This is a genomic window from Variovorax guangxiensis (assembly GCF_003952165.1).
GTDB classification, from domain to species: Bacteria; Pseudomonadota; Gammaproteobacteria; order Burkholderiales; family Burkholderiaceae_C; genus Variovorax; species Variovorax guangxiensis.
Genome location: NZ_RXFT01000006.1, coordinates 110968 through 168638, shown reverse-complemented (window position 1 = coordinate 168638; position 57671 = coordinate 110968). Strand labels below are relative to the sequence as shown.

Sequence of the window (57671 nt, the reverse complement as noted above, 5' to 3'; positions counted from 1 at the left end):
GGAAGGGCACGCGGTCCTGCGTGTGGGTGCTCTGCGGCGCGTCGGTGACCTGCGCGCCGTTGTCGGGCGCGGCAGCACGGGTAGAAGTTGCAGCGAGGCCGGCGAAGGCTGCGCCTGCCGCGCCGAGCATGCGGCGGCGGTGCGGTGAAACGGGCTCGGGCTTGTTCGACTTGTCCATGGTGCTGTCTCTCAACTCATTCCAGCCCGAGCGCCGCGTTCACCTTGCCGAACTCCTCGGCCAGCGCGCGCACGGTTTCGGCCATCGCCTTTCTCTGCGCCTCGTCGAGCGGCGCGGGCTTGAAGCCCTCGCCCTCGCGGTAGGCCCCCAGCGCGGCGTCGAAGGCCGCGAAGCGCTCGTCCACGCTCTTCTGCAGCGCGGGCGCGGCCTTCACGAGCAGCGGCTGCAGCAGGTCGGCGATCTTCTTCGTGCCCTCGTAGCTGCCCTGCAGGTTCGCGGCCTCGGCGTGCCCGTAGTGGTCCTCGCCGCCGGCCGGCAGGTTGTCGGCCACGCGGCGCAGCAGCTTCGAGGCCGAGCCCGCGAGCCGCTCGGGCGGCACGTTGAGCCCGCGCAGGCGCTCCTTGAGCACGCCGATGTCGGCGATGAGCCTGTCGGCGACGGGCGCCAGGCTCTTGGTTTCGTTCTGGCCGTACAGCCCGTACTCGATGCGGTGGAAGCCGGTGAAGCCCGGGTCGGCCTCTCGCTTCTCGAAGTAGTCGGCGCGCGCGTTGATGCGGGTGTCGAGGTCGGCGAACAACTCGGCCATCGGTTCGATGCGCTTGTAGGCCTGGTGCGCCGGCGTGTAGAGCGCCCTCGCCTGCTGCAGGTCGCCGGCCTTGATGGCGTCGGTCAACGCGCGCACCGCGTCGTCGAGCGAACCGGCTTCGAGCCGCAGGAAGGTCTGGTACTCGGCCAGCGCGCCCACGTAGTTGACCAGCGAGGGCCGGGCCGCTTCGGCGTCCGATGCGGCCGACGGCGTCACGCGCAGCTTGCCGCGCGGATTGCTCAGCAGGCCGCAGGTGATGGCGAATTCGCCCGGCTGCAGCTTGACCGTCATGGTCTGCGAGAAGCCCGGCGCGATGTTCTCGCGCTCCTCCACCACCATCACGCCGTCGAGAATCTCCCACTCGAGCGCGCGGTTCGACTTGTTGACGATGGTGAAGGTGGTGCGCCCCGCCGGCACGGTGATCTCGTTGGGCTCGCAGGCGTTGCCCTGGATGGTGACGGTGACGGCGTTGTCGGCCGCCCTGGCAGGCGCCTTGCGCGCCTCGTTCGAGGCATACCAGAAGGCCGCGAGGCCGGCGACCACCAGCAGCGCCGAGGCGGCCACCGCCGCGCGCATCAGGTTGGACGAAGAGGGCTTGTTGTCGGAAGAAGAAGAAGAAGAGGACATTGCAGGTGTCAGCGAGCCACGGCCGCGCGAGGCGCCGGCGCGGCGGCCGGGCGCAGGAAGAAGAACAGCGAGACGGCCAGGAAGGCCAGGTAGACGACGACCTCGCCCACCACCGGTGCGGCCTGGTAGCCCAGCAGGCCCGAGAGCACGGCGCCCAGGGGGCTGTCCATCGGCAGCGCGGTGCTCATGTCGAACACCACCGTCTGCAGGTGGTTCCAGACGCCGCCTTCGTGCAGCTTGCGCAGCACGCCGGCCAGCAGGCCCGCGGCCACCAGCAGGATGAAGAGGCCGGTGAAGCGGAAGAAGCGGCGCAGGTCGAGCCGCACGCCGCCCGAATACAGGCCCCAGCCGATCGCCACCGAGACCGCGATGCCGCCCAGCGCGCCCACCGGCGCCTCCCAGCCGCTGCTCTGCTGGAACACGGCCAGCAGGAAGAACACCGACTCCAGCCCCTCGCGCGCCACGGCCAGGAACACCATGCCGATCAGCGCCCAGCCCTGCCCGTCCGCACCCTTGCCGAGTGCCTTGTCGATGGAGGCCTGCAGCTCGCCCTTGATCGAGCGCGCGGCCTTGCGCATCCAGAACACCATCGAGGTCAGCATGACCACTGCGATCAGCCCGACCACGCCCTCGAACAGCTCCTGCTGCTTCTGCGGGAACTCCGCTGCCAGCAGTTGCAGGCCGGCGCCCGCGAACAGCGAGAGCGCGGCGGCCAGCAACACGCCGACCCACACCGCGGGCATCAGCGCGCCGCGTCCGCTCTGCTTGAGGTAGCTGGCAACGATGCCGACGATCAGCGCGGCTTCGATGCCTTCGCGCAGCATGATGAGGAATGGAATGAGCATCGGCTTCGGAAATGGAGGCGGTTGAGGCTCTCCGGAGCCGGCATGGGTGAGCGCGCGAGTCTGCGTTTGCCTTTGCTTCTGGCTCCACGGAGGAGCGTCCGAGCATAGCGCATCAAATAAGAAACATTCTCATTTGTGGACTTTTCTTGCCGAATGGTAATGATTGCCCTGCCCGCTTCGCCCTACCCGCTCCCGCCGGAGCGGCAGCGTCAGGAAACCAGTTCGGCGACGTGGGCGCTGACCGCGCCGCCGTCGATGCGCAGCTCGGCCGCCGAGATCGGCAGCCTGAACCGCCTCGGCCCCGCGCTACCAGGATTGACGTAGAGCACGCCGTCGCGCTCCTGCACCTTCGGCTTGTGCGAATGGCCGGAAACCACCACGCGCACGCCCGCCGCGCGCGGGTCGATGTCGATCTGCGCGAGATCGTGGATGGCGTAGAGGCGCACATCGCCGAAGGTCACCAGTTCGGTCTCGGCGATGCGATCGGCCCAGGCTTCGCGGTCGTTGTTGCCCCGCACGACCGTCAGCGGCGCGATGCGCGCCAGCGCTTCGAGGATGCCGGCGTTGCCGATGTCGCCGCCGTGGACGATGAAGTCGCTACCCTCCAGGAAGGCGAGCGCCTCGGGCCGCATCAGCCCGTGGGTGTCGGAAATCAGGCCGATGCGAATCATGGAGAAGAAGGAGCCGGCGCGGACGCAAGATGCGCCTGCGCCCGCCCCAGCGGCCGCTCAGGCGGCCAGCAGCTGCCGCAGCACGAAGGGCAGGATGCCGCCGTGCTTGTAGTAGTCGACCTCGATCGGCGTGTCGATGCGCAGGCGCACCGTCACTTCCTGGTGCGAGCCGTCGGCGCGGTGCACCACCAGCTTCACGTCCATCTGTGGCTTCAGCTCGCTGCCGATCACCACATCGATCTGCTCGTTGCCGGTGAGGCCCAGCGTCTGCCATGAATCGGCGCCGCGGAACTGCAGCGGCAGCACGCCCATGCCGACCAGGTTGGCGCGGTGGATGCGCTCGAAGCTGCGCGCCACCACGGCCTTGATGCCCAGCAACTGCGTGCCCTTGGCGGCCCAGTCGCGCGAGGAGCCGGTGCCGTACTCCTCGCCGCCGAACACCACCGTGGGCGTGTTCTGGGCGATGTACTTCATGGCCGCGTCGTAGATGAACATCTTCTCGCCCGACGGCTGGAACAGCGTGACGCCGCCCTCTTCCTGCGTGCCGTTGGCATCCGGCGGAATCATCAGGTTCTTGATGCGCACGTTGGCGAAGGTGCCGCGCATCATGACGTCGTGGTTGCCGCGGCGCGAGCCGTAGCTGTTGAAGTCGGCCTTGGACACGCCGTGCGCCTTCAGCCAGATGCCCGCGGGAGAGCTTTCCTTGATGGAGCCGGCCGGCGAGATGTGGTCGGTGGTGATCGAGTCGCCGAACAGCGCCATGATGCGCGCGCCCTTGAAGCCCGCATCCGTGGAATGCGGCTCCATCTTGAAGCCCTCGAAGAACGGCGGCTCGGCGATGTAGGTCGACTCCGGCCAGTCGTACACCTGCCCGGTGGTGCCCTTGATGCTGCTCCAGAACTTGCCCGGATCGGTCTTGACCTTGTCGTAGTTCGCGCGGAACGACTTGGCGTTCATCGCATAGCGCAGGTTCTGGTCGATTTCCTTCGGCGTGGGCCAGATGTCGCCCAGGTACACGTCCTTGCCGCCCTTGCCCTTGCCCACGGGCTGGGTCATCAGGTCGGTCATCACGTTGCCTGCAATGGCGAAGGCCACCACCAGCGGCGGCGAGGCCAGGAAGTTGGCCTTCAGGTTCGGATGGATGCGCGCCTCGAAGTTGCGGTTGCCCGAGAGCACGGCCGCGCCGACCAGGTCGTTCTTCGTGATGGCTTCGTTGATCTCGGGCGTGAGGTCGCCCGCGTTGCCGATGCAGGTGGTGCAGCCGTAGCCCGCGAGGTAGAAGCCCAGCTTCTCCAGGTACGGCAGCAGGCCGGCCTTCTCCAGGTATTCGGTGACGATGCGCGAGCCAGGGGCCAGCGAGGTCTTCACGTGCGGCTTGACCGAGAGGCCCGCCTCCACCGCCTTCTTCGCGAGCAGGCCGGCGGCCAGCATCACGCTCGGGTTGGAGGTGTTCGTGCAAGAGGTGATTGCGGCGATCAGGACGTCGCCGTTGCCGATGGTGACTTCGCCCTTGGGCGCGGCGGGCGCGCTGGCGCTCACGTGCGCGGCGGCCTTGGTCGAGCGGTTGGCCACCATCTCGACCACGTCCAGCGGCGCGCCCGCCGGCGGCGGGGCGGCTTCCTCGTCGCCGCTCTTGCCGGCGGCGGCCAGCGGATAGCGCAGCTTGAGCTTGTCGGCCGGCTGGTTGAAGCCGTTGGCGTCGTTGGGCTTGCTGTAGAGCTCCGAGAACTTGGTGGAAAGATCGCCGAGGTTGATGCGGTCCTGCGGCCGCTTCGGGCCGGCCAGGCTGGGCGACACGGTGCCGAGGTCGAGCCTCACCACCTTCGTGTAGTCGATGTCGCCGGGGTTGGGCATGCCGAACAGGCCCTGTGCCTTGTAGTAGGCCTCGAAGCGCTCGACCTCTTCCTTGGTGCGGCCGGTGCCTTCGAAGTACGCCACCGTCATCTCGTCGACCGGGAAGAAGCCCATGGTCGCGCCGTACTCGGGCGCCATGTTGCCGATGGTCGCGCGGTCGGGCACCGCGATGGAAGCGGCGCCCGGACCGAAGAATTCGACGAACTTGCCCACCACCTTCTCGGCGCGCAGGATCGAGGTGACGTAGAGCACCAGGTCGGTCGCGGTGACGCCTTCGCGAAGCTGGCCGGTGAGCTCGAAGCCCACCACGTCGGGCGTCAGCATGTACACCGGCTGGCCCAGCATGGCCGCCTCGGCCTCGATGCCGCCCACGCCCCAGCCGACCACGCCGATGCCGTTGATCATCGTGGTGTGGCTGTCGGTGCCGACCAGCGAGTCGGGGTAGTAAGTTGGTTTGTCTTCCTTGTCGTTCGGGCTCTTGTAGACGCCGCGCGCGAAGTACTCGAGGTTGACCTGGTGCACGATGCCGAAGCCCGGCGGCACCACGCGGAAGGTGTCGAAGGCCTGCATGCCCCACTTCATGAACTGGTAGCGCTCGTTGTTGCGCTGGAACTCCAGCTTCATGTTCAGGTCGAGCGCCTTGGGCGTGCCGTAGTAGTCGACCATCACCGAGTGGTCGACCACCAGGTCGACGGGCACCAGCGGCTCGATGGTCTTGGGCGACTTGCCCAGCTTGCCGGCCACGCTGCGCATGGCGGCCAGGTCGGCCAGGAGCGGAACGCCGGTGAAGTCCTGCAGCACGACGCGGGTGACGACGAAGGGAATCTCGTCGACGCGCTCTGCATTCGGCGCCCAGTGGGCCAGCTCTTCGACGTGCTTGGCCGTGACCTTCTGCCCGTCGCAGTTGCGCAGCACCGACTCGAGCACGATGCGGATGGAAACCGGCAGGCGGTCGACAGATGGGTATTGCTTGGCCAGCTCCTTCAGGGACCAGTATTTGCCGGACTTGCCCGACGGGGTCTTGAAGGACTTGAGGGTGGACGCAAAGGCATGCGCCGGGGCTTTGGCCATGGAGAGACTCCTGTTTGTTCGTGGAAGCCTCTCAAGGATAGCTGGGATGAATGTCAACCGTTGTAGTCGGTCTTCTCTCGAAGCGCCTCTTCCGGCCCCCTGCTTCCTCATCGCGAAAAGCGCGGGAAACAGAGGCGCCGCGGGCATGCGCCGGCTCACCAGCGGCCGGCCGGCGTCAGGCTCGCGGCGGAGCCTGCGTTGCCACGGCTGCGGCGCAGCCCGGTCCACTGCAGCTCGGCCAGCACGATCACGCACACGGCCTGCGCCAGCACCCAGGCCACGCCCACGGCGGTGACCGGGAAGATGCCGCTCACCAGCAGCGAGATGCAGGCCACGGCCCAGCCGAAATTGCCGACGACGACAAGGCCGATCAGCGTGCGCGGCGGCGTGCTGCGGCTGGCCATGAAGGCCGCCATGGCCGCGTAGGCCAGAAGGAACACGCCGGTGCCCATGAGCAGCGGCGCCGGCAGCCCGGTCAGCCCGGCGAGCGCGCCGGTGAAGGCGACCTGCAGCGCGCCGGTGGCGGCGCAGGAGGCGGCGTCGGCCCACATCACGTTGGGCAGGAAGCGGGGGGATGCGAAGATGGACATGGCGGACATGGAATCGCTCCTTGGGTGGTTACGCCGCAAGCCAGTCCTGCCGCGTTGGGGTCGATGATTCCGGCTCCGCTGCATCGGGTCGATGACCTGGGAGGTCATGGCGCCGCGCCATCGCCACGCCAGAATGCGGGTCCATGAACACCACCCGCTCCCACACGTCCAAGGCCGGCCAGCCCGGCGCGCGCGACCCGTTCGGCGCGCACCTGCGGCACTGGCGCACCCATCGCCGGCTCAGCCAGCTCGACCTGGCGCAGGAGGCCGAGGTCTCTACCCGGCACCTGAGCTACGTCGAAACCGGCCGCGCCGCGCCCAGCCGCGAGATGGTGCTGCGGCTGGCCGAGCGGCTCGAGGTTCCGCTGCGCGAGCGCAATGCGCTGCTGGTGGCCGCCGGCTTCGCGCCGATGTACAGGCAGCGCTCGCTCGACGACCCCGCGATGGCCGCCGCGCGCCGCGCCGTCGACCTGGTGCTGAAGGGCCACGAGCCCTTTCCGGCGCTGGCCGTGGACCGCCACTGGAACCTGGTCGCGCACAACGCGCTGGTACCGCTGCTGATGGAAGGCGCCTCGCCCGAACTGCTGAAGCCGCCGATCAACGTGTTGCGCCTGAGCCTGCACCCCGAGGGCGTGGCGCCGCGCATCGCCAACCTCGCGCAGTGGCGCGTGCATCTGCTGGAGCGCCTGCAGCAGCAGATCGCCGCCACGGGCGACGCGGTGCTGCAGTCATTGCACGACGAACTCGAAGCCTATCCGGCGCCCGCGGTAAGCCACGACGCGCCCGTCATCGACACCGCGCTGTCGGCGGTGGCCGTGCCCTTCCAGGTGGTGATGCCCGGCGGCGTGCTGAGCTTCATCAGCACCATCACGATCTTCGGCACGCCGGTGGACGTCACGCTGCAGGAACTCGCGGTGGAGTCGTTCTTTCCGGCGGACGAGCAGACGGCGGCTGCTCTGACCGCACTGGCGGCGCAACAGCAGCAGGCGGGCTGAGGTCCGCCCTGCCCTGCGCATCGCGCGGCGGGCCTTCGAAGTCGTCGACCTGGATGACCTTGTCGGCCGCCTTCAGATAGGCCAGCGCCAGCTCGGGGTCGGGCGCCGAGCGCGCAGCCTCTTCAAGCGAGTTCGTGCGGCGCAGCACCTTGTTGAGCGCGGCCGTGCCGTCGCCAAGCTTCGCGCCCAGCTCCATCGCATGCATCAGGTCGAGCAGGCCGCCCGCGGCTGGCTCGCTCAGGTCGGGCGCCAGCCGCCCGACGAGGCGCGGGTCCTTGCGCAGCAGGTCGGCCAGTTCGAGCAACTGCAGGTCGCGCAGCGGCGCCAGGTGCGCGGTGCGGCGCAGTACCAGCGAACCGATCACGCGCCGCCCCGGCGCCGGAAGGTTCGCGTAGAGATCGCGCAGGATGCCGCCGGCCTCGTCGATCTGCAGCCGGATCGCCGCTTTCGCGAAAGGCAGCATTTCCGGCGCCCGCTCGACGCCGTGGCGCCACACGCAGGCGCTCGCCAGATAGAGATGCGCGAGCACGTCGCCCAGGCGCGCCGAGAGCAGCTCCATGCGCTTGAGCTTGCCGCCGAGCATGCCCATCGCGAGATCGGCCGTGAGCGCGTACTTGGCGCTCATGCGCGCGATGAGCCGTGCTTCATGCACCAGTTCGTCCGGCGGCGAGCCGAGCACCGGCGCGCCGAACAGGCTGCGCCACAGGTTCACCGCCACGTGCCGGCCGTGCGCCATCAGCGCCTTGCCGAGCGCGGTCTCGTCCTTCGCCTGCACGGCGGCCATTTCGTCGAGCACGTGCGGATGGCACCGCACCGCGCCCTGCCCGAACACGATCAGCGCGCGCGTGAGGATGTTGGCGCCCTCCACCGTGATCGCGATCGGCGCCTGCCGGTAGGCCACGCCCAGCAGGTTGGAGGGGCCCGAGATGATGCCCTTGCCGCCGAGGATGTCCATGCCATGGTTCACCGCGCGCCGGCCCGCTTCCGTCAGCTGCACCTTGAGGATGGCGCTCGCCACGCTGGGCCGCTCGCCTTTGTCGAGCGCGGCGGCCGTGAAACGGCGCGCCGCGTCGCTCGCATACAGCTCGGCCGACATCTGCGCGACCAGCCCCGCGACAGCATGGAACCTGCCCACCGGCATGCCGAACTGCTCGCGGATCCGGCCGTAGCCGTTGGCCACGTACAGCGCGGTCTGCTGCATCGCCGAGCCCAGCGCGGGCAGCGATATCGCGCGGCCCGCCGCAAGGCATTCCATCAGCATGCGCCAGCCCTGGCCGACCTGCTGCTCGCCGCCGATGATCCAGTCCATCGGCACGAACACCTGGCGGCCGTGGATCGGGCCATTCATGAAGGCGCTGTCCATCGGCCGGTGGCGCCGCCCGATCTCCATGCCGGCCTGCGGCACGGGAATGAGCGCGCAGGTAATGCCCAGCTCGCGCTCGCCTTCCGGCCTGCTCTCGTCGATGGCGTGGAAGGCCAGCCCGACCACGGTGGCGACCGGTGCGAGCGTGATGTAGCGCTTGTCGAAATCGACCAGGAAGCCGCGCCGCATGCGCCCGCCGATCTCGCGCTCCACCAGCACGCCGCGATCGGGAATCGAGGCCGCATCCGAGCCCGCGTAGGGCGAGGTCAGCCCGAAGCACGGCAGCTCGCGGCCGTCCGCCAGGCGCGGCAGGTAGTGGGCCTTCTGCGTGTCGGTGCCGTAGCGCAGCAGCAGCTCGGCCGGGCCCAGCGAATTGGGCACCATCACCGTGACGGCGGTGGCCACGTTGACGGTGGCGATGCGCGCAACCACCGTGGCGTGCGCATGGTGGCCGAAGCCGAGGCCGCCGAACTCCTCGGGAATGATCATTCCGAAGAAGCGCTTCTCGCGCAGGTAGCGCCACACCTCCGGCGGCAGGTCGCGCGCCTGGTCGATGGCATGGTCGTCGAGCATGCGGCACAGCTCGCGCACTTCGTTGTCGAGAAAGGCCTGCTCGCGCTCGGTGAGCCGGTTCGGGCCCATGGCCGCGAGTGCGTCGAAGTCGGGCCGGCCCGCGAAGAGTCGCCCCTCGAAGCCGACAGTGCCGGCCTCCAGCGCGGCGCGCTCGGTGTCGCCCAGCGGCGGCAGCGCCTTCGAGAAAGGCTGCATGGCCCATCGGCCGATCAATGAAGCCAGTGGCATGGTGCGTCTCCTTCCTGCCGCCGCGGATTCGCGTGCGGATCGTCACCATTCTTCGGGCTTGCGGCCGGCTCGCGGGGCCGGTCAAGGACGTCCCCGGTTGTCGGAGACGGGCGCCTGTCGCCTAGCGCTTCTTCGGTGGCTGGGTCGCGCCGGCACCGGCGGGAGCCGCCGCCGGTGCAGCCGCCGGGTCGCGCCAGCCGTATTCCACGTAGCGCCGGATGATCAGGCAACCCGGCGGCGAATCGATCAGCGAGACCGACGAGGTCGGCTCCTTCTCGTCGGTGTAGACCGCGTAGTTGGGCAGCAGCCGGGTCATCTTGTAGTTGCCCAGTTCCTGCTGGCCGACGCTCGCGCAGGTGAAGGGCGCCACCGAGATGCGCTCGGCCGACACGGTGCAGGCGCCGCTGTCGTCGGGAATCGCGGTGATCGACGCGGCCACGCCCGCGTTCGGAAACTCCATGCCGATGAGCGAGAAGATCGGCCCGCCGTCGGGGCGCTTGCGGTCCCAGTCGAGCAGCACGTCATGGCTGCGGCTGCCCTGCACGGTGAGCGTGGCAAGCCGTGTGATCGCCGGCAGGCAGCGCTTGACGCCCACGCTGGTCGCGGCGCGCGTGAGCGTGTCCTGCGGCGGGGCTGGCGGCGCCAGAACGCCCTGGGCGAGCGCGCTGCCGGCGAAGGCCCATGCGAGGGCCGCCAGCGGCAGACGGGGGAATCGTTGGGTCGGCTTCATCCCGGTCCTCATGCGTAAAGGTTTTCGATGGCGGCGGTGTAGACGCGCACGTTCTCCTCGCCCTCGGGGTCGAGGGTGGCGATGAAGCGGCGCGCGCGCTCGCGGTAGGCCGGCAGGTCGGCGTCGTGTTCGGCGAAGGCGCGCCGCAGCGCGAGGCCACCCTCCTCGCAGTCGAAGTCGTGATAGCGGTAGCCGCAGTCGCCGATGAGGTGCGAGTTGTGGATCAGCGGATAGCCGCCGTACAGCGCCTCGTAGTAGAGATAGTTCTGCGCGTTCTCCCAGTGGTGCGCGAACACCGCGTCGATCTTGCCGGGCATCACCTGGAACATCGGAAAGCGCCCCTCGAAGGTGGCCAGGCCGTGCTGCACGATGTCCAGGCTCTGCGCGAAGCCGATGAAGAGCGCCTTGTCCTTCAGGTGGAAGCTGTTGTAGACCCACATCTTCTCGATGAGCCTGGGCTGCGCGCGGTGCGCGGCCTCGCAGCCGAGCATCGGGATGAAGCTGGTCTTCACCATGCAGATGTTGGGCTCGAAGATGGCCACGCGCCAGCGGCCGCGGCCGGGCTCGTAGGCGAAGGGAGCGCCCTGCGGCGCGCGGGCCATGGCGCGCTCCAGCACCATCGGGCTCCACAGGTGCGGCATGAGCCGTACCGGCGCGCGGAAGGTGCTCTCGAAATACGGCTTGCACGACACCTCGTACTCGGGGATCGTCCAGACCTCGTCGTAGGGCGCGCCCGAGATCAGCAGGCCGTGCGGCTTGTCGAAGATCATGCGCTCGATGTCGATCACGTAGTCGTTGCCCACGCGCATCGAGACGATCTTGCCGCCGCGCTCGCGGAACGCCACCGACCACGGCACGGCGAGCTGGGCGCTCATCTCGAACATGACGTCGAGCTGCTGCCCCGCCGTGGCCATGTCGATGACGGGCACGGGCGAGTCGGCGAGGAAGTTGGTGGCGTCCGCCGGGCCGCCGTCGCCGCCGCCGGCCACCAGCACCGCGCTTTCCACGCGCGGCGAGCGCAGCAGCAGCATCACGAGAAACAAACAGTTCTGGTAGACGCCGTTCTCCCACAGGCTCTGCTCGCCCTTGCGGATGAAGATGGAGACGCCGACCTTGAGCTTCGCCGGCATCATGCGGCGGCCCTCGCTGCATCGGCGCGGAACGCGGCATTGCCGCCCACGAGGTGCAGCAGGCGCTGCGCGTAGCCCTCGATGTTCGCGGGGCTGAGCGGGTCGACCGACTGGAACACGCGCTGCGCGCGGGCGCGGTAGTCGTCGAGCTGCAGGTCGTGCGAGCGCACGGCCTCGCGCAGCTGCGCGGCACCGGCGGCGATGTCGAAGTCGGGGTAGTAGTAGCCCGCGTCGCGCAGCCAGGGCGAGTTGTGCACCAGCGGGTAGTTGCCGTAGAGCGCGTCGAGATAGCCGTAGTTCTGGTCGTTCTGCCACTGGTGCGAGACCACCGCGTCGGCGAACTGCACCATGAAGCCCGCGAAGTCGTTGCGGCCGTGGAAGGTCGCCTTGTGCTGGCGCACGATGTCCAGCGAGTTCGCCAGGTACAGCATGGTCGGGTGGTCCTTCAGGTGCAGGGTGTTGAGCACCTGCATCGAAGTCACGGCCGACGGGTCGGCGCGGTAGGCGCCGTCGCAGATGAGCATGGGCACGCTGCAGGTCTTCACCACCGAGATGTTGGGCTCGAAGATAGCCACGCGGAAGCCCGGCTGTTCGGCGGTGCGCGGCCTGTAGCCGAAGGGATAGCCCGCGGCCTCGACCTCTGCGACGCGCTGGGCCAGGAACTGCGGCGACCAGAGGTAAGGCACCTCGTGCACCGGACAGCGGTGGATGGTACGCATCATGGGCGCGAACACTTCGTCCTTGGGCAGCAGCCACACCTCGTCGCAGCGATCGGGCTTGCTGAAGTAGCCCTTGTCGGTGAAGACGATGGGCTCGGCCAGCGCCGCGAAAGGCTGGCCCACGCAATGGAACACCACGCGGCCGCCGCATGCGCGGAAATAGGAGAGCCACTGCACGTCGAGCGCGCCGGCCATCTCGATGACCACGTCCAGCGCGTCGGTGAGTTCGCGGGCCCGGCCGAAGTTCAGGCCCATGGCGGCCATGTCGACCTGGGGCGGCATGGCCTGCTGGTCGCCCGCGTCGACGAGGGTCACGGATTCGACGAAGTCGATGCGTTGCAGCAGCCGGGCCAGGAACAGGACGTTCTGCCCCATTCCGTTCTCCCAGATGTTCTGCCCCGCATGGGTAAGGACTGAAATACCTATGCGCATGAGGCGGAGTGTGTACCAGAAAGAACGGCTCCCACGCCGTGAAGCGAGGGAGCCGCCCGTTCGAGGGCCGGTTCGGCGGCCTTTCAGTGGCTTATTTCCCTTATTTCCACTTCCAGCCGATGCCGGCATTGATGCCCCACTCCTTGCCCGTGGTCGTCAGGCCCGCGCCCCACGACATCTTGCCGTCGTCCGACAGTGCCTTGAAGGTCAGCGCCACCGCGCTGTAGCCCTTGTAGCTGCCCAGGCCCACGCCCACCGTCTTCTCGCCCGGATAGAGCGTCGGCAGGTAGGTGCCCGACATCGCGAACGCCATGGCCGTTCCCGAGTAGGCGATGCGCGCCACGTCGCCGACCTGGCCCTGCACCTGGTTGAGCTGCTGCACGTTGACCGCGTCGCCCGGCAGGATGCCCGCCGCCACGTTGCTGATGCGCGTGCCGCCCGGCGCCTGGCCGTTGCCCAGCGTGATCTGGTTGTAGTTGACCGAGCCGTCCGGGTTGGTCGCGTACTGAACGCTGCTGGCCTTCGACGCCGCCGAGGCCGCCTTCAACTGCGCTACGTTGGTCGCATCGCTGTCGGCCGTGCCCGCCGCCACGCCGGTGATCTGGCGGTACTGGCCGTTGGCCGCGTCGCCCACAGACACCGCTGCCTGCGTGCTGGTGGTCGCCTTGATCGCGGCCTCCTGCTGCGCCGTCGCGCCGCCCGGCACGTAGCCGGCCACGCCCGCCGCGGTGGAAGCTACCGAGCCGGAGCCCAGCGCCACGCCGCCGCTTTGCTGGACGATCGCGCCGAAGCCGATGGCCGTGCCCTTGGAGACGTTCTGCGCCTGGCTCAGCGGCGTGCCGCCCGCATCCGCGTTGTCGCCCAGCGCCACGCCGCCGCCGCCCGCACGGGCGTTGGCACCGATGGCCTGCGAGCCCGTGGCCAGGGCGCCCGTGCCGATGGCGATCGCGTTGGCACCCGTGGCCTGTGCGCCGAAGCCCACCGCCACCGCGCCGTCGGCCGTCGCCTTCGCACCGTTGCCGGCCGCGAAGGAGTTGGCGCCGCTGGCCACCGACTGAGGGCCGATCGCCACCGCCTCCTGCCCGCTGGCCACCGAGTCGCCCGCCGTCGAGTTGGCGTGGAAGTACTTGGTGCCGGTGTTGTAGATGTTGTTGACCGAGGTGCTCAGGCTGTTGAGGTTGACGTTCGTCGTGCTCAGGCCCGTCGACAGGCTGCCGATGCCGCTGAACGCCGTGCTCAGGCCCGACGAGGTCGAGGTCGAGAGGCTGTTGATGCTGCTCGTGGCCGTGCTCAGGCCGCTCGACGTGGAGGTCGACAGGCTGCTGATGCTGCTGGTAGCGGTGCTCAGGCCCGTGGAGGTCGAGGTCGACAGGCTGTCGATGCTGCTCGTCGCGGTGCTCAGGCCGGTCGACGTCGACGTGGACAGGCTCGCCAGGCCGCTGCCGGCCGAGGACAGGCTGGTGGACAGGCTGTCGACGGTGCTGTTGGTCGTGCTCAGGCCTGTCGACAGGCTGCTGATGCTGCTGGTGGCGGTGCTCAGGCCGGTCGACGTCGACGTGGACAGGCTGTTGACCGTGCTGTTGGTCGTGCTCAGGCCGGTCGACAGGCTGTTGATGCTGCTCGTGGCGGTGCTCAGGCCGGTCGAGGTCGAGGTGGACAGGCTGTCGATGCTGCTGGTCGCAGTGCTCAGGCCGGTCGAAGTCGAGGTCGACAGGCTGTTGATGCTGCTGGTGGCAGTGCTCAGACCCGTCGAGGTCGAGGTGGACAGGCTGTTGATGCTGCTGGTCGCAGTGCTCAGGCCGGTCGAAGTCGAGGTCGACAGACTGTCGATGCTGCTCGTCGCGGTGCTCAGACCGGTCGAGGTGGAGGTCGACAGGCTGCTGATGCTGCTGGTCGCAGTGCTCAGGCCCGTCGAAGTCGAGGTCGACAGGCTGTTGATGCTGCTGGTGGCAGTGCTCAGGCCAGTCGACGTGGAAGTCGAGAGGCTGTCGATGCTGCTCGTTGCAGTGCTGAGGCCGGTCGAGGTCGAAGTCGACAGGCTGTTGATGCTGCTCGTTGCAGTGCTCAGACCTGTCGACGTCGAGGTCGAGAGGCTGCTGACGGTGCTGTTCGTCGTGCTCAGGCCGGTCGACAGGCTGTTGATGCCGCTCGTGGCGGTGCTCAGGCCCGTCGAGGTCGAGGTGGACAGGCTGTCGATGCTGCTCGTCGCGGTGCTGAGGCCGGTCGACGTGGAGGTCGAGAGGCTGTCGATGCTGCTGGTGGCAGTGCTCAGACCGGTCGACGTGGATGTCGACAGGCTGCTGATGCTGCTCGTCGCCGTGCTCAGGCCAGTCGACGTGGAAGTCGAGAGACTGTCGATGCTGCTCGTGGCAGTGCTCAGGCCGGTTGAAGTCGAGGTCGACAGGCTGCTGATGCTGCTCGTCGCGGTGCTCAGACCGGTAGAAGTGGACGTCGACAGGCTGCTGATGCTGCTCGTCGCAGTGCTCAGGCCAGTCGACGTGGAAGTCGAGAGGCTATCGATGCTGCTTGTGGCGGTGCTCAGCCCCGTCGACGTGGACGTCGAGAGGCTGCCGACAGTGCTGTTGGTCGTGCTCAGGCCGGTCGACAGGCTGCTGATGCCGCTGGTTGCAGTGCTCAAGCCGGTCGAGGTCGAAGTCGAGAGGCTGTCGATACTGCTGGTCGCAGTGCTCAGGCCGGTCGACGTGGAGGTCGACAGGCTGCTGATGCCGGTCGAAGTCGACGTGGACAGGCTGTTGATGCTGCTGGTTGCGGTGCTCAGACCGGTCGAAGTGGAAGTCGACAAGCTGCTGATGCCGGTGGAAGTCGACGTGGACAGGCTGTTGATGCTGCTGGTTGCAGTGCTCAGGCCGGTCGAAGTCGAAGTCGACAGACTTGCAACAGAGCTGTTCGTGGTGCTCAGGCCGGTCGAGGTGGAGGTCGACAGGCTGTCGATGCTGCTCGTCGCCGTGCTCAGGCCGCTCGAGAGCGAAGCCGTGACGGTCTTCACCTGGGAGACGTTGACGGCATCCGTGTCCGCGCTGCCCGGGGCCACGCCGGTGATCACGCGGTTGCCGACGTTCAGTTCGCCCGACGCGTTCTGCTTGCTGGTCAGGCCGAAGGCGTCGTAGTTCGTCATCGCCGCGGCGCTGCGGCTGGCCGTGGAGTTCGCGCCCAGCGCCACGCTGTTGTCGCCGTTGGCGATGGCGTTCTGGCCGATGGCCACGCTGTTCGCGCCGATGGCCTGGCTGTCCGCGCCAGTGCTGTTGGCGTGGAAGTACTTCGTGCCGGTGTTGTAGATCGAGCTGACCGAAGAACTCAGGGTGCTCAGGTTGCTGTTGGTCGTGCTCAGGCCGGTCGACAGGCTGCCGATGCCGCTGGTGGCGGTGCTCAGGCCCGTGGAGGTCGAGGTCGACAGGCTTGCGATGGAGCTGTTCGTGGTGCTCAGGCCAGTCGACGTGGAAGTCGACAGGCTGCTGATGCCGGTCGACGCCGAGGTGGACAGGCTGTTGATGCTGCTCGTCGCCGTGCTGAGGCCGGTCGAGGTCGAGGTCGACAGGCTGCTGATGCTGGTCGACGCCGATGTGGACAGGCTGCCGATGCTGCTCGTCGCCGTGCTCAGGCCCGTAGAGGTCGAGGTCGACAGGCTGCTGATTCCGGTCGACGCTGAGGTGGACAGGCTGGCGACCGAGCTGTTGGTGGTGCTCAGGCCCGTCGAAGTCGAAGTCGACAGGCTGCTGATGCCAGTCGAAGCCGACGTGGACAGGCTGCCGATGCTGCTCGTCACAGTGCTCAGACCGGTGGAGGTCGAGGTCGAGAGGCTCGTAATGGAGCTGTTCGTGGTGCTCAGACCGGTGGAGGTCGAGGTCGAGAGGCTCGTAACGGAGCTGTTCGTGGTGCTCAGGCCGGTCGACGTCGAGGTCGACAGGCTGCTGATGCTGCTAGTGGCCGTGCTCAGACCGGTGGAAGTCGAGGTCGAGAGGCTCGTAATGGAGCTGTTCGTGGTGCTCAGGCCGGTCGACGTCGAGGTCGACAAGCTGGCGACCGAGCTGTTGGTGGTGCTCAGGCCCGTCGAAGTCGAAGTCGACAGGCTGCTGATGCCAGTCGAAGCCGACGTGGACAGGCTGCCGATGCTGCTTGTCGCAGTGCTCAGGCCCGTGGAAGTCGAGGTCGACAGGCTCGCAACCGAGCTGTTGGTGCTGCTCAGGGCCGTCGAGAGGCTGCCGATGCTGCTCGCCGAGTTACTCAGGCCGGTCGACAGGCTGCTGACGGCGCTGTTGGTCGTGCTGAGACCGGTCGACAGGCTGCTGATGCCGGTGGAAGTCGAGGTGGACAGGCTGCCGATGCTGCTGGTGGCGGTGCTCAGCCCCGTCGAGGTGGAGGTCGACAGGCTGTTGATCCGGCTGGTCGCGGTGCTGAGCCCCGTGGAAGTCGAGGTCGACAGGCTGCTGACGGTGCTGTTGGTCGTGCTCAGGCCGGTCGAGAGGCTGACGATGCCCGTGGAGGTCGAGGTCGACAGGCTTGCAACGGAGCTGTTCGTGGTGCTCAGGCCGGTCGAGGTCGAGGTCGAGAGGCTGGCCAGGCTGCTGTTGGTGGTGCTCAGGCCGGTGGAAAGGCTCGATGCGGTGGTGCTCAGCTGCGCGACGGTCACGGCGTCGGTGGGCGCGGCGCCGTCGGCCAGGTTGGTGATGCGGCGGTTGGTCGCGGCCGTGCCGCCGCCGAACGAGACTTCGCCGCCGTTGGCCGTCTGCCCGGTCATGTAGGCGGCGCCGGTCGGGGCGGCCGCGCCCGTCACGCTGCCGTTGCCGATGGCCACGGCGTTGGCGTACTGCGCGATGGCCTTGTAGCCGATGGCCACGGCATTGGCGCCAGCCGCATTGGCCAGCGTGCCGATGGCCACCGTGCGCGTGTTCGACGCGAGCGCACCGGCACCGATCGCCAGGGCTTGCTGGGCCGATGCGTTGGCCGTATCGCCCAGCGCCACGGCCGACTGGCCGGTTGCGGTGGTGTTGTTGCCGAGCGCGACGGACTGTTGCGCCGCGAAGCCGTTCACGCCGATCGCGACGGATGCCACGGCGGAAGCGTTGGCATTCCGGCCGATGGCCGTCGAGTCCTGGACGGCGCTTGCGCTGCTGCCGAGCGCGACGGCGCCCAGGGCCGTTGCGCGCGAGCTGTCGCCGAGGGCGACCGTGCCTGCGCCGATCGCGTTGGTGTTGTTGCCCATTGCGACGGCGCCCTGGCCGATCGCGTTGTTGGCGTTGCCGATGGCGACCGCGCCGTTCGCGGCGGTCGTGCCGGCGGCGTCGCCTGCGGCGGTGCTGTCGGCACCCAACACCACGGCGCCGGTGCCGTTGGCGGTGTTGGGATCGCCGATGGCCACGGCGCCATTGCCCGTGGCCTTCTGGCCGCGCCCGATGGCGACTGCGCCCCCCGTGGCCGAGCCGCTGTTGGCGGTGGTGCCGCTGGAGCCGATCGCCACGTTCTGGCCCGTGGCGCCGCTGGTCACGCCATCGCCCTGAGCGATGCCGAAGGCGCCGTTCACCACGGCGCCGCGGCCGAGGGCGATGCCCGAAGTGGCGGTCGAAACGACCGAAGACTGGCCGCCGATGGCGATGGAGTCGGCGGCCGCCGCGGCTGCGCCGCCGGTGGCGTTGCCGCCGATGGCGGTCGAGCCCGCGCCGCTGGCTGCGGTGGCCGTGCCGATGGCCACTGCGTTCGAGCCTGAGCCGAGTGCGTTGACGCCGAGGGCGAGCGTCGCATCGACCACCGAGGTCGTGTTCGGCGGCTTGACCGATGCGCCGTTGCCGATCGCGATGCTGCGGGTCGAGCGGTCGTCCGTCGCGGCGTTGCCGCCGATGGCGATGCCCGCGTTCTGGGCCGAGACGCCGAACTGGTCGGCGGATGCGCCGGTGCCCAGCGCGATGCTGCCGCCCCAGCTGTTGGCGTTGGTGCCGATGGCCACCGAGTTGACGTCGGTGTTGGAGCCGATGGCGGCGTTCTTGCCGATGGCGATGGAGCCGTCGGCCCTGGCCAGGGCGGTGTTGCCGACCGCGACGGAGCTGTTGCCCAAGCCCGCCGCGCTGGAGCCGACCGCGACCGCGCTCGCGGCAGCTGCGTTGGCGTTGTTGCCGATGGCCGTCGCGCTGGCGCCGCTGGCGTTGGCACCGCTGGCGATCGCAACGGTGTTCGTTCCGGAAACCTTGGAACTGGCGCCGACGGCGACACCGCCATTGGAGCTCGCGGCAACGTTGGCGCCATCGCCCTGCGCGATGCCGGAAGCGCTGTTCACCACGGCGCCGCGGCCGACCGCGATACCCGAAGTCGCAGCCGCCGCCACGTTGGACTGGCCACCGATGGCGATGCCGTCGGTCGCCGCGGAATTGGCGACGCCGCTGGCATTGCTGCCGATGGCGATGGAACCGGTGCTCGATGCCGTGGTTCCGTTGCCGGCTGCGAGCGAGTTCTGGCCGGAGGCCTTGGCGCCCACGCCGAACGCGGTCGCGCCCTGCGCGGTGGCGCTGGTGCCGTTGTTGCCGATGGCCAGCGTGTTCGTGGCGGTGGCCGAGGTCTGTCCGCCGACGGCGGTCGAATCCTGCCCCGTGGCCTTGGCGCCCGTGCCGATCGCGGTCGAGTCGCCCAGGGCGGCCGCGGTGCCGCTCGCATTGGCGCCCCAGCCGATCGCCAGGTTGCTGGAACCGACACTGGCGGCATTGGCGTTCAGTCCAATGGCGATGCCGTTGACGCCCTGCGCACTGGCAGCGTTGCCGACGGCCACGCTGCTGGTGCCGATCGCATTGGCGGCGGAACCGAGGGCGGTGCTGTTGTCGCCGGCGCTGCGTGCATTGAAGCCGGCGGCCAGGCTCGTGATGCCGGTGGCCTGGGCCTGGTGGCCCAGCGCGGTGGCGAGCTTGTTCGCCACCGCCGCCATGCCGATGGCCGTGGCGCCCGCGCCCTGGGCGGTGGTGAACGAGCCGATCGTGGTGACGCCCAGGAAGTTGCCCCCGTTCGAGGAGCAGCCGGCGACCGCCGACCACACGCCCGAGCCATCGACGGGCGCCACCGTGGCCCCGTACGCGGTCGTGCCATCAGGACCGGTGCCGCCGCCGGTCACGCAGGTGCCCGACGGTCCGAGCACCGAGGCCCCCGCATGCGGGCCAAAGGCCATGGAGGCGATCGCCAGACCGATTGCCGCGACCGTGGCGGTCACGCTGGAACCGCTTCGCTTGCCGCGCGCCGAGGTGATCTCCGATGCCGCCACCCAGGCACCAAGGGATTCATTCCATATGCTTCTGTAAGACTTGTTCATGTGACTTTCGGCTCGCGGTGTGGACGGATTCGGATAGCGGAAATGCGATGCTTCCTGCCTCAGGCTCCATCGCGGAGGCGCCCAATACGGCACCTCAATTACAAGAATGGTGGAATGTACGGAGTTGTTTACATTTCCGATGCACCGCAGCATTCTTCAAAATCGACTCTGATGATTTAGTTCACAAAAATTTAAAAAAGCGTCCTGCCTTGCATGCCAGAAGCGATCGTCGAACGTTGAAACAGGGTTCCAATTGAAGTCATGCAGGCCTCCAACTCCATTCATTTGCATCGAACACCTCCCATCTGACGGCCTTTTCCAGGCGTTCACCGCGATGCCGCACAGTGGTTCGCTTTTCGATTTCTTTGAATGCAAAGGTCTGCCGTGAAATTAAAATCGTGAAATTGATCACGGCCCAATAGCAAGCCTCGTGACTTTTTTCACGCAAATGAGCCCACCTCCGGCAATTAACATTTAAGAAACAATTCAAATGTCTCTCGCCCCAAGGCTGCGCATCGGAATCACCATCGGCCTCCATCACGAGGCCGAAACGCTGTGGAACAACGGGATCAAGCAGAACGCCGTGTTCCTGGCGGAGGCGCTGAAGCACTGCCCGACCGTGGCCTCGGTGGTGCTCGTTAACACCACGGCCGTCCCGATCACCCAGGCCCTGCCCTGGGACCAGGCACGCTGGCCCACCGTGACCTTCGAGGCGGCCAAGGACAGCGTGGACGTGCTGATCGAGCTCGGAGGCCAGATCGACGCGGCGCAGACCGACTACCTCAAGCAGCGCGGCGCGCGACTGGTGTCGTACTGCTGCGGCTTCGAGTACGTGCACGCCATGGAGGCAATGCTGTTCAGCAAGCCGCTCTGGGGACAGACCCTGTTCGTCAACCAGCGCTACGACGACATCTGGATGGTTCCGCAGGTGGCCAACATCAGCCAGCCGTACTTCGAGGTGCTGCGCCGGGCCGATGCGCGCCCGGTGCCCTTCGTGTGGAGTCCGGTGTTCCTGGACGAGCGCACGCGCGGCCTGCCCGATGCCGGCGTCTACCAGCCGAAGGCCGGCCCGCGCCGGTTGAGCGTGATGGAGCCGAACATCAACGTTGTGAAGTTCTGCCTCTACCCGGTGCTGATCGCCGAGCTGGCCTACCGGGCGCGGCCCGAGGCCATCGCGCTGCTGCAGGTCACCAACGCCGAGCGGCTGGCGAAGGAGAACATGGAGTTCATCACGCTGATGAACCAGCTCGACCTGGTGCGCCAGCACAAGGCGGTCTTCCTGGGCCGGCACGAAACGCCCGTGTTCCTCGCGCAGAACACCGACATCGTGGTCTCGCACCAGTGGGAGAACCCGCTGAACTACTTCTACCTGGAGACCTGCTGGCAGGGCTACCCGCTGGTGCACAACGCCCACCTGTGCGCGGACCTGGGCTACTACTACCAGGGCAACGACGTGTCCGGCGCCAGCACCCGCGTGGTCGAGGCCATCGACACGCACGACGCGCAGGCCGGCGCGTACCGCGAGCGCCAGCGCAGCCTGATCGGCCGCTACCTTCCCGGCAACGCCGCGGCCACCGAGGTCTACGACACCCTGCTGCTCGGCCTGATGCGGCGCGCGGCCCGATAAGCCCGGCAGTCACCCGGCCAACGACAAGCGAACGGAACCGACATGCTCGACCCATCCGAACTCCGGCAGTTCTTCCCAGTGATCGTGACGCCAAGCCACGACGGCAAGGTCTTCCTGAACTACGTCAACTCGATGCTGAACTTCGCCGTGCAGGCCGAGCGTGCCGGCATGCGGCTGCAGGTGTTCACGCACCAGGGCGAGAGCCTGGTGACGCGCGCGCGGAACAACTGCGTAGCCCAGTTCCTGGCCAATCCGCAGTGGACGCACCTTTTCTGGGTCGACGCCGACATCGGCTTCTCGGCGCAGGCGGCCTTCCGCCTGCTGCTGTCGGGCTACGACGTCGCGGCGGGGGTCTACCCGCTGAAGCGGGAGAACTGGCCCGAAGGCGGCGTGGCCGCTGGCACGACGCAGCAGCAGTTCGAGTCCACCTTCACCCGCTACACGGTCAACGCCCAGGCATCCGCGACGACCTCGCGGGTCGAACTGGAGGTGCAGCCCGACGGCTTCATGAAGATGACCGAGGCGCCGACCGGCTTCATGGTGATCAGGCGCCGGGTGTTCGAGCGGCTGATGGCGAGCTACCCCGAGCTGCGCTACGTGCCCGACAGCATCGGCGAGGCCGACCTGGGCCTGCACTACCGCTTCTTCGACGTCATGGTCGATCCGCAGACGCGGCGCTACCTGTCGGAGGACTACGGCTTCTGCCGCCTCTGGACGGGGCTGGGCGAGTCGATCTATATCGACGCCAACTCCAACCTCTCCCACCAGGGCGCCAAGCTGTACCGCGGCGACTTCGCGAACTCGCTGCTGAACGCCCTGCCCCATGCGGTCGGCGGCCCGGCCGGCGCGGCGATGGTGCTCACGGGGCAGGAGTACCTGCAGCCCAACCAGCCTTCGCCCTGAAAAAGAAAAAGCCCCGCAGAAGCGAGGCTTGCGGGGCTCGTTTCATCGGGCGATCCGCAGATCACCCCGGGAGAGCCCGATCAGGCCGCAACCGTATCCGCCACGCCCTTGTAGTCCTCGATCTTGTCGAAGTTCAGGTACTGGTAGATCTTGTCGCCGTTGCTGTTGATCACGCCGATATCGGCCATGTACTCCTCGCGCGTCGGGATGCGGCCGAGCTTCGAGCAGATGGAGGCCAGTTCCGCCGAGCCCAGGTACACGTTGGTGTTCTTGCCCAGGCGGTTCGGGAAGTTGCGGGTGCTGGTCGACATGACGGTGGCGCCTTCGCGCACCTGTGCCTGGTTGCCCATGCACAGCGAGCAGCCGGGCATTTCGGTGCGGGCGCCGGCATTACCGAACACGCCGTAGTGGCCCTCCTCGGTGAGCTGCTGGGCGTCCATCTTGGTCGGCGGCGCGATCCACAGCTTGACCGGGATGTCGCGCTTGCCTTCCAGCAGCTTCGACGCTGCGCGGAAGTGGCCGATGTTGGTCATGCACGAGCCGATGAACACCTCGTCGATCTTCGCGCCGGCCACGTCCGACAGCGTCTTCACATCGTCGGGGTCGTTCGGGCAGGCCACGATCGGCTCGTGGATGTCGGCCAGGTCGATCTCGATGACGGCCGCATATTCGGCATCGTCGTCGCCCTTGAGCAGCTGCGGGTCCTTCAGCCAGGCTTCCTGCGCGGCGATGCGGCGCTGCAGCGTGCGGGCGTCGGCATAGCCCTCGGCGATCATCCACTTCATCAGCGTGATGTTGCTGTTGATGTACTCGATGATCGGTTCCTTGTTCAGGTGCACCGTGCAGCCGGCAGCCGAGCGTTCGGCCGAAGCGTCGCTCAGCTCGAAGGCCTGTTCCACCTTCAGGTCGGGCAGGCCCTCGATCTCGAGGATGCGGCCCGAGAAGATGTTCTTCTTGCCCTTCTTCTCGACCGTCAGCAGGCCGGACTTGATGGCGTACAGCGGAATCGCGTTGACCAGGTCGCGCAGCGTGACGCCGGGCTGCATCTTGCCCTTGAAGCGCACGAGCACCGATTCGGGCATGTCCAGCGGCATCACGCCGGTGGCGGCGGCGAAGGCCACGAGGCCCGAGCCGGCCGGGAAGCTGATGCCGATGGGGAAGCGGGTGTGGCTGTCGCCGCCGGTGCCCACGGTGTCGGGCGTCAGCAGGCGGTTGAGCCACGAGTGGATCACGCCGTCGCCCGGGCGCAGCGAAACGCCGCCGCGGGTGCTGATGAAGTCGGGCAGCTCGTGGTGCATCTTCACGTCCACCTTCTTCGGATAGGCGGCGGTGTGGCAGAACGACTGCATCACGAGGTCGGCCGAGAAGCCCAGGCAGGCCAGGTCCTTCAGCTCGTCGCGCGTCATCGGGCCGGTGGTGTCCTGCGAGCCGACCGAGGTCATCTTGGGTTCGCAGTACGTGCCGGGGCGCACGCCCTGGCCTTCAGGCAGGCCGCAGGCGCGGCCGACCATCTTCTGCGCCAGCGAGAAGCCCTTCTTGGTGTCGACCGGGCTTTGCGGCAGGCGGAACAGCGTCGATGCGGGCAGGCCCAGGGCCTCGCGCGCCTTGGCCGTCAGGCCGCGGCCGATGATCAGCGGAATGCGGCCGCCGGCGCGCACTTCGTCGAACAGCACGTCGCTCTTGACCTTGAATTCGGCGATGACCTTGCCGTCCTTCAGCGCCTTGCCTTCGTAGGGGCGCAGCTCGACGACGTCGCCGGTGTCCATCTGGCTCACGTCGAGCTCGATGGGCAGCGCGCCGGCGTCTTCCATGGTGTTGTAGAAGATCGGGGCGATCTTCGTGCCCAGGCACACGCCGCCGAAGCGCTTGTTGGGAATGAAGGGGATGTCTTCGCCCGTGAACCACAGCACCGAGTTGGTGGCCGACTTGCGGCTGGAGCCGGTGCCGACCACGTCGCCGACGTAGGCGACCTGGTGGCCCTTGTCCTTGAGCGACTCGATGAACTTGACCGGGCCGCGCTTGCCGTCTTCCTCGGGCTGGAACGCGGTGCCTTCACGCTTGTTCTTCAGCATGGCCAGCGCGTGCATCGGGATGTCGGGACGTGTGGTGGCGTCGGGCGCGGGCGAGAGGTCGTCGGTGTTGGTTTCGCCGGGAACCTTGAAGACCGTGATGGTCAGGCTCTGCGGCACTTCGGGACGGCTGGTGAACCACTCGGCATCGGCCCAGCTCTGCAGCACGCCCTTGGCGTGGGCATTGCCCTTGTCGGCCTTTTCCTTGACGTCGTGGAACTGGTCGAACATCAGCAGGGTCTTCTTGAGGCCTTCGGCCGCCACGGCGCCGACTTCGGCGTCGTCGAGCAGGTCGATCAGGGGGCTGATGTTGTAGCCGCCGAGCATGGTGCCGAGCAGTTCGGTGGCGCGGGCGCGCGAAATGAACTCGCTCTTCTCGGTGCCGTGGGCCACGGCCGCGAGGTAGCTCGCCTTGACCTTGGCGGCGTCGTCGACGCCGGCAGGCACGCGGTGGGTGAGCAGGTCCAGCAGGAAGGCGCCGTCCTTGGCATTCGCGCTCTTGAGGAGCTCGATCGCTTCAGAGGTCTGCTTCGCGCTCAGGGGCAGCGGCGGGATACCGAGCGCGGCGCGTTCGGCAACATGGTCAACGTAGGCTTGCAACATCTTCTTTTCTCCGGAAACTGGGCTGGCGGGCATGCGGGGCGGCTCCGGCGGTCAAGCAAGAGCCGCGCCGCACCCCACCGGGTAGGGACGCTTACTTCTTCTCGCCGTCGGCGCCGTCGAACAGGGCCTTGGGCGGGTTCTTCTTCATTTCTGCGGCAAACGCGATCTGGGCTTCGGTCTGGCATTCGTCGGCGATGCGCAGGCCGGCCTTCTGGTTCATCAGCATCGACTTGTTGCCGAGCTGGAGCCACATGGCGCCGGCGCGCGGGTCTTCGAGGCGGATGGCGCCGGTGCGGCTTTCGACCGGGTGCATGCGGTACTTCTGGCCCTTGGTGCTGACGGTGAAGAAGCCGGGCTTCTTCTCGTCGGCCGTGACGGTCACGTCGGCGCCGAGTTCGCACTGGGCCTTGCCGAGCGACACGCGCTTGGCGACTTCGAGATCGGCGTCGCTGAGGACGATGTTGGTGTCATCGCTGATCGGCGTGACTTCTTCCACCGCCTTGGCCGCCTTGCGGGTGACCTGGCGCTTCGGGGGCGCCTTCTTCTTCGCCGTCTCGGCCTTGGCCGCAGGCTTGGCAGGCGTCGTGCTCTGTGCCACGGCCGCGAGCGGCAGTGCCAGGGCGACAGCGGCGATCAGGGCAATTTTCTTCATGTGTGGGTTTCCTTGAGGCTGGGTTCGAAGGTTTCGTTTCAGGAGGCCGCGAATGCAAACCAGGCTTTCGCCTCGGAGGGCAACGCGCGCCCTGTTGCGTGGGCACGCGTCAGTACCTGCCAGAAATGGCGGTAGCTCGCGCGGTCGTGCAATGTGCCATCAATTTGTGTCGGAGCCCAATCCGCGGCGGCCGCCTTTACAAGGATTTTTGTGGCAATTTGAATCTGCGACTCGTCCGGCGCGAAGGCTTCGAGGATGGGCCGGATCTGGTTCGGATGGATGCTCCACATGCGCGTGTAGCCGAATTCCGTGGCTGCCCTGCGGGCCGCCGTACGCATGGCGCCGGCGTCGTTGAACTCGGTGACCACGCAGTGCGACGGCACCTTGCCGTAGGCGTGCGCGGCCGAGGCGATGGCCAGCTTGGCGCGCACCACCAGCGGGTGGCTGAACTGTCCTGCCGCGCCCATGCCGTCGGCCGGGATGGCGCCGGCATGCGCCGAGACGAAATCCATGAGCCCGAAGCTCAGCGACTGCACGCGCGGATGCGCGGCAATCTCGAAGGCGTTGTGCACCGCCAGCGGCGATTCGATCAGCACGTGCAGCGGCAGCTCGCCGGCATCCGCCGCGTCGAGGGCAGCCACAGCCTGATGCACATCGGCCACCGATTCGACCTTGGGCACCATCAGGTGGCTCAGGCGCGAGCCGGCGCGTCCGGCGATGGTGACCACGTCGCCCGCGAAGGCCGGGTGGTCTACCGGATGCACGCGCACGCCAACGCGCATGCCGGGCTTCGCGGCCAGCGCGAGCTCGGTGACGAGCGCTGCGTGATCGGCCTCGCCGCCCACGGGAGCGCCGTCTTCGCAGTCGAGGGTGACGTCGAATACGCAGGCGCCGAACTCCTCGGCCATCTCGGCCTGGAGCGCGAGGCTCTTCTTCATGCGGGCCTCGACGCCGCTGTAGTGGTCACACACGGGCAGCGCCACCGCGCCGGCCTGTGCGCCGAGCAGCACGTCAGCGGGGTGGGCCGTCTTCGTCATGCCTTGTCACTCTTCCCGTTCTTCTGCGCGACGATGAACATGCGCGGAAAGGCCAGCAGGCGCTTGCCGTCGGTGCGCACCGGGTACGCCTCGTCCACGCGCCGCTGGTATTCGGCAAGGTAGCTCGCCTGCAGGTCGGGCGGCAGGCGGTCGACGAAGGGTTTCAGGCCGGTGCCGCGCACCCATTCGACGATGGAGGCCGCATCGGCCATGCGGTGCTGGTAGATGGTGTGCCACACATCGACGTGCGGCGCGAGCGGCGCCAGCAGGTCGTAGTAGCCGCGCAGGTCGAGCAGCAGCGTGCGGAGCCTGTCGGCGTCGCCGATGGGTTCGGCCCACGGCGCCTCGGCCGCGAGCGCGCGCATCAGGCGGTGCGTGGGCTCCTGGCGGTTGTCGGGCATCTGGATGGCGAGCACGCCACCCGGCGCCAGCGCGTCGAACAGGCGCGGGATCAGCTTCTCGTGATCGGGCACCCACTGCAGCGACGCGTTGGCATAGATGAGATCGGGCGCTTCTTCTTTCGATCGCGGCGCCCAGGTCGCGATGTCGCTCAGCTCGAAGCGCGCCTGCGGCAGCCGCTCGCGCGCGCTGACCAGCATGGCTTCGGAGTTGTCGGTCCCGAGGACTTGCGCCTTCGGGAACCGGTTGACCAGCAGCTCGGTGGAGTTGCCCGGGCCGCAGCCGAGGTCGACCACGCGTGCCGCCTCGGTCAGCGGCACCCGCGCGAGGAGTTCCTGCGCGGGACGGGTGCGCTCGTCCTCGTAGCGGCGGTAGAGCGCGGGGTTCCAGTCGAGCATGCTGGTCGGAGGACTGGCTTGCTTACAGCAGGTGGGCGACGCCGGCCTGCTCGTCCTGCAGTTCCTTCAGCGTCTTGTTGATGCGTTCCTGGCTGAATGCGTCGATCTCCAGGCCTTCGACGATCTTGTACTTGCCGTTCTCGGTGGTGACCGGGAAGCCGAAGATCACGTCCTTCGGAATGCCGTATTCGCCGTTGGAGGGCACGCCCATGGTGACCCACTTGCCGTTGGAGCCCAGGGCCCAGTCGCGCATGTGGTCGATGGCTGCGTTGGCGGCCGATGCTGCCGACGACAGGCCGCGGGCCTCGATGATGGCGGCGCCGCGCTTGCCCACCGTGGGCAGGAAGGTGTCGGCATTCCAGACCTGGTCGTTGATCAGGTCCTTGACGCCCTTGCCGCCGACGGTGGCGAAGCGGTAGTCGGCGTACATCGTGGGCGAGTGGTTGCCCCAGACGGTGAGCTTCTCGATGTCGCCCACTGCGGTGCCGGTCTTGGCGGCGATCTGGCTGGCGGCGCGGTTGTGGTCCAGGCGCAGCATGGCGGTGAAGTTCTCGCGCGGCAGGCTGGGCGCGCTCTTCATGGCGATGTAGGCGTTGGTGTTGGCGGGGTTGCCGACCACGAGCACCTTGACGTCGCGGCTGGCGACCTGGTCGAGCGCCTTGCCCTGTGCCGTGAAGATCTGGGCGTTGGCAGCCAGCAGGTCGGCGCGCTCCATGCCGGGGCCGCGGGGACGGGCACCGACCAGCAGGGCGTAGTCGGCGTCCTTGAAGGCCACCAGCGGGTCGCCGGTGGGAATCACGCCGGCCAGCAGCGGGAAGGCGCAGTCTTCGAGCTCCATGATCACGCCCTTGAGCGCCTTCTGGGCCTTCTCGTCGGGGATCTCGAGCAGTTGCAGGATGACCGGCTGGTCTTTGCCGAGCATTTCACCGGAGGCGATACGGAACAGCAGGGCGTAACCGATTTGACCGGCGGCACCGGTGACGGCAACGCGGACGGGCTTTTTGCTCATGGGAAGACTCCAGAAGGTAATGAAACGGTGTCGGCGCTCTCGTGGGGCGCCAGGGGTTCTGCGGGATGAAATACCTTCCCGCAGCGCGAGACCGGCAGCATTTTAAGCCGATTCGATGAGCCCCGTCTTATGTCTTATATAAGATATCCTCTCGGGGTCCGCCAAGGCGCACCCCACCGCTGCCATGAACACGCCCACCCCATTCGACGAGCCCGCGACGCCGTCCTTCAGTCCGCTCTACCAGCAGATCAAGACCCTGATCCTGCAGAGCCTGCAGGCGGGCGAGTGGAAACCGGGCGAGCCCATCCCCAGCGAGATGGACCTGGCGGTGCGCTACCGCGTGAGCCAGGGCACGGTGCGCAAGGCCATCGACGAGCTCTCGGCCGAGAACCTCGTGGTGCGCCGCCAGGGCAAGGGCACCTTCGTCGCCACGCATGCCGAGCAGCATGTGCAATACCGCTTCCTCAAGCTCGTGCCCGACGAGGGCGACCCGAGCACCGAGGGCCCGGCCGTTCGCACCATCGTCGACTGCAAGCGCCTGCGCGCATCGGCCGACGTGGCGCGCGCGCTCGGCCTGCGCACCGCCGACGCCGTGCTGCAGGTACGCCGCGTACTTGCCTACGGCGGCGTTCCCACCATCCTCGAAGACCTCTGGCTGCCCGGCGCGCCCTTCAAGGGACTCACCGCCGAGCGGCTGCGCGCATGGCCCGGCCCGATGTACGCGCTCTTCGAAACCGAGTTCGGCGTGCGCATGGTGCGCGCGGAAGAAAAGATCCGCGCCGTGCTGCCCGATGCCGAACAGGCCGCGCTGCTCGACGTGCCGCCGCAGATGCCCCTGCTGAGCGTGGAACGCGTGGCGCACACCTACCATGACACGCCGATGGAGCTGCGCCGCGGCCTCTATCGCACCGACACGCACCATTACAGGAACCAGCTGGGCTGACCGCGATGCAGATGAACGCCGAACACAGGTGCGCCAGCGCGCGCATGCAACGTGAGCATTGCGCTACGAAGTCAATAGCATCCGACTGCAACGGTGCAGTGACTCGCATGCGTCCGCAGCGCGATGGTGCATTGCAATAGAATTTTGCGTTGTTTGCACTTCCCATAAGAAACAAAAGCGTTCGCTCTCAGAACAAGCAACAAGCCAACAAGTCACAAAAGCCACGAAAGCCCATCCCCCAATGACAGAGCTTGCAACTCCTCCCCGGCCCAAGCGTCGCGAATTCCGCAACATCAACGCCTTCACCGACCTGACCACCTACCGGCTTCCGCCGGCCGGCATCGTGTCGATCCTGCACCGCGTCAGCGGCGTGCTGATGTTCCTGCTGATGCCGTTCATCATCTGGATGTTCGACACCTCGCTGTCCTCCGACTATTCGTTCGCCCGCTTCAAGGCCGCCTTCAACAGCGGCCTTGGTTTCGTTCCGGGGTGGTTCTTCAAGCTCGTGGCGCTCGCGCTCATCTGGGCCTACCTGCACCACTTCATCGCCGGCCTGCGCCACCTCTGGATGGACGTGAGCCACTCCGCGGTGAACAAGGAGTTCGGCAACAGCTCCGCCATCTTCACGCTGGCCGCGAGCGTCATTCTCACGCTGGCGCTCGGCGCCAAGCTGTTCGGCCTGTACTGAGAAGGAGCCAACCATGTCTGTGAATTACGGCTCCAAGCGCGTCGTCGTCGGCGCCCACTACGGTCTGCGCGACTGGCTCAGCCAGCGCATCACGGGTTGCCTGATGGCGCTCTTCACGATCATCCTGCTCGCGCAGCTGATCTTCACCCGCGGCCCCATCGGCTACGACCTGTGGGCCGGCATCTTCGCCGCGCAGTGGATGAAGGTCCTGACCTTCTCCGTGATCGTCGCCCTGCTCTACCACGTATGGGTCGGCATGCGCGACGTGTGGATGGACTACGTCCAGCCCGTCGCCATCCGTCTCGTGCTGCAAGTTTTCACCATCGTCTGGCTTGTCGGTTGTGCGGGTTGGGCCATTCAAGTGCTTTGGAAGATCTGACCCACCATGACCTACACAAAAGAAAAAATCACCAAGCGCAAGTTCGACGTCGTGATCGTCGGTGCCGGCGGCTCCGGCATGCGCGCCTCGCTGCAACTCGCCCGTGCCGGCCTCAACGTGGCCGTGCTCTCCAAGGTGTTCCCGACCCGCTCGCACACCGTCGCCGCGCAAGGCGGCGTGGGCGCGTCGCTCGGCAACATGAGCGAGGACAACTGGCACTACCACTTCTACGACACGATCAAGGGCTCCGACTGGCTCGGTGACCAGGACGCGATCGAGTTCATGTGCCGCGAGGCGCCGAAGGTCGTGTACGAGCTCGAGCACTTCGGCATGCCCTTCGACCGCAACCCCGACGGCACCATCTACCAGCGTCCGTTCGGCGGCCACACGGCCAACTACGGCGAGAAGCCCGTGCAGCGCGCCTGCGCCGCGGCCGACCGCACCGGCCACGCGATGCTGCACACGCTCTACCAGAAGAACGTCGAGGCACGCACCCAGTTCTTCGTCGAATGGATGGCGCTCGACCTCATCCGTGACGAGGAAGGCGACGTGGTCGGCGTGACCGCGCTCGAAATGGAAACCGGCGACCTGCACATCCTGCAGGCCAAGACCGTGCTGCTGGCCACCGGCGGCGCGGGCCGCATCTTCCAGGCTTCGACCAACGCCTTCATCAACACCGGCGACGGCCTCGGCATGGCCGCGCGCTCGGGCATCCCGCTGCAGGACATGGAGTTCTGGCAGTTCCACCCGACCGGCGTGGCCGGCGCGGGCGTGCTGCTGACCGAAGGCTGCCGAGGCGAAGGCGCGATCCTGCTGAACAGCAACGGCGAACGCTTCATGGAGCGCTATGCGCCCACGCTGAAGGACCTGGCGCCGCGCGACTTCGTCTCGCGCTCGATGGACCAGGAAATCAAGGAAGGCCGCGGCTGCGGTCCCAACAAGGACTACGTGCTGCTCAAGCTCGATCACCTTGGCGCGGACACCATCCACAAGCGCCTGCCCTCGGTGTACGAGATCGGCGTCAACTTCGCCAACGTCGACATCACGAAGGAACCGATTCCCGTCGTGCCGACCATCCACTACCAGATGGGTGGCATCCCCACCAACATCCACGGCCAGGTCGTGGTGCAGAAGGGCGAGGACAACAGCGCCGTGGTGAACGGCCTGTACGCCGTCGGCGAATGCTCCTGCGTGAGCGTGCACGGCGCCAACCGCCTGGGCACCAACTCGCTGCTCGACCTGCTGGTGTTCGGCCGTGCCGCGGGCAACCACATCGTCGAGTTCGCCGACAAGCTCAAGGAACACAAGCCCCTGCCCAACGACGCGGCCGACCGCACGCTGGAGCGCCTGAACCGCCTCGAGGCCTCCACCGGCGGCGAGTACGCGCAGGACGTGGCCGGCGAGATCCGCGCCGTCATGCAGCAGCATGCCGCCGTGTTCCGCAAGCAGGCCTCGATGGACGAAGGCGTGGTCAAGATCGCCGCCGTGCGCGAGCGCGTCAAGGCCATCGGCCTGAAGGACAAGTCGAAGGTGTTCAACACCGCCCGCATCGAAGCCCTGGAAGTCGACAACCTGATCGAAGTGGCGCAGGCCACCATGGTCTCGGCTGCTGCCCGCAAGGAATGCCGCGGTGCCCACACCGTGGAAGACTACGAGCGCCCGGCCGACGATCCGGTCGCACCGCTGGGCCGCGACGACGCCAACTGGATGAAGCACACGCTCTGGTACAGCGCCGACAACCGCCTCTCGTACAAGCCGGTCAAGCTGCAGCCGCTCACCGTGGCCTCGGTTCCGCCGAAGGTCCGCACGTTCTAAGCGAGCGGCTCACAGTCAGCTCATACAAAGCATTCACAAGGTCACTACGATGAAGCGCACATTCCAGATTTACCGCTACGACCCGGACAAGGACGCCAAGCCCTACATGCAGACGGTCGAGATCGAACTCGACGGCCACGAGCGCATGCTGCTCGACGCGCTCATGAAGCTCAAGGCGCAAGACCCGACGCTGTCGTTCCGCCGTTCGTGCCGCGAAGGCGTCTGCGGCTCCGATGCGATGAACATCAACGGCAAGAACGGTCTGGCCTGCCTGACCAACATGAACACGCTCAAGGGCACCGTGGTGCTCAAGCCGCTGCCGGGCCTGCCCGTCATCCGCGACCTGATCGTGGACATGACCCAGTTCTTCAAGCAGTACAACTCGATCAAGCCCTACCTGCAGAACGACAGCGTGCCGCCCGAGAAGGAACGCCTGCAGTCGCCCGAGGAGCGTGAAGAGCTCAACGGCCTGTACGAGTGCATCCTTTGCGCGAGCTGCTCCACGAGCTGCCCGAGCTTCTGGTGGAACCCCGACAAGTTCGTCGGCCCCGCCGGCCTGCTGCAGGCCTACCGCTTCATCGCCGACAGCCGCGACGAAGCCACCGCCGAGCGCCTGGACAACCTGGAAGACCCGTACCGCCTCTTCCGCTGCCACACGATCATGAACTGCGTGGACGTGTGCCCCAAGAGCCTGAACCCGACCAAGGCCATCGGCAAGATCAAGGAATTGATGGTGCGTCGCGCCATCTGAGCCCCGCGGTCCAGCAGTTCTTCAGAAAGTCACCATGCAACCCGTCGCCGACTCCCGGGAGCTGCTCAGCGAACGCGCGCTGAGCAAGCTCAAATGGCGCTGCCGGCGCGGGCTGCTCGAGAACGACCTGTTCATCGCCCGCTTCTTCGAGCGGCACGAATCCCGCATGACCGTGGGTCAGGCGGGAGCGATGGAGACATTGATGGACCTGTCGGACAACGACCTCCTCGACCTCCTTCTTCGCAGAAAGGAGCCCGAGCCCGAATGGGCCGGGGCCGAGGTGGTCGCATTGCTGCAGCTCATGCGCACCGACGGCGCGCAGCGCCCTGCAATTTCTCCTTCGTCCTGAATCCACCTCTGAAAGTAAACCGAAATGAAAGCATCCGATACCAAGGCCACGCTGTCGTTCAGCAACGGCGGCGACAGCGTCGAACTGCCGATCTACAAGGGCACCGTCGGCCCCGACGTGATCGACATCCGCAAGCTGTACGCACAGACCGGCATGTTCACGTACGACCCGGGCTTCATGTCGACCGCCGCCTGCCAGTCGGCCATCACGTACATCGATGGCGACAAGGGCGAGCTGCTGTACCGCGGCTACCCCATCGAGCAGCTCGCGACCAACTGCGACTTCCTCGAGACCTGCCACCTGCTGCTGTACGGTGAACTGCCGGACGCAGCCAAGAAGGCCAACTTCACGAAGCTCGTGACCAACCACACGATGGTCAACGAGCAGATGCAGTTCTTCCTGCGCGGCTTCCGCCGCGACGCGCACCCGATGGCCATCATGACCGGCCTGGTGGGCGCCCTGTCGGCCTTCTATCACGACAGCACGGACATCAACAATCCCGAGCATCGCGAGATCGCCGCGATCCGCCTGATCGCGAAGATGCCCACGCTCGTGGCCATGGCCTACAAGTACACGATCGGCCAGCCGTACATGTACCCGAAGAACGAACTCAGCTATGCAGGCAACTTCCTGCACATGATGTTCGCCACGCCGTGCGAGGAATACAAGGTGAATCCGGTGCTCGAGCGCGCGCTCGACCGCATTTTCATCCTGCACGCAGACCACGAGCAGAACGCCTCGACCTCGACGGTGCGCCTGTGCGGCTCGTCGGGCACGAACCCCTTCGCGGCCATCGCGGCCGGCGTGGCCTGCCTCTGGGGCCCTGCCCACGGCGGCGCCAACGAAGCGGCGCTGAACATGCTCTACGACATCCAGAAGGAAGGTGGCGTGGAGAAGATCGGCGAGTTCATCAAGAAGGTCAAGGACAAGAACTCGAACGTCAAGCTGATGGGCTTCGGCCACCGCGTGTACAAGAACTACGACCCGCGCGCCAAGCTGATGCAGGAAACCTGCAACGAAGTGCTGACCGAGCTGGGCCTGGAAAAGGACCCGCTGTTCGCGCTGGCCAAGCAGCTCGAGAAGATCGCCCTGGAAGACGAGTACTTCGTGTCGCGCAAGCTGTACCCGAACGTCGACTTCTACTCGGGCATCGTGCAGCGCGCCATCGGCATCCCGGTGCCGCTGTTCACCGCGATCTTCGCACTGGCCCGCACGGTCGGCTGGATCGCCCAGCTGAACGAAATGATCGGCGACCCCGAGTACAAGATCGGCCGCCCGCGCCAGCTGTTCGAAGGCTCGCCCAAGCGCGACGTGAAGCCGATCTCGGCTCGCTGATCCGCGCCCTCCGGCTCGGCCATGAAAAGGAAGCTGCCTTCGGGCAGCTTTTTTTTGGCCTGTAAATTGCGGTCTCCTTCCTGTTGTTCGACGAAAAAAGGAGAAAGCAGATGGCAGCTTCCAGGCGCGTAGCCAGTTTGTATTCAAGGGCGGCATGCATTGCCCTCGCCGCGGCGGCCCTCCTCGGCTGCGCGGGCGACCCGAACCGGTCCGTGGCACCGTCGGCGGCATCCGGCGGGCAACAGCAGATACCCGTGAAGGTGCTCATCATCAGCATGTTCAAGCCCGAGGCGCAGGTCTGGCACGAACCGCTGAAGCTCAACCGGGAGATCAAGGTGCCGGGCCTGTCCGCCGACGATCCGCTCATGCGCTGCAACGCCGATTCGGTGTGCCAGGTCACCACCGGCATGGGGCACACCAATGCGGCGGCATCGATCACGGCGCTGGTGTTGAGCGGCAAGTTCGATCTCTCGAAGACCTACTTCCTCGTGGCCGGCATCGCGGGCGTCGACCCGAACGTCTCGACCATCGGCTCGGCCACGTGGGCCCGGTACCTGGTCGACTTCGGCATCGCCCACGAGATCGACGCGCGCGAGATGCCGTCGACCTGGCGCACCGGCTACTTCGGCATCGGCGCGAAGGATCCGGACGCCAAGCCCAAGTTCGAGTACCGCACCGAGGTCTTTCGCCTCGACGAGGAACTGCTGCGGAAGGCGCTGAAGCTGTCGGCCAACGCGCCGCTGGCCGACAGCGACAAGGCGCGCGCCTATCGCGCAAGGTATCCGCAGCCGACGGCCAGGGCGCGGCCATCGGTCCTGCAATGCGACACCGCAGCCGGTGATACCTACTGGCATGGCAAGTACCTGGGCGAGACGGCCACGCGCTGGGTCTCGCTCGTGACCGACGGGCAGGGCAGGTACTGCACCACCCAACAGGAGGACAACGCCACCTACGAGGCCTTGAAGCGGGGCGCCGGCGCAGGTCTGCTGGACTTGAAGCGCGTGGCCGTGCTGCGCACCGCCTCGAACTTCGACCGGCCCCATCCGGGGCAGACCGCCTATGCCTCGCTGTCGGCCGAGTCGGGCGGGTTTCCGATCTCGACCGCCAACCTGCTGATCGCGGGCCGTCCCCTGGTCGATGCCATCGTCGGCAACTGGACAGCCTGGCGCGCCGGGGTACCCGCCGACTGAACGCAGCCGGTCACCACTTCACGCGCACGCCCACCGAGCCGTTGATCGAGCTCTTCACCCTGGCGTTGCCGCCGCTCGCCCAGAGCTTGCCGATTTCGCCGTACAGGCTCGTCGACTCGCCGAGGGCCAGCGTGAAGCCGCCCGCGAGTTCGGTGCTCGTGCCGCCGGTCGGGGCTGCGATGTCGGTGGTGGTCGCTCCGTTCACGAAGCGGGCGATGTCCGCGCCGCTCGACGTGCGGTAGACGTTGAAGCGCCCGTACGGCTGCAGTGTGCCGGCGCCGGTGGCGATCTCGCCCTTCACCCGCAAGCCAGCACGCGCGATCCAGCCGCTGTCGGCCTGCGGCTGCACGACGGCGCCGACGATGGCGGAGTTGCCCAGGTCCATGTGCTGGTGGATCAGTTGCAGCTGCGGCTCGATGCGCCAGCCGCTGCCGCCCAGCGCGAAGGACTGCCCCACCTCGATGGAGCCCAGCAGGCTGTTGCCCTTGCCGCTCATGCCCTGGCTCGCCAGCGGCTCGACGGTGTAGCGGTGTCGGCCCGACTGCACCACCGCGTCGGCATAGAAGCCGCTGTCGCTGGTGTAGGTGCCGTACACGCCCAGGTACTGGCTGCGCAGGTCGTTGCGCCCCACGCCCAGGTTCTGGATGCCGCTGGCGAAGCCTCTCACGCTGGCATCGCCGTCGAGCTGGCCGACGTAGAGGCCCGCGCGCCAGTTCGGTGTGGCCAGCAAGTCGGTGCCGGCCTGGAAGCCGGTGAGACGGCCCTTGCTCGATGGCGATACCGCGCCGCCCTGCTGGATGTCGATGTCGGTGGAGAGCACGCGCGCCCAGGCGCGGCGGCTCGAGGCGCCCGGTGTGGCCGCGCCGCCCTTGACGTCGTCGTCGCCCACGCGCTTGCGCAGGTCGCCGAGCATCGCGAGGTTGCCCTGGCGCAGTTGGCCGGGGAGCGCGGAATAGAGGGAAGCCTCGGCGCGGTAGGTGATGACCGGTGCCGGCGCGCCAGGAGAAACATTGGTGCTCGAACGCAAATACCAGTTCTCGCCCGCGCCGTTGGCGTCAGCCGCATAGAGACGGTACTCGTAGGCACCGGCATCCACATGGCCGTTGGCGAGGCTGAAGGCGTCCTTGGTGGTCTGGGCCGTGGTGGTGGCGCCGTTCTTCGCGGTGACCACCTCGATGCCGTTGCCGCTGGTGAGCGCGCCCAGCCCGCCGAGGTTGCTGACCTGCACCGTCGTCCTGCCGCTGGCGGAGGCGGCGGCGCCATCGAGCACCAGCCGGTCGGACGGCCCCGTGCCGTTGAGCACGGTGCCGAGCCTGAGCACGCCGCCGTTGCCGACGTAGGCGCCCGTCACGGTGAGCGTGGTGCCGGCGGCCGCGCCCGCGAGCGAGACGGTGCCGCTGTTGGCCAGCGAGGCCACTGTCTGGCTGAAGCCCGCAAGGTCCAGCGTGGCGCCCGAGGCCACGCTGTGGGCGGAGGCCGCGCTGAAGGTATTGGCGGCGCCCGCCTTGAGCGTGCCCTGCGCGACGTTGGTGGCACCGGTGTAGTTGTTGGCGCCGGACAGCGTCAGCGTGCCCGAGCCCTCCTTCGTGATGAAGCCGCCGCCGCTGATCGCGCCGCTCAGGGTCGCGTTGAAGGCGCCGGTGTCGATGACCGGATCGGTGCTGCCGGTGAGCTGGATCGCGTTGGCGATCGTCAGCCCGTCGGCACTGAAGCCGAGCGTCGTGTCGTCGTCCATCGACAGCGTGCCGGTGCCCAGCGCCTGGCTGTTGCCGAGGTTCAGGCGCCCCTGCCGCAACGCGGTGCCGCCGGTGTAGGTGTTCGCGCCCGAGAGCGTGAGCGTGCCCGTGCCCACCTTCACCAGCGAGCCGCCGGTGCCTGAGATCACGCCCGAGACTTCGGTGCTGCCGTTCAGCCCGCCCGTGGTCAGCGCCTTGGCGCCGAGGTTCACGTCGCCCGCGCCGGACAGCGAGCCGACGGAGATTCCCGCCGTGGTCAGCGAGCGGATGAGCAGGCGCCCGCCCGCGTTGTTGACCACCGAGGCCTGATCGGCGGTCGCGCGGTCGAAGATGTCGATCAGGCCGCCGCTTTCGTTGACGAAGGTCGCCTGGCCCGCACTGGCGTCGTCCAGCAGGTTGATCTGGCCGCCCGAGAAGTTGGTGACGCGCGCGTTGCCGGCCGTCGCGTTGCCCCGGATGTTGGTCAGGCCGCCATGGTTCTCGATGACGGCGCTGCCGGCGGAGGCGTTGTCCCTGAACTCGGCCGATGCACCTGTGTTCATGATGAGATGGGCGGTGCCGGCGGAACTGCTGTCGCGGAACTGCACGAAGCCTGCGTTGTCCGTCGGCAGGGGGCCGCGCGCGGCGGCGGTGATGGTCAGGCCGCCCGCATCAGCCTTGCTGCCGAAGACCAGTGAGGCGTTGCCGGCCACGGACACCGGCCCGGCGCCGAGCGCGCCGGTCGCCAGTGCCTCCAGGCTGCCGGCAGCCACCGTGGTACCGCCCGTATAGGAGTTGGCGGCACCCAGCACCAGCGTGCCACGGCCGGTCTTCTGCAGCGCTCCACCGCCGGAGACTTCGCCATTCAGCGTCAGCGTGCGCACCAGGTCCACGTCGAAGGTGCCGCCGCCCGCGCCGATCGAAACGGCGCGGGTGGCCGTGGTGTCGCCGGTGACGTTCAGCGTGCCGCCGTCGAGCGTGAGCGCACCGCTCGAGTTGCCGAGCGCGCCGTCGTCGGCGATGGAGAGCGCCCCGCCGGTCACGAACCATGGCGTCAGGCCGGTATTGATGCCGGTCAGCGCCCAGGTGCTGGCGCCGGTCTTCTCGTAGCGCGCGAAGCCGCTATAGGTGGCCGAGTTGAGCGCAGTGGTGCCGTCGGTCGTGTCGCCGGCCAGCCTCAGCACGTTGCCGGTGCCGGATGTCACCCTGAGCAGGCCGGTGATCGAGGAGCCGGCGCGCAGTTCGAGCTGGTTGTCGTTGCCGGTGATCCGCACCGCATCGCCGGGCGTGATGCCGTCGCCATTCATGCCGGCCATCAGGGTGCCGCTGTTGACGATGCTGTTCGCATTGCCGCGGATGCGCAGGCCTGCGCCTCCGATGCCGTTGGCGGTGTTGTTTCCGCCGGCGCCGCCCGCGCCTCCCACCAGTGCCCCGGTATTGAGCACCGAGTTGCCACTGGACTCCAGCGCCAGGCCGGCACCGCCTTCGCCGCCGCCGCCCACCATGCCGCCGGTGGTGACCACGGCGCCATTCCCGCCGTTCCCGCCGATGGCCGTGCCGGTGTTGGTGACCGTCGCGCCATTGCCTTGCACCACGATACCGTCGCCACCGCCACCGCCACCGCCGGCCCACTGGCCGATGGCGCCTGCGCCGCCGTTGCCGCCGATCGTCTGGCCCGCATTGTCCAGGGAGACGCCGGCCGCCACGGACTGCAGGCCCGCGCCGCCACCGCCACCGCCGCCGGCCAGGCGCGCGATGCCGCCGGCACCGCCGTTGCCGCCCCGCAGGATGACGCCGCCTCCCACGTTGATGGCAGTGTCGGCCGTGTACACGGCTGCACCGCCACCACCGCCGGCGCCCGCGCCGTAGACCGGATCCGGATCGGGTGCGCCATTGGTTCCCGAGCCCCCGGTGACCGATCCGGTCACGCTGGTTGCCCCTACCGCGCCGCCTGTTCCGCCGGGTCCGCCGGCTCCGTCGCGGCCGTTTCCTCCGTTGCCACCCGACGGAGGAATTCCATCGAGGCCCGGGAACTCGCCGACGCTTCCGCCAACTCCGCCGCTGCCATTTCCCGCGCCGCCCCGGCCGCCCGTGCCCCCGCCCGCGATAAATGCAGTCCCGCCGCTGGCCTGCGCCCAGGAGACTGCCGGCAAGCTGGCCAGCGCCAGCAGGCCCACGACTGCAGTGACCGAAGAGGCGCGCCGCCCGCGCCGCCGCGACACCTCCGAAACAGCGACCCAGGTGCCCAGTGCAGCGTTCCATACGCTGCGGTAAATGGTGTTCATGCCCCTCCTCCGTTGTGAATTGCAATCAAAAAAGGTCGAAATGTAACCAAACAATCCAAAGCGGGCGAGGGTATCGTTTTCGTAGGCCGTAAAAATCACCGGATCAGGTGATAGCCGAATTACTGACACGGCAAGCCCCGAGGCGTCCATGCCCGGCCAGGCGGGTTGCCCGTCGTCCCGTCGTCGCTTGGCACCGAGGCCATCTCACATCACGATGACTGGCACTTGGAAACAGGGAGAAAATAGCTCTCTCATCGCAAAACGCGATGTCCGCAGCCCCCATGAGCACCTCCGAACGCAACTTCGCCCGCCGCATCGACCTCACGTCGCTGCAGCTGTTCGTGGCCGTGTGCGAACTCGGCAGCATCGGGCGCGCGGCGGAGCGCGAATTCATTGCGGCCTCGGCCATCAGCAAGCGGCTGTCGGACCTCGAGGCCACGCTCGGCACCACCCTGCTCTACCGCCATGCGCGAGGCGTCGACCTCACGCCCGCCGGCGAAAGCCTGCTGCACCACGCGCGCTCGGTGCTCTACAGCCTCGAGAAGATGCAGGGCGAGCTCAGCGAATACGCCGACGGGGTGCGCGGCCACGTGCGGGTGCACGCCAACATCTCGGCGATCGTGCAGTTCCTGCCCGAAGACCTGGGCGTGTTCACGCGCGCCCACGAGGCCATCAAGATCGACCTCGAGGAGCACCTCAGCAGCGAGGTGATCCGCGCGGTGCAGGAAGGCGCGGCCGACCTCGGCGTGTGCCACGTGGCCGGCGGCGCGGGCGAGCTGCAGAGCCTCTCCTACCGGCACGACCGGCTCGCGCTGATCGTGCCCACGGGCCATGCGCTGGCGTCGCGGGGCAGCATCGACTTCGTCGACTCGCTCGACTTCGACCACGTCGGCCTGCACACCAACAGTTCCATCTACGTCGCGATGCACGAGGCCGCGCTGGACGCCGGCCGCAGCATCAAGCTGCGCATCCACGTGACAGGTCTCGACGCCATGTGCCGCATGATCGAGAACGGCCTGGGCATCGGCGTGATGCCGCAGCGCGCCTTCGAGCTCATGCGCAACGGCATCGGCCACGGCCTCGCGAGCGTCGCGCTCCACGACGCCTGGGCCGCGCGCGAGATCAGGCTGGTGGCACGAGATTTCTCCACCCTGCCCGTGGCGGCACGCTCGCTGGTCAACCACCTGCACGCAGCCGCGGACGGCGGCGAACAGCTCGCGGCCTAGGCCGCAACGGCAGACAATTCCATTTCCCCACGAAAGACAGAAGAGACCGACATGGCACGCACGCTCTACGACAAGATCTGGGACGAACACGTCGTCCACACCGAGGAAGACGGCACCGCGATCCTCTACATCGACCGCCACCTGGTCCATGAAGTGACCAGCCCGCAGGCATTCGAAGGCCTGCGCGAGGCCGGCCGCAAGCTGTGGCGCATCAGCTCGGTGGTGGCCACCGCCGACCACAACACGCCCACCACCGGCTGGGAGCGCGGCTACGAAGGCATTGCCGACCCGACCAGCAAGGAACAGGTCACCACGCTGGACCACAACATCGCCGAGTTCGGCGCGGCCGCGTTCTTCCCCTTCCTGAGCAAGCGCCAAGGCATCGTGCACGTGATCGGCCCCGAGTCGGGCGCGACGCTGCCGGGCATGACCGTCGTGTGCGGCGACTCGCACACCTCCACGCACGGCGCGTTCGGCGCGCTGGCGCACGGCATCGGCACGAGCGAGGTCGAGCACGTGATGGCCACGCAGACGCTGCTGGGCAAGAAGGCCAGGAACATGCTCGTGAAGGTCGAGGGCAAGCTGCCGCTGGGCTGCACGGCCAAGGACATCGTGCTGGCCATCATCGGCAGGATCGGCACCGCCGGCGGCACGGGCTACACCATCGAGTTCGCCGGCTCGGCCATTCGCGACCTGAGCATGGAAGGCCGCATGACGGTGTGCAACATGGCCATCGAGGCCGGTGCGCGCGCCGGCCTGGTGGCGGTCGACGAGAAGACCATCAACTACGTCAAGGGCCGTCCGCTCGCGCCCACCGGCGTCGAATGGGACCAGGCCGTGGCCTACTGGCGCACGCTGCAGTCCGACCCGGGCGCGAAGTTCGACGCCGTGGTCGAGCTCGACGCCGCGCAGATCCAGCCGCAGGTGACCTGGGGCACCTCGCCCGAGATGGTGGTCGAAATCAACGGCCGCGTGCCCGATCCCGACAAGGAGAAAGATGCCAACAAGCGCGGCGCCATCGAGCGCGCGCTGGTCTACATGGGCCTGGAGCCCAACAAGGCCATGAACGACATCTTCATCGACAAGGTGTTCATCGGCTCGTGCACCAACAGCCGCATCGAGGACATGCGCGAAGCCGCCGCCGTGGTGAAGAAGCTGGGCCAGAAGGTCGCGAAGAACGTGAAGCTCGCGATGGTCGTGCCCGGCTCGGGCGTGGTGAAGGAACAGGCCGAGCGCGAAGGCCTCGACCAGATCTTCAAGGCCGCGGGCTTCGAATGGCGCGAGCCCGGCTGCTCGATGTGCCTGGCCATGAACGCCGATCGCCTGGAGCCCGGCGAGCGCTGCGCCTCCACCAGCAACCGCAACTTCGAAGGCCGCCAGGGCGCGGGCGGGCGCACCCACCTCGTGAGCCCGGCCATGGCAGCGGCCGCCGCGGTGCACGGCCATTTCGTCGACGTCCGCACGTTCGCCTGAGCGAGCTGCAAGAAGGAAGAAAAGAGACTCCCATGAAGCAATTCACCGTGCACAAGGGCCTCGTGGCCCCGATGGACCGCGAGAACGTCGACACCGACGCGATCATCCCCAAGCAGTTCCTGAAGTCGATCAAGAAGACCGGCTTCGGCGTGAACCTGTTCGACGAGTGGCGCTACCTCGACCCGGGCCTGCCCGGCCAGGACCCGGCCAGCCGCAAGCCGAACCCCGACTTCGTGCTGAACCAGCCGCGCTACGCCGACGCGTCGATCCTGCTGGCACGCCAGAACTTCGGCTGCGGCTCGTCGCGCGAGCACGCGCCGTGGGCGCTCGACCAGTACGGCTTCCGCGCGATCATCGCGCCGAGCTATGCCGACATCTTCTTCAACAACAGCTTCAAGAACGGCCTGCTGCCGATCGTGCTGCCGGAAGCGCAAGTGGCGCAGCTTTTCGACGAGACCTTCGCCTTCCCGGGCTACACGCTGACCATCGACCTGGAACGCCAGGTGGTGGTGAAGCCCGACGGCCAGGAGTTCGCGTTCGACGTGCAGGCCTTCCGCAAGTACTGCCTGCTCAACGGCCTGGACGACATCGGCCTCACGCTGCGCCACAAGGACAAGATCAAGGCCTTCGAGGCCGAGCGCCTGGCGCAGAAGCCGTGGCTTGCGCATACGATGCTCGCCAACAGCTGAGCCGCCCGAGCCTGTTCGCGCGCTCCCATTCATTCCCTCAACAGAAGACAAAATGAAAATCGCAGTTCTCCCGGGTGACGGCATCGGCACCGAAATCGTTGCGGAAGCCGTCAAGGTGCTCGACGTGCTCGACCTGAAGTTCGAGACGGAGTCGGCCCTGGTCGGCGGCGCGGCCTACGAGGCGCACGGCCACCCGCTGCCCGAATCGACGCTCAAGCTCGCCAAGGAAGCCGACGCGGTGCTGTTCGGCGCCGTGGGCGACTGGAAGTACGACAAGCTCGACCGGCCGCTGCGGCCCGAACAGGCCATCCTGGGGCTGCGCAAGAACCTGGGCCTGTTCGCCAACTTCCGCCCGGCCATCTGCTACGAGGAGCTGGTGGGCGCCTCGAGCCTGAAGCCCGAGTTGATCGCCGGGCTGGACATCCTCATCATCCGCGAGCTGACCGGCGACATCTACTTCGGCCAGCCGCGCGGCCGCCGCACCGCTACGGACGGGCACTTCCCAGGCGCCGAAGAGGCCTTCGACACGATGCGCTACTCGCGCCCCGAGATCGAGCGCATCGCCCGCGTCGCCTTCGATGCGGCACGCAAGCGCAGCAAGCGCGTGACCAGCGTCGACAAGAACAACGTGCTGGAAACCTCGCAGCTGTGGAAAGACGTGATGCTCGACATCGCGAAGGAATATCCGGACGTCGAACTCGACCACATGCTGGTCGACAACGCGGCCATGCAGCTCGTGAAGGCACCCAAGAAATTCGACGTGGTGGTCACCGGCAACATGTTCGGCGACATCCTCTCGGACGAGGCCGCGATGCTCACCGGCTCCATCGGCATGCTGCCCTCGGCATCGCTCAATTCGAGCAACCAGGGCCTGTACGAGCCCAGCCACGGCAGCGCCCCCGACATTGCTGGCAAAGGGGTTGCCAATCCTTTGGCTACAATCCTGTCCGCTGCCATGATGCTCCGTTTCTCCCTCAACCAGCCAGAAGCTGCCGACCGTATCGAGTCGGCGGTCAAGCAAGTGCTCGCCTCCGGGCTGCGCACGGGCGACATCTGGTCGGAAGGCACCAAGCGCGTCGGCACCCGCGAGATGGGCGACGCGGTCGTTGCAGCAATCACCAAAAAGACGATTACCGGCTAACCGCAGCCCGCTTCGTCACGCCCCTCCCCGGCTCGACGAGTCGGGCGCAAAAAAGACAACTTTTCTTTTTTTCATAAGGGCAAACTGAAATGGCGAACGCATCTCAACCTCTGGTCGGCCTCGTGGGCTGGCGCGGCATGGTCGGCTCGGTCCTGATGGACCGCATGCAGGCCGAAGGCGACTTCGGTCTCATCGAGCCGGTCTTCTTCTCGACCTCCAACGCCGGCGGCAAGGCCCCGGCGATGGCCAAGAACGAAACCGCGCTGAAGGATGCGAACGACATCGAGGCACTGAAGAAGTGCGACATCGTCATTACCTGCCAGGGCGGCGACTACACCAGCGAGGTGTTCCCCAAGCTGCGCGCCGCCGGCTGGAACGGCCACTGGATCGACGCCGCGTCCACCCTGCGCATGAAGGACGACGCGATCATCGTGCTGGACCCCGTCAACCTGCCGGTGATCGAGAACGCGCTCGCCAAGGGCGGCAAGAACTGGATCGGCGGCAACTGCACGGTGAGCTGCATGCTCATGGGCGTTGGCGCCCTCTACAAGGCCGGCCTGGTCGAGTGGATGACCAGCATGACCTATCAGGCAGCCTCGGGCGGCGGCGCGCAGCACATGCGCGAGCTGCTGACCCAGTTCGGCACCCTCAACGCCGAAGTGCGCGCCCTGCTGGACGACCCGAAGTCGGCCATCCTCGAGATCGACCGCAAGGTGCTGCACAAGCAGCAGACGCTCAGCGCCGCAGAAACGGCCAACTTCGGCGCGCCGCTGGGCGGCTCGCTGATCCCCTGGATCGACAAGGACCTGGGCGACGGCATGTCCAAGGAAGAATGGAAGGGCGGCGCCGAGACCAACAAGATCCTCGGCCAGGGCGCGGGCTTCGGCACCGCCGCCGTGCCGGTCGACGGCTTCTGCGTGCGCATCGGCGCCATGCGCTGCCACAGCCAGGCCCTGACCTTCAAGCTCAAGAAGGACGTGCCGGTGGCCGACATCGAGGCGATGATCGCCGCCGACAACCCGTGGGCCAAGGTCGTGCCGAACACGCGCGAAGCCACGGTGAAGGACCTGACGCCGGTGGCCGTGACGGGCACCATGAACATCCCGGTCGGCCGCATCCGCAAGCTGGCGATGGGCCCGGAGTACGTGGGCGCCTTCACCATCGGCGACCAGTTGCTGTGGGGTGCCGCGGAGCCGCTGCGCCGCATGCTGCGCATCCTGCTCGAAGCCTGATGAGGGCTGCTCAGGCTTTTGAAACACGAATTGTTGCCTTCAAGCAACGCAAGATGTGTGCGTAAGTATGCGCGCACTGGGTAGAACAAGCGCATTGCCTTGTCAGTGCCCAGTGATGATGCTAACGTCCTCTTACAAATTCCGGGCCTGAGCCGCCCCCTATCAGCATGACAAGACATCTGTTGCCTGCGGCCAGCCCATCGGCCGTTCGCCCGCCTCTGCCGTCGAACGGTTGGCGCCTTTCCATTCTTGGCGCGGCGGCAGCCGTGGCCATGGGCATCGCCAGCGTCGACGCCAGCGCCTTCACGCTGGGGCAGCTGAAGGTGCAGTCGGCCCTCGGCGAACCCTTGCGTGCCGAGATCGACGTCACCGAAATCGCCGCCAACGAGGCGGACGGCCTGAAGATCAACATCGCCACGGCCGAGGCATTCAAGAACGCCGGCGTGCCGTACAACTCGGCACTCAGCGACGTCAAGGCGACGCTGCAGCGCCGGGCCGGCGGCCAGTACGTGGTGCGCCTGAGCGGCAGCCGCCCGCTGAACGACCCATTCATCGACCTGCTGCTCGAAGCCAACGGCGCATCCGGCCGCATCGTGCGCGACTACACCGTGCTGCTCGATCCGCCGGCCACCCGCCAGGCTGCGGCGAGCACGCAGGCCACACCCATCTCTCCCCAGATCAGCACTCCCGTCGAGCGCGCAGCCCCCGCGGCGCGCGCGCGCCGCGAGCGCCCGCCCGTGGTGACCACGGCGCCGTCCGCCGCTCCCGCGCCTGCCGCAACCGCACCCGCCGCGGCAGCTCCCGCCCCGGCCACAGCCGCACCAGCCCGTAGCGGCGGCGGCGAGCAGGTCACGGTGCAGCGCGGCGACACCGCCGGCAAGATCGCCGCCACCTACAAGCCCGCGGACGTCTCGCTCGACCAGATGCTCGTTGCGCTGCTGATGGCCAACCCCGACGCCTTCGTCGGTGGCAACGTCAACCGCATGCGCGCAGGCGCCGTGCTGGACCTGCCGAGCGCCGCCGAGGCGTCCGCCGTGCCGCCGGCCGAGGCGCGCCGCACGGTCACGGCACAAAGCCGCGACTTCGGCGCCTACCGTCAGCGTCTGGCCGACAACGCACCGACCACGAACGTGGCCGCCGCGAGCCGCAAGGCAGCGGGCAAGGTTCAGGCGAACGTCGAGGACCGCAACGCGGCGGCCAGTTCGCCCGACAAGCTCACGATCTCGCAAGGCAACGCTGCCAGCCGCGCCGCCGACGAGAAGGTCGCGCAGAGCCGCCAGGCACAGGACAGCAGCAACCGCGTCGCGGAGCTGTCGAAGAACATCAACGAGCTGAACAAGCTCAAGGCAGCGACGGGCACCGGCACAGGGTCGTCCGCCGCCGCGCCGGCCGCTGCCGCACCGGCACCGGCGACGCCTGGCATTCCGGTTCCGGCCCCCAATACCAGCGCCACGGTCGCGCCCCCCGCCGCCAGCCCCGCACCTGCTGCGGCCGCCGCAGCTCCGGTCGCACCTCCCGCGCCGGCACCCGCTGCGGCGCCCGCCCCGGCAGCGGCGGCAGCTCCGAGCCCCGCACCTACGCCCGAAGCCACGGCACAGGCCGCAGCGCCTGCTGCTCCGGTTGCCGCTCCGGCTGAAGCAGCACCAGCCGCCACGCCGCCGGTGGCAGCCGATGCCACCGCCACCCCTGCTGCAGCAGCCGCAAGCGCCGCGGTGGCCGCCGCACCGAAGCCCGCTGTGAAGAAGCCGGCTCCGCCGCCCCCGCCGCCGGAGCCCACCTTCCTCGAAGAGCTGATGGACAACCCGCTGATGCTGGCGGGCGCCGCGCTGATCGCGCTGCTGGTTGGCTTCCTGCTGTACCGCGTGCTGGGCCGCCGCCGCGAGGAAATGAGCGAGAGCGTGTTCCTCGAAAGCCGCATTCCGAAGGATTCGTTCTTCGGCGCCAGCGGTGGCGAATCGGTGGACACCAAGCATCGCGGCGACTCCACCGTCTCGTCGCTGTCGTACTCGCCGAGCCAGCTCGACGCAGGCGATGTGGACCCGGTTGCCGAAGCCGACGTGTACCTGGCCTACGGCCGCGACCTGCAGGCCGAAGAAATCCTGCGCGAAGCGCTGCGCCTGAACCCGGACCGCACGGCCATCCACCTGAAGCTGCTCGAGATCCACGCCAAGCGCCGCGACGTTCGTGCCTACGAGAGCCTCGCCACCGAAGTGCACAAGCTGACAGGCGGCCAGGGCTCCGACTGGACCCGCGTCGTCGACATGGGCAAGGACCTCGATCCGGGCAACCCGCTGTACGAATCGGGCTCCCCGCGCAGCGGTGGCGCCAGCGCCGCCGAAACGGCCGCCTTCGCAGGCGCCCTGGCCGCAGCTGCCAAGCCGGCAGCGCCCGCTCCAGTGGTTTCGCCGCCGGTGGCCGTGGCACCGCCCGCCTTCGTGCCCTCGGTCGCTCCGCTGGACTTCGACCTCGACCTGACCACCCCGCCGGCACCCGCTCCGGCACCGGCTGCCCAGCAGCACGCACCGGTCGGCGCCAGCCTGCCGAAGTCGGCCTACGCCCCTGCTCCGACGACGGCTCGCCCAGCGCCGCCGCTGTCGAACGGCCATGCTCCGACGACGCCGGTCGACCTCGAGAACGACTTCGACACCGCCCCCGGCGCACTGTCGGCCGACACGCTGCCCGGTTCGCTGAGCCTGAGCGACGCCGACAACACCCGTCCCGCGATGCTGCGCAATGCGCTGCCGGCCGACTCGGGCTTCATCGAGTTCGACATGAGCGCGCTGGCCGGCCTGCCGGCATCGCGCCCGGCCGAGACCGCCAAGCCCGCGTCGGCTCCTGCCGCCGCCGCGCACAACGACGACGGCGACGACAGCCCGCACGCGGTCAAGCTGTCGCTGGCCCGTGAGCTGCAAGCCATCGGCGACGTCGAAGGCGCCCGTTCGCTGGTCGAGGAAGTCGAAGCCGAAAGCGCCGGCGACCTCAAGTCGCAAGCCCGTCAACTGCTCGCGGAACTGCGCTGATCGGGCCTCGCCGCCCGCTCTTCCTCGGTCCCCTGAATTCGTGAGGCTGGCGCTCGGCATCCGGTACAACGGCCAAGCGTACGACGGCTGGCAGAGCCAGCCCTCGGGCCGCACGGTGCAGGACAAGCTCGAGGCGGCCCTCACGAAGTTCACCGCGCAGCCCATCAGGACGCTGTGCGCCGGACGCACCGACGCGGGCGTCCACGCGCTGATGCAGGTGGTGCACTTCGACACCACCGCCAGGCGCGAACCCTTCTCCTGGATGCGGGGTACCAACCGCTTCCTGCCTGACGACATCGCGGTGCAGTGGGCGCACCCCGTGCCGGACGAATTCCACTGCCGCGCCAGCGCCCTGGCGCGCCGCTACGTCTACGTGCTCTCCCAATCGCCGGTGCGGCCCAGCCTCGATTCAGGCCGTGTCGGCTGGTCGATGCATCTGCTCGATGGCGACGCGATGCGTGCGGCTGCGGCACTGCTGATCGGCCAGCACGACTTCAGTTCGTTCCGCGCCTCCGCCTGCCAGGCACGCTCGCCGGTCAAGGACTTGCGGCGCATCGAGATCACGCGCATCGGCAATGGCGAACGCTGCCGCTGGCACTTCGAGTTCGAGGCCGATGCGTTCCTGCACCACATGATCCGCAACCTGATGGGCAGCCTCCTGCGCGTCGGCCGCGGCGACGAGCGGCCCGAGTGGATCTCGCACGTGCTCGCGGCGCGCAGCCGCGATGCGGCGGCGCCCACCTTCTCGGCCGACGGCCTGTATTTCATGGGCCCGTTGTACGACGCCAAGTGGGGTCTGCCGGACGAAGCCACGCTGCAGGCCGGCCGCGCTCCGTATGATGGCCCGCCATGAGCGCGCCTGCCCTGTCCCGAACCCGCATCAAGATCTGCGGCCTGACCCGCGAAGCCGACGTCGACGCGGCAATCGAAGCCGGAGCCGATGCCATCGGCTTCGTGCTGTATCCGAAGAGCCCCCGTGCCGTGACCGCCGGGCGTGCAGCCGAACTGGCCTCGCGCCTGCCGCCGTTCATCACGCCCGTGCTTCTGTTCGTGAACGAGGATGCTCCCAAAGTCATAGCATCACTCGCCCAGGTAAAGGGCTCGATCGCGCAATTCCACGGTGAAGAAACGCCGCAGCAATGCGAGGAAGCCGCCGGCGGCGGGCGCTTCCGCTACATGCGCGCCGCCCGCATTCCGCTGGGGGATGCCGGGGCCGGCTTCGACCTCGTAAAATACGCGTCCGATTACTCCCACGCCCAGGCCATCCTGCTCGACGCGCATGTCGAAGGTTATGGCGGTGGCGGCAAGGCATTCGATTGGTCACTTCTTCCACCCGCCGTCGACGCTCACCTCGTCTTGAGTGGTGGGCTCACACCTGCAAACGTGAGCGATGGCATTCGCATCCTGCGGACGCGCTGCAAGACGCTGTCCGTTGATGTGAGCTCGGGCGTCGAAATCGACGGTCCCGGGAACAAGGGCCTCAAGGACGCCGGAAAGATCCGGCAGTTCGTCGCAGCAGTCAGGGCTGCCGACGCGTCCTTCTCCAGTTAGCCGCCGCAGCCGATCGTTCGTCGGGCTGCGGCCCACCGATCGAGAACCATGCAAAGCCAATTCCAGGACTACCAGCAACCCGACGCCACCGGCCACTTCGGCAACTACGGCGGCACCTTCGCGAGCGAAACGCTCACCCACGCGATCAACGAACTGCGCGATGCGTACGCGAAGTTCAAGAACGATCCGGCCTTCCTCGCGGAATTCCACTACGAGCTCAAGCACTTCGTCGGCCGTCCCTCGCCCATCTACCACGCGGCGCGCACCAGCCGCGAGATGGGCGGCGCGCAGATCTACCTGAAGCGCGAAGACCTCAACCACACCGGCGCCCACAAGATCAACAACGTGATCGGCCAGGCGATGCTCGCGCGCCGCATGGGCAAGCCCCGCGTCATCGCCGAGACCGGCGCCGGCCAGCACGGCGTGGCCACCGCCACCATCTGCGCGCGCTACGGCCTCGAGTGCGTGGTGTACATGGGCAGCCAGGACGTGAAGCGCCAGAGCCCCAACGTCTACCGCATGAACCTGCTCGGCGCCACCGTGGTGCCCGTCGAGTCGGGCAGCAAGACGCTGAAGGACGCGCTCAACGAGGCGATGCGCGACTGGGTCACGAACGTGGAGAACACCTTCTACATCATCGGCACCGTCGCCGGTCCGCACCCCTACCCGACCATGGTGCGCGACTTCCAGAGCGTGATCGGCACCGAGTGCATCGAGCAGATGCCGGCCATGCTCGCGGCCGACGGCATCACCGGCGAAGCGGAGGGCAAGCAGCCCGACGTGGTGATCGCCTGCGTGGGCGGCGGCAGCAACGCCATGGGCATCTTCCACCCCTACATCCCGTTCACCGGCACGCGCCTGATCGGTGTGGAGGCTGCGGGCGAAGGGCTCGACAGCGGCAAGCACTCGGCCTCCATCCTGCGCGGCAGTCCCGGCGTGCTGCACGGCAACCGCACCTACCTGCTGCAGAACGACGACGGCCAGATCACCGAGACCCACAGCATCAGCGCGGGCCTCGACTACCCAGGCGTGGGCCCCGAACACGCCTACCTGGCCGACATCGGCCGCGCCGAGTACGTCGGCGTCACCGACACCGAAGCGCTGGACGCCTTCCACTACCTGTGCCGCACCGAGGGCATCATCCCCGCGCTCGAATCCAGCCATGCCGTGGCCCATGCGCTGAAGCTCGCCAAGACCATGCGCCCCGACCAGTCGATCCTGGTGAACCTTTCGGGCCGAGGCGACAAGGACATCGGCACCGTCGCCGACCTGTCGGGCGTCGATTTCTACGACCGCCCCTCGATGCGCGGCCTGAGCGTGAAGGGAGGCAAGTGATGAGCCGCATTGCAGCCACCTTCGAGGCCCTGAAGAAAGACGGCCGCCGCGCCCTCATTCCTTACGTGACCGCGGGCTTCCCCTTCGCCGACATCACGCCGGAGTTGATGCACGGCATGGTCGAGGCCGGCGCCGACGTGATCGAGCTGGGCGTGCCATTTTCCGACCCGATGGCCGACGGCCCCGTGATCCAGAAGGCCGGCGAGGCCGCGCTGGCGCTGGGCGTGGGCATGAAGCAGGTGCTCGCCATCGTCGCGGCCTTCCGCAAGACCGACACGACCACGCCCGTGGTGCTGATGGGCTATGCCAACCCGGTCGAGCGCTACGACCTGGTGCACGGCAAGAAGGCCTTCATCCGCGACGCGGCCGCCGCGGGGGTCGATGGCCTGCTGGTGGTCGACTACCCGCCCGAGGAATGCGAGGCCTTCGCCGCCGAGCTGAAGTCCGCCGGCATCGACCTGATCTTCCTGCTGGCCCCCACCAGCACCGACGAGCGCATGGCCCAGGTCGCACGCATCGCGAGCGGCTACGTCTACTACGTGTCGCTCAAGGGCGTGACCGGCGCCGGCCACCTCGACACCGAGGCCGTCGGCCGGATGATCCCGCGCATCCGCGAGCACGTGAGCATCCCGGTGGGCGTGGGCTTCGGCATCCGCGACGCCGCCACGGCGCAGGCCATCGGCTCGGCCGCCGACGCGGTCGTGATCGGCACGAAGATCATCCAACTCATCGAGGACCAGCCCCGCGACAAGGTCGTGCCGGCGGTGCGCGAATTCCTCGCGGGCATCCGCGAGGCGCTCGACGCCCTGCCCGCCGCGACGGCCAAGAACGCGGCTGGTCGATAATCACCGCCAACACAAGGAGCCCCCATGAGCTGGCTTGAAAAACTGCTACCCGCCAAGATCGCCCAAACCGACCCGTCCGAGCGCCGCCAGGTGCCAGAGGGCCTGTGGATCAAGTGCCCCGCCTGCGAGACCGTTCTGTACAAGACCGACCTCGAGCACAACCAGAACGTCTGCCCCAGCTGCAGCCACCACCACCGCATCGGCGCCCGCGCGCGGCTCGACGCCTTCCTCGACGCCGAGGGCCGCTACGAAGTCGGCCAGGAAGTGCTGCCGGTCGACGCCCTGAAGTTCAAGGACAGCCGCAAGTACCCCGAGCGCCTGAAGGAAGCCCTGGAGAACACCGGCGAGACCGACGCGCTGGTCGTCATGGGCGGCTCGGTGCACAGCATCAGCGTGGTCGTGGCCTGCTTCGAATTCGAGTTCATGGGCGGCTCCATGGGCAGCGTGGTCGGCGAGCGCTTCGTGCGCGGCGTCGAGACCGCCATCGAGCAGAAGGTGCCCTTCATCTGCTTCACCGCCACCGGCGGCGCGCGCATGCAGGAAGGCCTGCTCTCGCTGATGCAGATGGCCAAGACCAACGCCGCGCTCACGCGCCTGGCGAAGAAGGGCCTGCCCTACATCAGCGTTCTGACCGACCCGACCATGGGTGGCGTGTCGGCCGGCTTCGCCTTCGTGGGCGACGTGGTGATCGCCGAGCCGAAGGCGCTGATCGGCTTCGCCGGCCCGCGCGTGATCGAATCGACCGTGCGCGTGACGCTGCCCGAAGGCTTCCAGCGTGCCGAGTTCCTGCAGACCAAGGGCGCGATCGACTTCATCAGCGACCGTCGCGAGCTGCGCAAGACCATCGCCAACACGCTGGCGATGCTGCTGCGCCAGCCGGCCGATGCGGTGAGCTGAGCGAAACGCTGACGCAATAACAAAAGGGCCCGGATGCCGATGCATCCGGGCCCTTTTGCTTTGGAATTCAGGCGTTCAGAAGGTCAGCTGGTAAGCAAACACCAGCAGGTTGCCCAGCACGATCGCGATCACCTGCAGCACGACGATCGCGGCCAGCGGCGACAGGTCGACCCCGCCGATCAACGGAATGAAGCGGCGGAACGGCCGCACCAGCGGCTCGGCCAGGCGGGAGATCAGGTCGAGCAGCATCGGCGACGCATTCGGAATCCACGACAGCACCGCGTAGACCACCAGCAGTGCCGTCAGGCCCGAGACGGCCAGCTGCATCAGCCCCACCAGCGACACCAGCGGCAGGGTCGCGATGCGCCCCAGGTTGCCCACCAGCAGCCACAGCAGCAGGAACTTCAGCATCACCAGCAACCAGGCCGCGATCAGGCTGGCCAGGTCCCAGCGCTTCACGGAAGGCACGATGCGCCGCAGCGGCAGCACGATCCAGTCGGTGATGGCGAACACGAAGCGCCCAAGCGGGTTGCCGAAGGGCACGCGGTGGTACTGCATGTACAGGCGCAGCAGGCAGGCGCCGCCGAGCAGACCGACGATCACGTCGAGAAGGAACGAGGGAATCTGGTAGAGCATGAGGCGCGGCCGTGAGGGGAATGCGATGATAGCCACGCAAGGCTCTTCGATGACGACACAACCCCTTTTGCATTCACTGCCATTGTTTCCGCTCGGTACGGTGCTCTTCCCCGGCGGCCTTCTTCCACTGCGCATCTTCGAGGTGCGCTACCTCGACATGATCGGCAAGTGCCGCAAGGCCGACGCGCCCTTCGGCGTGGTGAGCCTCACCAGCGGCAGCGAGGTGCGCAAGGCCGGCGCCGATGCCGAGAGCTTCGCGGCCATCGGCACGCTGGCCATGATCCGCGAGTTCGAGTCTCCTCAAAGCGGCCTGCTGCAGATCGAGTGCGTGGGCACTCAGCGCTTTCGCGTCCGCAGCAACGAGCTGCAGAAGCACGGCCTCTGGGTCGCCGAGGTGGAAGCGGTGAACGACGACGTCGCCCTGGAGATTCCCGACGACCTGCGGCACACCTCCACCGCGCTGCAGCGCCTCGTCGGCACGCTGGAGGAGCGCAAGCGCGCCCAAGGCGGAGCGGTGCGCCTGCCCATCGCCGAGCCCTACTGCTTCGACGATTGCGGCTGGGTGGCCAACCGATGGTGCGAACTGGTGCCGATGCAGCTCGAGCTGCGCCAGAGGCTGATGGAGCTCGATAGCCCGCTGATGCGGCTGGAGCTGGTCAGCGATCTGCTCGCACGCACCGGCATCACTGAATAGGCCGCTCCATTTTTCATAGCACATAGCGCAGGATCGACGGGCGCTCCGGGCCGGTTTTATTCAAATCCGATCGGCTAAAATGCCGGGCCCGCGCACGCTCCCGGTTGCGCGTCATCCGCCTCCCATGTCCGATCAAAAGAACCCCTCGCCTCCTCCCGCTCCCGCCGACGAAAACCAGCTCATCGCAGAACGCCGCGAAAAGCTCACGCAGCTGCGCTCGGCGCAGGCCGAGGGCAAGGGCGTTGCGTTCCCGAACGACTTCAAGCCGGGCCACCGTGCCGCCGCCCTCGTCGAGGCACATGCCGCCACAGAAGGCGAGGCCCTCGAGGCGCAGGCCGTTTCCGTGAGCGTGGCCGGCCGGATGATGCTCAAGCGCGTGATGGGCAAGGCCAGCTTCGCCACGCTGCAGGACGCCACCGACCGCATCCAGCTCTACGTGACGCGCGATGCCGTCGGAGAAGACGTGTACGCGGACTTCAAGCGCTGGGACCTGGGCGACATCCTCGGCGCCGAAGGCACGCTGATGAAGACCAAGACGGGCGAGCTGTCGGTCAAGGTCACGAAGCTGCGCCTGCTCACCAAGAGCCTGCGTCCGCTGCCCGACAAGTTCCACGGCATGGCCGACCAGGAGCAGAAGTACCGCCAGCGCTACGTCGACCTGATCACCGACGAATCCGCCCGCAAGCGCTTCACCGCGCGCAGCAAGGCGGTGAGCGCGCTGCGCGAGTTCATGGTGTCCAACGACTTCCTCGAAGTCGAGACGCCCATGCTCCACCCGATCCCGGGCGGCGCCAACGCCAAGCCCTTCAAGACGCACCACAACGCGCTCGACCAGGAGATGTTCCTGCGCATCGCGCCCGAGCTGTACCTCAAGCGCCTGATCGTCGGCGGCTTCGAGCGCGTCTTCGAGATCAACCGGAGCTACCGCAACGAGGGCATCTCGGTGCGGCACAACCCCGAGTTCACGATGATGGAGTTCTACGCGGCCTACTGGAACTACCGCGACCTGATGGACTTCACCGAGACGCTGATCCGCACCATCGCCGACAAGGCCGTGGGCACGCAGCAGCTCACCTACCAGGGCAAGCCGGTCGACCTGACCCAGCCCTTCGAGCGCCTGACGATCCGCGAGGCGATCCTCAAGTACACCGAGGCCGAAGGCGTGGCGCAGGGCGTCGACGACAGCGCCTGGCTCATCGCCGCGCTGCGCAAGCTCGGCATGAACGAAGAGAAGGACAAGCTCTCGCAGCGCAGCCTTGCCAGCCTGCAGGTGCTGTTCTTCGAGGAAACCGTCGAAGAGAAGCTCTGGCAGCCGACCTTCATCATGGAGCACCCGACCGAGATCTCGCCGCTGGCGCGCGCCAACGACGAGCGCCCCGAGGTAACGGAGCGCTTCGAGCTCTACATCACCGGCCGCGAGTTCGGCAACGGCTTCAGCGAGCTGAACGATGCCGAGGACCAGGCCGCGCGCTTCAACGCGCAGGTGGCCGCCAAGGACAGCGGCGACGATGAAGCCATGTACTACGACCACGACTTCGTGCGCGCCCTCGAGTACGGCATGCCGCCCACCGGCGGCTGCGGCATCGGCATCGACCGGCTGATGATGCTGCTGACCGATTCGCCGAGCATCCGCGACGTGATCCTGTTCCCGGCGCTGCGCAGGGAATCCTGATCGTGAAGGCACCGTCGTCGTTGCCGACGATCGGCATCGACTTCGGCACCTCCAATTCCGCTGTCGCTTGCCGGGTAGGCGGAGAAGTCCGCCTTCTGCCCATCGAGGGTTCGGCCACCACCCTTCCCACCGCGATCTTCTTCAACGCCGAAGACCGCACGACGCACTTCGGCCGCGACGCCATCGGCCAGTACCTCTCGGGCACCGAGGGCCGGCTGATGCGATCGCTCAAGAGCCTGCTCGGCAGCGCGCTGATGCAGGAGAAAACGGCGATCTACGACGGCCTCGTGAGCTTCGAGGACATCATCGCGCGCTTCCTGCGCGAACTGGCCGTGCGCGCCGGCCGCGAGCTCGGCCAGATGCCGGAGCGCGTGGTGATCGGGCGCCCGGTGCATTTCGTGGACGATGACCCCAAGCGCGACGAGCGTGCGGAAGAAAGCCTGCGCGTCGCCGCGCGTGCCGCAGGCTTTCGCGAGATCTCGTTCCAGCTCGAACCCATCGCGGCCGCCTTCGACTACGAACAGCGCGTCGCCAGGGAGTCGATCGTGCTCATCGTCGACATCGGCGGTGGCACCTCCGACTTCACCGTCGTACGCGTCGGCCCCGAGCGCGCCGCGCGCGAGGACCGCGGCGACGACGTGCTGGCCACCAGCGGCGTGCACATCGGCGGCACCGACTTCGACCAGCGGCTGAACCTCGAACAGGTGATGCCGCAGTTCGGCTTCCGCCATCACGGCCCGCAGGGGCGCGAAGTGCCGAGCAAGGTGTTCTTCGAGCTGTCGTCCTGGCACCTGATCAACTGGCTCTACGCCGCCAAGGCGCTGCGGCAGGCGAAGGACCTGCGCACCAGCTACAGCGACACGCGCCTGCACGACCGGCTGATGACCGTGCTCGAAGAGCGGCACGGCCACCGCATCGCGAGCGCGGTGGAAGCAGCCAAGATCGAGGTCTCGCTGAGCGATGCCCCGACCGCCATCGACCTCGGCAGCGCCGAACGCGGACTGGCGGCATCTCTGACTCCGGACGACATGGCCCAGCAACTGGCCACGCCGCTGGAAAGCGTGGTCGCCTGCGCCCACGCCTGCGTCAAGCGCGCGGGCCTGCGCAGCAACGACCTCGACGCGATCTACCTCACCGGCGGTTCCTCGGCGCTGCGCCCCTTCCAGAACGCCCTGCGCAGGAGCTTCGCAGGCGTGAACCTGGTCGAGGGCGACCTCT

The 57671-nt window shown here is 67.7% G+C and carries 43 protein-coding genes and 1 pseudogene (2 of these 44 only partly in view); 25 read left to right on the top strand and 19 right to left on the bottom strand.

The genetic code is table 11. The annotated features are described in order from the left end of the window. The 6 genes from efeB to EJP67_RS15970 form a co-directional block, all read right to left on the bottom strand. A protein-coding gene (efeB, locus tag EJP67_RS15995) for an iron uptake transporter deferrochelatase/peroxidase subunit (protein ID WP_126022698.1) crosses the window boundary here: on the bottom strand, positions 1 to 178 show its 5' portion. Its footprint begins 1106 nt before the window's first position; 178 of the gene's 1284 nt are visible here — the first part of the coding sequence; it begins with the start codon at positions 176 to 178; its stop codon lies beyond the left edge, outside the window. 16 nt (positions 179 to 194) lie between these two features. Next, complete coding sequence (gene efeO, locus EJP67_RS15990; RefSeq protein ID WP_126022697.1) at positions 195 to 1391, bottom strand: iron uptake system protein EfeO; 1197 nt, start codon at positions 1389 to 1391, stop codon at positions 195 to 197. Between the two features lie 8 nt (positions 1392 to 1399). Continuing rightward, complete coding sequence (gene efeU, locus EJP67_RS15985) at positions 1400 to 2236, bottom strand: iron uptake transporter permease EfeU (protein WP_126022696.1); 837 nt, start codon at positions 2234 to 2236, stop codon at positions 1400 to 1402. Positions 2237 to 2445: 209 nt separating this feature from the next. Then, positions 2446 to 2907, bottom strand: coding sequence for a metallophosphoesterase family protein (locus EJP67_RS15980; protein ID WP_126022695.1), 462 nt, complete (start codon positions 2905 to 2907; stop codon positions 2446 to 2448). A 57-nt stretch (positions 2908 to 2964) separates the two neighbouring features. Further along, positions 2965 to 5832 (bottom strand): aconitate hydratase, encoded by a 2868-nt coding sequence (locus tag EJP67_RS15975; protein ID WP_126022694.1) that lies wholly within the window; start codon positions 5830 to 5832, stop codon positions 2965 to 2967. 155 nt (positions 5833 to 5987) lie between these two features. Then, positions 5988 to 6422, bottom strand: a complete 435-nt coding sequence (locus tag EJP67_RS15970; RefSeq protein WP_126022932.1) for a hypothetical protein — start codon at positions 6420 to 6422, stop codon at positions 5988 to 5990. 143 nt (positions 6423 to 6565) lie between these two features. On the opposite strand from EJP67_RS15970, the gene EJP67_RS15965 reads away from it, so the two are divergent. Next, positions 6566 to 7417, top strand: a complete 852-nt coding sequence (locus tag EJP67_RS15965; RefSeq protein ID WP_126022693.1) for a helix-turn-helix domain-containing protein — start codon at positions 6566 to 6568, stop codon at positions 7415 to 7417. On the opposite strand, the gene EJP67_RS15960 is transcribed toward EJP67_RS15965, so the two are convergent. The 6 genes and pseudogenes from EJP67_RS15960 to EJP67_RS34210 all read right to left on the bottom strand — a co-directional run. Next, positions 7317 to 9581, bottom strand: a complete 2265-nt coding sequence (locus tag EJP67_RS15960) for an acyl-CoA dehydrogenase (protein WP_126022692.1) — start codon at positions 9579 to 9581, stop codon at positions 7317 to 7319. The two genes, EJP67_RS15965 and EJP67_RS15960, sit on opposite strands and share 101 nt — an antisense overlap. A gap of 121 nt (positions 9582 to 9702) precedes the next feature. Further along, positions 9703 to 10311: a hypothetical protein gene (locus tag EJP67_RS15955; RefSeq protein ID WP_126022691.1), complete on the bottom strand. Its 609-nt coding sequence runs from the start codon at positions 10309 to 10311 to the stop codon at positions 9703 to 9705. Positions 10312 to 10319: 8 nt separating this feature from the next. Further along, complete coding sequence (locus EJP67_RS15950; protein WP_126022690.1) at positions 10320 to 11444, bottom strand: DUF2827 domain-containing protein; 1125 nt, start codon at positions 11442 to 11444, stop codon at positions 10320 to 10322. Next, positions 11441 to 12592, bottom strand: a complete 1152-nt coding sequence (locus EJP67_RS15945) for a DUF2827 domain-containing protein (RefSeq protein WP_126022689.1) — start codon at positions 12590 to 12592, stop codon at positions 11441 to 11443. Before EJP67_RS15945 ends, EJP67_RS15950 begins: the two co-directional genes overlap by 4 nt. A 100-nt stretch (positions 12593 to 12692) precedes the next feature. Next, positions 12693 to 19796 (bottom strand): hemagglutinin, encoded by a 7104-nt coding sequence (locus EJP67_RS15940; RefSeq protein WP_240650677.1) that lies wholly within the window; start codon positions 19794 to 19796, stop codon positions 12693 to 12695. Positions 19797 to 19811: 15 nt separating this feature from the next. After that, a pseudogene (locus tag EJP67_RS34210) lies at positions 19812 to 19895 on the bottom strand (ESPR domain-containing protein); the annotation flags it as partial. Between the two features lie 490 nt (positions 19896 to 20385). Here EJP67_RS34210 and EJP67_RS15935 point away from each other — a divergent pair. Both EJP67_RS15935 and EJP67_RS15930 read left to right on the top strand, forming a co-directional pair. Further along, the gene (locus tag EJP67_RS15935) at positions 20386 to 21522 is read left to right on the top strand and encodes a DUF2827 domain-containing protein (RefSeq protein WP_126022687.1); all 1137 of its coding nucleotides are present in this window, start codon (positions 20386 to 20388) and stop codon (positions 21520 to 21522) included. Positions 21523 to 21564: 42 nt separating this feature from the next. Beyond that, the gene (locus EJP67_RS15930) at positions 21565 to 22425 is read left to right on the top strand and encodes a hypothetical protein (RefSeq protein ID WP_126022686.1); all 861 of its coding nucleotides are present in this window, start codon (positions 21565 to 21567) and stop codon (positions 22423 to 22425) included. Positions 22426 to 22505: 80 nt separating this feature from the next. Here the strand turns inward: EJP67_RS15930 and EJP67_RS15925 are convergent, their stop codons facing one another. From EJP67_RS15925 to EJP67_RS15905, 5 genes are all read right to left on the bottom strand, one after another. Then, positions 22506 to 25097: a bifunctional aconitate hydratase 2/2-methylisocitrate dehydratase gene (locus EJP67_RS15925; RefSeq protein ID WP_126022685.1), complete on the bottom strand. Its 2592-nt coding sequence runs from the start codon at positions 25095 to 25097 to the stop codon at positions 22506 to 22508. A gap of 91 nt (positions 25098 to 25188) precedes the next feature. After that, positions 25189 to 25749, bottom strand: a complete 561-nt coding sequence (locus tag EJP67_RS15920; RefSeq protein WP_126022684.1) for a hypothetical protein — start codon at positions 25747 to 25749, stop codon at positions 25189 to 25191. Between the two features lie 38 nt (positions 25750 to 25787). Beyond that, positions 25788 to 26786: an HpcH/HpaI aldolase/citrate lyase family protein gene (locus EJP67_RS15915; RefSeq protein WP_126022683.1), complete on the bottom strand. Its 999-nt coding sequence runs from the start codon at positions 26784 to 26786 to the stop codon at positions 25788 to 25790. Then, complete coding sequence (gene tam / locus EJP67_RS15910; protein ID WP_126022682.1) at positions 26783 to 27583, bottom strand: trans-aconitate 2-methyltransferase; 801 nt, start codon at positions 27581 to 27583, stop codon at positions 26783 to 26785. Before tam ends, EJP67_RS15915 begins: the two co-directional genes overlap by 4 nt. 22 nt (positions 27584 to 27605) lie before the next feature. Further along, positions 27606 to 28592: a malate dehydrogenase gene (locus tag EJP67_RS15905; RefSeq protein WP_126022681.1), complete on the bottom strand. Its 987-nt coding sequence runs from the start codon at positions 28590 to 28592 to the stop codon at positions 27606 to 27608. 184 nt (positions 28593 to 28776) lie between these two features. Here EJP67_RS15905 and EJP67_RS15900 point away from each other — a divergent pair, with 184 nt between their 5' ends. From EJP67_RS15900 to EJP67_RS15865, 8 genes are all read left to right on the top strand, one after another. Beyond that, positions 28777 to 29535: a GntR family transcriptional regulator gene (locus tag EJP67_RS15900; RefSeq protein ID WP_126022680.1), complete on the top strand. Its 759-nt coding sequence runs from the start codon at positions 28777 to 28779 to the stop codon at positions 29533 to 29535. Between the two features lie 241 nt (positions 29536 to 29776). Next, positions 29777 to 30223: a succinate dehydrogenase, cytochrome b556 subunit gene (sdhC, locus tag EJP67_RS15895; RefSeq protein ID WP_126022679.1), complete on the top strand. Its 447-nt coding sequence runs from the start codon at positions 29777 to 29779 to the stop codon at positions 30221 to 30223. Between the two features lie 13 nt (positions 30224 to 30236). Beyond that, complete coding sequence (gene sdhD, locus EJP67_RS15890; RefSeq protein WP_125947845.1) at positions 30237 to 30602, top strand: succinate dehydrogenase, hydrophobic membrane anchor protein; 366 nt, start codon at positions 30237 to 30239, stop codon at positions 30600 to 30602. 6 nt (positions 30603 to 30608) lie between these two features. Then, positions 30609 to 32417, top strand: coding sequence for a succinate dehydrogenase flavoprotein subunit (gene sdhA / locus EJP67_RS15885; RefSeq protein WP_126022678.1), 1809 nt, complete (start codon positions 30609 to 30611; stop codon positions 32415 to 32417). A 49-nt stretch (positions 32418 to 32466) separates the two neighbouring features. Further along, positions 32467 to 33168 carry a succinate dehydrogenase iron-sulfur subunit gene (locus EJP67_RS15880; RefSeq protein WP_081270662.1) on the top strand — a complete coding sequence of 234 codons (702 nt, stop codon included), beginning with the start codon at positions 32467 to 32469 and terminating at the stop codon, positions 33166 to 33168. A gap of 34 nt (positions 33169 to 33202) precedes the next feature. Continuing rightward, the gene (locus EJP67_RS15875; RefSeq protein WP_126022677.1) at positions 33203 to 33517 is read left to right on the top strand and encodes an FAD assembly factor SdhE; all 315 of its coding nucleotides are present in this window, start codon (positions 33203 to 33205) and stop codon (positions 33515 to 33517) included. A gap of 24 nt (positions 33518 to 33541) precedes the next feature. Beyond that, a complete protein-coding gene (locus EJP67_RS15870) occupies positions 33542 to 34852 on the top strand; it encodes a citrate synthase (RefSeq protein WP_126022676.1) in 1311 nt (436 codons plus the stop codon). Between the two features lie 110 nt (positions 34853 to 34962). Further along, positions 34963 to 36042, top strand: coding sequence for a purine-nucleoside phosphorylase (locus tag EJP67_RS15865; protein ID WP_420824270.1), 1080 nt, complete (start codon positions 34963 to 34965; stop codon positions 36040 to 36042). A 10-nt stretch (positions 36043 to 36052) separates the two neighbouring features. On the opposite strand, the gene EJP67_RS15860 is transcribed toward EJP67_RS15865, so the two are convergent. Next, on the bottom strand, positions 36053 to 40042 hold the full coding sequence (locus tag EJP67_RS15860; RefSeq protein ID WP_126022675.1) for an autotransporter outer membrane beta-barrel domain-containing protein: 3990 nt from the start codon (positions 40040 to 40042) through the stop codon (positions 36053 to 36055). Positions 40043 to 40323: 281 nt separating this feature from the next. Between EJP67_RS15860 and EJP67_RS15855 the strand changes: the two genes are divergently transcribed. From EJP67_RS15855 to accD, 11 genes are all read left to right on the top strand, one after another. Then, complete coding sequence (locus tag EJP67_RS15855; RefSeq protein WP_126022674.1) at positions 40324 to 41268, top strand: LysR substrate-binding domain-containing protein; 945 nt, start codon at positions 40324 to 40326, stop codon at positions 41266 to 41268. Positions 41269 to 41319: 51 nt separating this feature from the next. After that, a complete protein-coding gene (gene leuC / locus EJP67_RS15850; protein WP_126022673.1) occupies positions 41320 to 42741 on the top strand; it encodes a 3-isopropylmalate dehydratase large subunit in 1422 nt (473 codons plus the stop codon). Positions 42742 to 42773: 32 nt separating this feature from the next. After that, the gene (gene leuD / locus EJP67_RS15845) at positions 42774 to 43430 is read left to right on the top strand and encodes a 3-isopropylmalate dehydratase small subunit (protein WP_126022672.1); all 657 of its coding nucleotides are present in this window, start codon (positions 42774 to 42776) and stop codon (positions 43428 to 43430) included. 52 nt (positions 43431 to 43482) lie between these two features. Further along, on the top strand, positions 43483 to 44571 hold the full coding sequence (gene leuB / locus EJP67_RS15840) for a 3-isopropylmalate dehydrogenase (RefSeq protein ID WP_126022671.1): 1089 nt from the start codon (positions 43483 to 43485) through the stop codon (positions 44569 to 44571). 89 nt (positions 44572 to 44660) lie between these two features. Continuing rightward, positions 44661 to 45803 (top strand): aspartate-semialdehyde dehydrogenase, encoded by a 1143-nt coding sequence (asd, locus tag EJP67_RS15835; RefSeq protein WP_126022670.1) that lies wholly within the window; start codon positions 44661 to 44663, stop codon positions 45801 to 45803. Positions 45804 to 45970: 167 nt separating this feature from the next. Then, positions 45971 to 48823, top strand: a complete 2853-nt coding sequence (locus tag EJP67_RS15830; RefSeq protein WP_126022669.1) for a FimV/HubP family polar landmark protein — start codon at positions 45971 to 45973, stop codon at positions 48821 to 48823. A gap of 40 nt (positions 48824 to 48863) precedes the next feature. Continuing rightward, positions 48864 to 49676, top strand: a complete 813-nt coding sequence (truA, locus tag EJP67_RS15825; protein ID WP_126022668.1) for a tRNA pseudouridine(38-40) synthase TruA — start codon at positions 48864 to 48866, stop codon at positions 49674 to 49676. Continuing rightward, positions 49673 to 50374 carry a phosphoribosylanthranilate isomerase gene (locus tag EJP67_RS15820; RefSeq protein ID WP_126022667.1) on the top strand — a complete coding sequence of 234 codons (702 nt, stop codon included), beginning with the start codon at positions 49673 to 49675 and terminating at the stop codon, positions 50372 to 50374. Before truA ends, EJP67_RS15820 begins: the two co-directional genes overlap by 4 nt. Before the next feature lie 48 nt (positions 50375 to 50422). Further along, positions 50423 to 51709 carry a tryptophan synthase subunit beta gene (gene trpB, locus EJP67_RS15815; protein WP_126022666.1) on the top strand — a complete coding sequence of 429 codons (1287 nt, stop codon included), beginning with the start codon at positions 50423 to 50425 and terminating at the stop codon, positions 51707 to 51709. After that, positions 51709 to 52554, top strand: a complete 846-nt coding sequence (trpA, locus tag EJP67_RS15810) for a tryptophan synthase subunit alpha (protein WP_126022665.1) — start codon at positions 51709 to 51711, stop codon at positions 52552 to 52554. The genes trpB and trpA overlap by 1 nt, the downstream gene beginning before the upstream one ends. A 24-nt stretch (positions 52555 to 52578) precedes the next feature. Continuing rightward, positions 52579 to 53451: an acetyl-CoA carboxylase, carboxyltransferase subunit beta gene (accD, locus tag EJP67_RS15805; protein WP_019654097.1), complete on the top strand. Its 873-nt coding sequence runs from the start codon at positions 52579 to 52581 to the stop codon at positions 53449 to 53451. Between the two features lie 75 nt (positions 53452 to 53526). Here accD and EJP67_RS15800 read toward each other — a convergent pair whose 3' ends face one another. Next, on the bottom strand, positions 53527 to 54087 hold the full coding sequence (locus tag EJP67_RS15800) for a YggT family protein (protein ID WP_126022930.1): 561 nt from the start codon (positions 54085 to 54087) through the stop codon (positions 53527 to 53529). A gap of 49 nt (positions 54088 to 54136) precedes the next feature. Between EJP67_RS15800 and EJP67_RS15795 the strand changes: the two genes are divergently transcribed. The 3 genes from EJP67_RS15795 to EJP67_RS15785 form a co-directional block, all read left to right on the top strand. Further along, on the top strand, positions 54137 to 54781 hold the full coding sequence (locus EJP67_RS15795) for an LON peptidase substrate-binding domain-containing protein (protein WP_240650676.1): 645 nt from the start codon (positions 54137 to 54139) through the stop codon (positions 54779 to 54781). Between the two features lie 124 nt (positions 54782 to 54905). After that, positions 54906 to 56453, top strand: coding sequence for a lysine--tRNA ligase (lysS, locus tag EJP67_RS15790; RefSeq protein WP_126022663.1), 1548 nt, complete (start codon positions 54906 to 54908; stop codon positions 56451 to 56453). A 2-nt stretch (positions 56454 to 56455) separates the two neighbouring features. Next, positions 56456 to 57671, top strand: the 5' portion of a protein-coding gene (locus tag EJP67_RS15785) for an Hsp70 family protein (RefSeq protein WP_126022662.1). 56 nt of this gene lie beyond the right edge of the window; the window shows 1216 of its 1272 coding nt (coding positions 1-1216); its start codon is at positions 56456 to 56458; the stop codon falls past the right edge of the window.

Excerpts from the sequence above, each read along its gene's own strand:
- efeO (WP_126022697.1), bottom strand. The coding sequence starts at position 1,391 with ATGTCCTCTTCTTCTTCTTCTTCCGACAACAAGCCCTCTTCGTCCAAC.
- efeU (WP_126022696.1), bottom strand. The coding sequence starts at position 2,236 with ATGCTCATTCCATTCCTCATCATGCTGCGCGAAGGCATCGAAGCCGCG.
- EJP67_RS15980 (WP_126022695.1), bottom strand. The coding sequence starts at position 2,907 with ATGATTCGCATCGGCCTGATTTCCGACACCCACGGGCTGATGCGGCCC.
- EJP67_RS15975 (WP_126022694.1), bottom strand. The coding sequence starts at position 5,832 with ATGGCCAAAGCCCCGGCGCATGCCTTTGCGTCCACCCTCAAGTCCTTC.
- EJP67_RS15970 (WP_126022932.1), bottom strand. The coding sequence starts at position 6,422 with ATGTCCATCTTCGCATCCCCCCGCTTCCTGCCCAACGTGATGTGGGCC.
- EJP67_RS15965 (WP_126022693.1), top strand. The coding sequence starts at position 6,566 with ATGAACACCACCCGCTCCCACACGTCCAAGGCCGGCCAGCCCGGCGCG.
- EJP67_RS15960 (WP_126022692.1), bottom strand. The coding sequence starts at position 9,581 with ATGCCACTGGCTTCATTGATCGGCCGATGGGCCATGCAGCCTTTCTCG.
- EJP67_RS15955 (WP_126022691.1), bottom strand. The coding sequence starts at position 10,311 with ATGAAGCCGACCCAACGATTCCCCCGTCTGCCGCTGGCGGCCCTCGCA.
- EJP67_RS15950 (WP_126022690.1), bottom strand. The coding sequence starts at position 11,444 with ATGATGCCGGCGAAGCTCAAGGTCGGCGTCTCCATCTTCATCCGCAAG.
- EJP67_RS15945 (WP_126022689.1), bottom strand. The coding sequence starts at position 12,592 with ATGCGCATAGGTATTTCAGTCCTTACCCATGCGGGGCAGAACATCTGG.
- EJP67_RS15935 (WP_126022687.1), top strand. The coding sequence starts at position 20,386 with ATGTCTCTCGCCCCAAGGCTGCGCATCGGAATCACCATCGGCCTCCAT.
- EJP67_RS15930 (WP_126022686.1), top strand. The coding sequence starts at position 21,565 with ATGCTCGACCCATCCGAACTCCGGCAGTTCTTCCCAGTGATCGTGACG.
- EJP67_RS15925 (WP_126022685.1), bottom strand. The coding sequence starts at position 25,097 with ATGTTGCAAGCCTACGTTGACCATGTTGCCGAACGCGCCGCGCTCGGT.
- EJP67_RS15920 (WP_126022684.1), bottom strand. The coding sequence starts at position 25,749 with ATGAAGAAAATTGCCCTGATCGCCGCTGTCGCCCTGGCACTGCCGCTC.
- EJP67_RS15915 (WP_126022683.1), bottom strand. The coding sequence starts at position 26,786 with ATGACGAAGACGGCCCACCCCGCTGACGTGCTGCTCGGCGCACAGGCC.
- tam (WP_126022682.1), bottom strand. The coding sequence starts at position 27,583 with ATGCTCGACTGGAACCCCGCGCTCTACCGCCGCTACGAGGACGAGCGC.
- EJP67_RS15905 (WP_126022681.1), bottom strand. The coding sequence starts at position 28,592 with ATGAGCAAAAAGCCCGTCCGCGTTGCCGTCACCGGTGCCGCCGGTCAA.
- EJP67_RS15900 (WP_126022680.1), top strand. The coding sequence starts at position 28,777 with ATGAACACGCCCACCCCATTCGACGAGCCCGCGACGCCGTCCTTCAGT.
- sdhC (WP_126022679.1), top strand. The coding sequence starts at position 29,777 with ATGACAGAGCTTGCAACTCCTCCCCGGCCCAAGCGTCGCGAATTCCGC.
- sdhD (WP_125947845.1), top strand. The coding sequence starts at position 30,237 with ATGTCTGTGAATTACGGCTCCAAGCGCGTCGTCGTCGGCGCCCACTAC.
- sdhA (WP_126022678.1), top strand. The coding sequence starts at position 30,609 with ATGACCTACACAAAAGAAAAAATCACCAAGCGCAAGTTCGACGTCGTG.
- EJP67_RS15880 (WP_081270662.1), top strand. The coding sequence starts at position 32,467 with ATGAAGCGCACATTCCAGATTTACCGCTACGACCCGGACAAGGACGCC.
- EJP67_RS15875 (WP_126022677.1), top strand. The coding sequence starts at position 33,203 with ATGCAACCCGTCGCCGACTCCCGGGAGCTGCTCAGCGAACGCGCGCTG.
- EJP67_RS15870 (WP_126022676.1), top strand. The coding sequence starts at position 33,542 with ATGAAAGCATCCGATACCAAGGCCACGCTGTCGTTCAGCAACGGCGGC.
- EJP67_RS15865 (WP_420824270.1), top strand. The coding sequence starts at position 34,963 with ATGGCAGCTTCCAGGCGCGTAGCCAGTTTGTATTCAAGGGCGGCATGC.
- EJP67_RS15860 (WP_126022675.1), bottom strand. The coding sequence starts at position 40,042 with ATGAACACCATTTACCGCAGCGTATGGAACGCTGCACTGGGCACCTGG.
- EJP67_RS15855 (WP_126022674.1), top strand. The coding sequence starts at position 40,324 with ATGAGCACCTCCGAACGCAACTTCGCCCGCCGCATCGACCTCACGTCG.
- leuC (WP_126022673.1), top strand. The coding sequence starts at position 41,320 with ATGGCACGCACGCTCTACGACAAGATCTGGGACGAACACGTCGTCCAC.
- leuD (WP_126022672.1), top strand. The coding sequence starts at position 42,774 with ATGAAGCAATTCACCGTGCACAAGGGCCTCGTGGCCCCGATGGACCGC.
- leuB (WP_126022671.1), top strand. The coding sequence starts at position 43,483 with ATGAAAATCGCAGTTCTCCCGGGTGACGGCATCGGCACCGAAATCGTT.
- asd (WP_126022670.1), top strand. The coding sequence starts at position 44,661 with ATGGCGAACGCATCTCAACCTCTGGTCGGCCTCGTGGGCTGGCGCGGC.
- EJP67_RS15830 (WP_126022669.1), top strand. The coding sequence starts at position 45,971 with ATGACAAGACATCTGTTGCCTGCGGCCAGCCCATCGGCCGTTCGCCCG.
- EJP67_RS15820 (WP_126022667.1), top strand. The coding sequence starts at position 49,673 with ATGAGCGCGCCTGCCCTGTCCCGAACCCGCATCAAGATCTGCGGCCTG.
- trpB (WP_126022666.1), top strand. The coding sequence starts at position 50,423 with ATGCAAAGCCAATTCCAGGACTACCAGCAACCCGACGCCACCGGCCAC.
- trpA (WP_126022665.1), top strand. The coding sequence starts at position 51,709 with ATGAGCCGCATTGCAGCCACCTTCGAGGCCCTGAAGAAAGACGGCCGC.
- accD (WP_019654097.1), top strand. The coding sequence starts at position 52,579 with ATGAGCTGGCTTGAAAAACTGCTACCCGCCAAGATCGCCCAAACCGAC.
- EJP67_RS15800 (WP_126022930.1), bottom strand. The coding sequence starts at position 54,087 with ATGCTCTACCAGATTCCCTCGTTCCTTCTCGACGTGATCGTCGGTCTG.
- EJP67_RS15795 (WP_240650676.1), top strand. The coding sequence starts at position 54,137 with ATGACGACACAACCCCTTTTGCATTCACTGCCATTGTTTCCGCTCGGT.
- lysS (WP_126022663.1), top strand. The coding sequence starts at position 54,906 with ATGTCCGATCAAAAGAACCCCTCGCCTCCTCCCGCTCCCGCCGACGAA.